This window comes from Sphaerisporangium sp. NPDC049002 (assembly GCF_040649355.1).
GTDB lineage: Bacteria > Actinomycetota > Actinomycetes > Streptosporangiales > Streptosporangiaceae > Sphaerisporangium.
Map to the genome: position 1 here is coordinate 1 of NZ_JBEZFH010000038.1, position 41,926 is coordinate 41,926.

Consider the following 41,926-nt stretch of genomic DNA (forward strand, 5'->3'; position numbering starts at 1 on the left):
TCTTGGAGTGGATCGCGAAGCCGGTCAGCTTGACCTGCCTGTCCAGCAGCGAGCGGTTCGTGTCGCCCCAGGCCCGGCCGATGAACTCGCCGAGCGGCATGACCGCCGGCCTGTCCCGTGCGAGCACGTCGTACGCGTCGAGCGCCGACGGTCGCGGCTGGGGTGTCTCGTCCCGCTCGGCGGCGAAGGATCCAAGTGCGGGCGGGGCGATGAGGAAGATGGCGATCACCGGAAGGCAGAGCAGCCAGGCCACCCGGGGCCCGTGCCGGTGCTCCCCCGCCGGTCCGTGCTCGGCGGCGGCCTGCGCCTTCGGGACGTACGGCTTGTGCCACTCCTGGACCAGGCCGAGCGCGCCCAGCGCGAAGATCACCAGACCGGCCGCGACGAGCAGCGGCCGGAAGCCGGGTTTGACGTAGTTCACGTACATGGTGGACAGGGCGGATACGCGCAGGATCGCCCCGCCGAGCAGGGTCATCACCAGGCTCTGGGCCATACGGTTCACAGAAGCACCCACCCCACCAGAACACTCACCAGAACGGCCAGCGTGAATGTCAGCGGGACGAAGCGAAGCGCGAAGGCCCGGCCGAACGTCCCCGCCTGCAACGCGATCAACTTCAGGTCCACCATCGGCCCGACCACCAGGAAGGCCAGCTTGGCGGTCGGGGAGAAGGCCGTGAGCGAGGCGGCCACGAAGGCGTCCGCCTCGGAGCAGATCGACAGGATGACCGCCAGCACCGCGAGGACCAGCACCGACAGCCAGGGAACGTCGCCCACGGACGAGAGCCAGGACCGGGGGACCACCACGTTCAGCGTCGCCGCGGTCAGGCCGCCCACGACCAGGAACCCGCCCGCGTGCAGGAAGTCGTGCCGCATCGCCGACAGGAACGCCGCCCACCGCGACTCGCCCTCACTCGCCGTACGGGAAGGGATGCGCAGCCAGCCGGGACGGCCGAGCAGCTGCCAGGCCCAGCCGACCAGTACGGCGACGAGCAGGGAGGCCGCGAACCGGCCGGCGACCATGAGCGGCTGACCGGGGAACGCCACGGCGGTCGCCACCAGGACTACCGGGTTGATGGCCGGGGACGCCAGCAGGAAGGCGAGAGCCGCCGCCGGGGTCACCCCGCGCGCCATCAGGCCCGACGCCACGGGCACCGAGGCGCACTCGCATCCGGGCAGCACGAGCCCGGCCACGCCCGCGACGGGCACGGCGGCGTACGGCCGGCGCGGCAGTACGCGGGTCCAGAAGGACGGCGGCACGAATGCCGTGATCGCCGCGGACAGTGCCACGCCGAACACCAGGAACGGGACGGCCTGCACGCAGATCGCCACGAAGATCGTGGACCAGGCGCGCAGGGCCGGCGCGGTCAGGTGAGGTGAGAGGAGGAGGTTGCCGAGGAACAGGAAGCCCACCAGGGCCGCGAAGACCCAGGGGAGAACCTGTGCTTCGGGAGCTCGCCGTCCCCACGTCGGCGGGGGGACCGGACTGTCGGGCTCATCGGTCCAGTCGAGTGTGGTTCGGTCGCTCATAAATGGCTTAAGAGATATTTCTTGATATCGGGAGATACGCGCTGATGGGCGGGTGTTGCGGGGTGTTAGACGTCTTGACGCTACACCCGTCCCCTTGGTCGCAGTTGCCCAAGTAGCCAACCGGGCCCGGCGACCTCGGCGCCCAGCGCCCGGACCCGCTGCCGGAGCTCGCGATCGGCGGTCACGATCAGCGCTCGCTCCCACGGCCTGGTCTGCCGGATCTCCCCTACGGTGTCCACGATCGCGTCGTCGCCGCTGCCGGGCGCGTCGATGACCTTCACCATGCCCTCGGAGCCGACCCCCTTTGCGGCTCCCTCAATGATCATGATCATCCGGGGGAACCACTTGGCCGGTGCGGGAAACCCCTCCGGAGGGCGCAGGCCGTGCCTCGCCAGATCGTCGACGTCATCCAGCAGGCGTTTCGCCGCCCCCGCACGGTCGCGCCACCAGCCGTGCTCGGCACGCGCGCCCACGATGTTGGCCGCGTCCAGGATGACCACGGACGGCGGCAGGGCGGACCTGATCTCCGGCCAGGTCTCGGCGAAGCCCGGATGCAGGTCCTCGCCCCCGATCTCGTCGGCGGGCAGCCACCGCATCTCGGTGCTCTCGCCGTTCGCCGGAGCGGAGGGGAAGCGGGCCTCCGCCTCCGCGATCACCGTCTGGAAGGACCAGCCGCCGTGGTCGTCGGTGTAGACGCCGAGGACGCGCAGGCCGTCGCCCTTCAGGGCCGCCTCCTCCAGGGCTTCTCGCAGTGCGCCCGTGACCGCGTCCTCGTGGCTGTCGAGGGCTCCTCCGGGAAGGCCCCAGGTGCCCCCGTGATGGCTCCACCACGACCGCTTCTGCATGAGGATGTGCGGCGTGCCGCCGGTGTCGAAGTGGACGGCCAGCAGGCCCGAGGCCCCGTGCAACCCCCAGTGCTGATGACCCCGCTCGCACAGCGCCCAGCCGTCGCCGTCCTTCGCCGCCATCCCTCTATCCTGCCCCAACTCCGAAAGTCAGATCGAGCGGGCCTCGCTGAGCTTTCGCTGGGATCCTCCTGGCCTGGCTCCAGAGGGGGTGCGGCGCAGGGGTGGGCGGTGGGCCCAGGTGGCCCAGCGCCAGAGCCATTCCAGGGGCCCTTGGCGGTAGCGGCGCAGCCAGAGGGGAACCAGCGGCACGCCGTTGCTGCCGAGGATCAGCGGCGTCGCGATGAGGACGGCGGCGAGCCCCGCGACGGCCCAGCGCGGCAACCAGGTGGAGGGCAACAACACCAGCAGGCCGACGACGGCGTAGATGGTCGGGATGTCGCCCCGCCACAGCAGGAACATGTGAGCCAGGCCCAGCGGGAGCAGCACCAGGAGCCGGCGCAGCATGAGCACCCGCGGGTGGAGGACGTGGCGTCCCGCGGAGTCCAGCAGCAGCGAGAAACCGATGCCGAACAGCAGGGAGAAGATCGGGAAGAAGCGCTGGTCGACGAGCAGCCCCAGCCAGGCGCCGTCCTGAGTCGCCGCCACCACAGGATGCGTGACCGGTGCGGCGTCGACCATGTGGGCGATCGGCTTGACGTTGGCCAGCAGGATTCCGCACAGGGCGAACCCGCGCAGCACGTCGAGCGCGGCGACACGCGGCCTGCCGGAGGAAGTCGTCGTGGGCTGACCGGGTCCCGTGGCTTCCGGCGGTGGGGGGAGCGTTGCATGTGCCATGGGGCCACATCCTGCGGCCCTCCGTCCCGGCTCCGGATCAGTCGAACGTAGGGTTCACGGCGCCCCGGACCGTACTTCCGGCCGGTTGCGCACGAACAACGGGCCTCGCTTCGCTCGGACTGTGCCTATTCGAAGCTTCGCTCCGGCGAACCCGGAGTCGTAGGGATCTCCAGTGTCACGCCGAGCGAGTCACAGCGTGGAAAGCGGGCCACGTCAGCGTCGGCGCTTATCGGTCTGCCGAGGGTGACCTGTGCCTGCCTGCGTGATCCACACAATGCGTCGGTCCTCGTCGATGGCATACCAGATCCGGCCGCCTCCGGTTACCTCGTACTGCCATTGTTCGAGTTCGACACCGTCGATTTTCACAGCCCTGAGGTCGAACTTGAGCCGGTGCTGCCGAGCCAGATCGTCTCGACCGCGGGGATCGGTGGTGATGGCGATCCAGGCCCGATCGAGGTTCTCGGGTGCTTGGGACAGCAGCGCGGACCACCCTTGCGCGGCTTGACGGTCGACGAGGCGCACGATCCATCCGGTCGGCCGTCGTGCCTCGTCGCCACGACCCAACCTGTCACTCATTGATCGTGTCGGGTCGCGGCAGGTCAATGGCTGAGGTGGTGTCGAAGGGCCCGCGAAGGCGGCGGGCGAGTTCGGGGTCGGAGTAGATCTCAGCGGTGGAAATCCATTCGCGCAGCGCGCGGGCGAACGGTACGAGCAGCCCGGTATCGGCACCGGCCAGCAGGTGGTCGAGCAGCTCGGTCACGCACTCATGCCGGGCTTCGGCAGGCAGCCACTTCAGCCACGGGAGCTCCTCGGAGAAGACCTCTTCGGCGAGGCTGCGATTCGAGCGCGCGATGATCGACAGAGACCGAGCCGCGAGGCGAAGACCGTCGGTCATGGCCTGGAACCGCTCGGAGCGCATCAAGACGAGGTTCTCGGCATCCCTCCGTTCCAGGATGACGTCGGCGTCGTCCAGCGCCGGGAACACGCTGGTCTGCTTGTTGATCAGCGTCGAGAAGGGAAACGACCGCGTTGTCATGCCCCCACTCTACCTCTCAACTTCGAAAGTAGTTCAGTTGCCACTTCCAGTTTAGGCACCCCGCTTCGATCGGACTGCTTTCTGTAGCCTCACTCCCGCCCTCGACCGGACTGTATGGCGCCCCGGGTTCGCCGGGGTTAGATCAGTTCCACGGCGGGCGTGCGCCAGTTCCAGCGCGTTGTCTCATCGTCGGCCCAGGCAGCACTTCCCGACTTCTCGGTATGGTGCCGTGCAACCCAAGCCGGAACATCGTTCATCGCGCGCACCTCATTCAAGGCAGCGCGGGGTTCTCCGCCTGCTTCCTCCAGTGTCCTCTTCCCGGGGTGGTCACGCAGCCGGCGTGCCCCGTCCGGGACGTCACGTTCGGCCCGTCGCGCCCGGCCGGCGGGACGAACACGGGGACGGCGAGCGGGATGGATACCGTGACGCGCCGGAGTCGTAGTAGCGGTTCTCTCGGGAGCGCCGCGCGGTCAGTCGGTGGTCGTGAGTGAGCGGCTCGCCACCGATGCCATGTGCGCCTTGAAGATGTTCGCCGCGTCGGGGTTGCGGGTTCTCAGGGCGACCATGGCGGTGAGGATGACGTCGCACAACTCGCTGTCGACGTCGTCCCAGGTGTGGGTGAGGCCCTTGCGAGGGTTCTGGCCGAGGACGCCGATGACGGCCTCGGTGACCTCGCCCGTCTCTTCCGACAGTTTCATGAACCGCAGGAGCAGTTCGACATCGGGTGCCAGCGCGCTTTCGGCGTCGAGCCAGGCCACGAGCCGGTCGACGGTTTCCCAAGCCTCGGCGTCCATGGCCGCTCAGGATACCGCGATGATGTGGGGTGCCGTCCGGGCTGGTCTGGCGCCTGGGACTCCAACTACATGACGCAGATTGGGAGAGATCTATGACCGGAATCGCGCCCGTGATCCGTCGATATCGGGCCGACGACGCCCAAGCCACCCTGGACGTCTTCTACCGGGCGATCCGCGTCACGGCGTCGCGCGACTACGACCCCGACCAACTCGCCGCCTGGGCATCGCCGGACATCGACCCGGCCGACTGGGCGACCTACCGGAAGGAAGCGGAAACCTGGGTGGCGGAAGTCGACGGCACGGTGGTCGGCTTCACCGACATCAACTCGACCGGGTATATCGACATGATGTTCGTCGACCCCCAAGCCGGACGCGCTGGAGTCGCCACCGCACTCCTCGGCCGTGTGACGGAAATCGCCCGGTCCCAGGGGATAGGTGAACTCACCGTCAACGCGAGCCTCACAGCCCGGCCGTTCTTCGAACGCCGCGGCTTCACCGTCATCGCCGAGCAACGCGTAGAGCGACGCGGAAGCGTCCTGACCAACTTCCGGATGCACTCACCCCTACGGTGAACGCGGAAACCCCGACAGTCGAGCAAGATCACGGTCCTGTGAGTGTTCTCGCAGGTGTCAGCCACCGCCCTTGGCGAAATGCTGGTAGTCCTTGGCGCCGTTGAAGTAGCCGCCCCACTGCCAGCCGTGCTTCTCGAACAGTTTGACCACGCGGTCGTCCGCGTTGATGACGCCGGGCTTGTGCAGCGGGCGCCTGGCGAACTGCCTGGCGTTGTCGTGGGCGACCGAACCGTCGGGCTCGACCCAGGGGTTCTCCCGGGGGTTGAGGTCGATGGCCCTGCCGTACGAGTGCTTGGACCAGCTGCTGGCGCCCGTGGTCCTGCGGCAGTTGAACGCCGAGGTGTTGTCGGCCTCGATGGAGTCGAAGTCGCTGCCCTTGTAGACGTCGATCGGCACCATGCGGGCGATCGGGTACCGCCACTCGTACAGCTGCTCGAACTGGGCGACCACGTCGTCGGTGACCCCGCGGTTGACGATCAGCTCCCCGCTGTGGGCCTTCTTGTCGAAGCCCCAGTACGTCAGCGTGACCTTCCGCAGGCTCTCGGGGGAGACCGGGCAGCCGGGCCGCCACGAATGCTTGAGCTGGCCGGCCGTCACCTCGGAGACCTTCGACGTGAAGGCCGGCGGCTCTGAGGGAGAGGGTGCCGCGGAAGCGGACGGCGTCGGGGAGCTCTCGGCTGCCGGGGAGCCCTCATCCGACGGAGCGGACGAGGCTTCGCCGGACGGTGAGGCGGGGGCTTGGCCGGAGGGCGACGCCACTGTGGACGACGGCGGCGGTTCCGCGGTGACGCCGGAGCTGGTGCCGCACGCGGTGACGGTGGCCGACACGCAAGCCAGGGCGAGAACGCCCAGGTGGCGAAGCTTTCGTATCTCGGACATACGCCAGGGTAAGGGCACCCCGCCCGCGCTCGTGACGAAATCGTGATCTCGGCCGAATGTGTCGGCGTAACCAGACCGTTCGGGATCTGTGTCGCAGGTTTTACTCGGAAATCCTCGCGCACATGTTCGAGGGAGCGCTACAGTCGTGGCCATCGGATCGAACAGGGGTTCGGTCCGAGAGGTCCCAGGTGAGGGGTGGTGTGCCATGGCGTTGCTTTCCCCGCCCGCGAGGCAGGCGTGCGCCCCACCCAGATCCGCGACACGCCGTAGCCCTTTCTACGAAAATCTAGGACGGCCGCTATATCCGGTCATAAAGTCCGAGAGCGTGGACCCCGTGCGCAATCCCTATGCCCCCGGTGCGGGGCAGCGCCCTCCGGAGCTTGCCGGGCGTGATCGTGAGCTGCAGCAGTTCGAGGTCGTGCTTGAGCGGGTGGCCCGTGGCCGCCCCGAGCGCAGCATGGTCCTCACCGGGCTGCGCGGCGTCGGCAAGACCGTGCTGCTCAACACCTTCAAGTCGATGGCCATGCAGCGGCTCTGGGGCACCGGCAAGATCGAGGCCCGTCCCGAGCAGTCGATCCGCCGTCCGGTCGCCGCGGCGCTCCACATGGCGATCCGCGAGCTGGCCCCCCGCCACCGCGCCCCCGAGCGCATCGAGGAGTTCCTCGGCGTGCTCAAGGCCTTCGCCATGCGCGACCCGTCCGCGGCCAAGGGCACGTCCCACTGGTCGCCGGCGATCGACGTCCCCGCGGGCAGGGGCCGGGCCGACTCGGGCGACCTTGAGATCGACCTCACCGAGCTTTTCGTCGACGCGGCCTCGGTCGCGACCGACCTGGGCGTCGGCGTGGCCCTGTTCATCGACGAGATGCAGGACGTGCAGGCGCCCGACATCTCCGCCCTGTGCGCCGCGTGTCACGAGCTGTCGCAGAGCGGCGGCCCGCTCATCGTGGTGGGGGCGGGTCTGCCCCACCTTCCCGGTGTGCTGAGCGCCAGCAAGAGCTATTCCGAGCGCCTGTTCCGCTACGCGCGCATCGACCGCCTCGACCGGGAGGCCGCCGACCTCGCCCTGATCGCCCCCGCCGAGCGTGAGCAGGTCGAGTTCACCCAAGAGGCGCTCGACGCGTTGTACGAGGCGGCCGACGGCTATCCCTATTTCGTCCAGGCCTACGGCAAGGTCGCCTGGGATCTCGCTCCCGGCAGTCCCATCACGGCCGAGGACATCAGGGTCGCCTCTCCCGAAGCCGAGGAGGAGCTGGCGGTCGGGTTCTTCGGGAGCCGTTACGAGCGCGCCACCCCCGCCGAACGCGACTACATGCACGCCATGGCCTCCGTCGGCGACGAGCCCGTGCCGACGTCCGACGTCGCCGAGCTGCTCGGGCGCAAGCCGTCCAGCCTGTCTCCGGCCCGCGACAGCCTCATCAAGAAGGGACTCATCTTCAGCGCCGAGCGCGGCCTGATCGCCTTCACCGTGCCGCACTTCGGCAAGTTCCTCCGAGCGCAGCCGCTGTAGGCCGCGCTGGGTCCCACAAGCCGAGCGCGGTCTTCTGCGCTCCCATTGATCTCTCTACGGCTTTCTAGAGGGGAAGCTAGAGAGCCGTAGAGAGTCGTATTCGCGGCGCCGAGCATCGGAAGGCCGCGAGGTGTGCGGGCGCGAGGGCCAGGCTGGGGCCTTCGCGCCCGCCTTGATTAGATTGTCTAGGGGTTTCTAGCGCGTGGCCGATAGGCCAGTAGATTCGTGCAGAGTCCCGCCGGTCCCCTCGGCCCCGACCACGGCCACCCGTACGGGCGGACGCCGCCCGCTGAGGTACACGGCGAAGACGACCTCGGCCTTGGCCCCCGCGGCGGTGCGCCCGGGGTAGACGAAGAACCGCCAGCACAGCTCGCGCCAGGTGTCCTCCGGCTCCCCGGAGACGAGCAGCGCCGCGTGCGACCGCCACTCGCTGCTCGACCGCAGGCGCGAGAGGGTCCTCGCGGCCGGTACGGGCCGCTGCTCGCAGGGCGCGCGATACCTGACGCGCGCGATCGCCTCCTCCAACTCGGTGGAGAGGACGGACAGCAGCGCGACGCCGGCGGCGAGCGCGATCGCCAGATCCCAGGAAAGCCCGGACAGGACATCGGCGCCCGTTACGGGAACGAGCGTGACCGTCACCGCCATCGCGGTCAGCACGACGGCCCGGCCGATCGCGCGAAGGCCCACCGGCGAGCCGCTCGCCTCGCCGAAGCAGCCGCACCCCACATCGGGCCGCCGGCGGCGCAGCTCCCACAGCACGTACGTGGCGAGGGCGAAGAACGCGATCGTCCCCCACCGGGGCAGCGGGCTGCGGGTGAGCACAAGACCGCAGGCGAGCGTGGTCTCAACGGTGGCACAGAAGATCAGCACAGGCTTGCGCCAGCGTTCGGGGACGAGCATCGCGGGGCCGAGCCGGCTGAGACCGCCGGGCTCGGCGTCGGTCCCGGCAGTCGCGATCTTGGCAACGCTTCCGAGGACGAGAAGCAGGACGAGGAGCGTGAGTGCGGCGGCGGCGAGCGTTGCGACCTCCACGGTCACCCCAATCCGACACGGGCGTTGAAGCATCCCTTGGCGAGGTCTCCACCGAGCTCGACGAAGGAGACCGGTGACAGTTCCACGATTCGGCCCCGTGGCGAGGTGCCGCATTCCACGCACCGGTCGCAGAAGCGCCCCGCCATACATCCGCAGGCGACGATCGGCAGGACCAGGGCGCGGCTTTCACACACGTTGCCGACGTAGAGCATCGAGCCCAGCGCGAGATAGGGCAGACCGGTGCACGACACCCCCGCGTCCTCGCAGCCGGAATCGGCACGTTCCAACATCGGGTACGCGGCTCCGGCCTCCCCGTCGTCGAAGGCGTCCGACCAGGCGGCGGCTCCGGAGATCCTCGACTGGATCCCGCCGTACGCGGGCGGGGGAGGCGGCACGGCGGTCGCCCGGTAGGCGGGCTGCGAGGTCGCGGGGAGCCGCGCGAAGGTCGTACCCTCCACCCGCGTTCCGATGGCGTCGAACAGGAAGCCCGGTTCGAGCTGCGGATGCCGTACGCGAAGGCGTCCCGAGGCCCCGTAGGGGATCACGACCGTACGAGTGCCCCGGTGCGGCCCGCAGTCGAGCTCGACCGTCAGGTCCCTGCGTTCCGTGCCCAGGGAGAGGATCACGCCCGTGATGCGCGTGACGTCACCCCAGAGACGTTCGGCCACGCGGCCGGACTGCCGGGCCCGGATGACGACGCGGGCGCCGACGGGGAGCTCGGCCGGTACGACCGGCCGGCCGTGCCAGGCCGTGGCCCACGGCGCGATGACCAGGCGCTCCTCCACGCCTTCGGAGTTCTCCAGGATGACGAGGTGCGGGCTGATGTCGAGGATCTCGCCGGTCACCCCGCTGAGCGCCGGGCGCTCTTCCACCTCGGCCTGCGGCGGGACGCCGCTCCGGCCGAGTGCGGCGGATGCCAGCGCATAGCGACGCTCAACTCCCATCGGCCCCTCCCCGGTTGCCGTCGCGAGTTTCCTCGGTCGTCCGCTAGCGTCACACGGTTCGCCACCGGCACCGGCTCTGGCGGGGCGATTTTTTCCCCCCGTATCAGTGCGCGTAGCAAATTACCTACTCCAGGATGAACTACTCGCCGCCCCACGGGGTCACCCGACTGTAACGATCTTTGCCGTTGACGGGGCGAAACCTGGATTGAGGATCAGCCGCATTATGGCTTCCGGCTGCGATTCTGACCACGAGATTCGAATGAATCATGGCCCTTCGTCATGGCACCGGTGATCGCATGAGCGGTAAAGACGAGGAGTTCCGCGAGTACGTGGTTGCCCGCGGTCCTGCACTGTTGCGCGTGGCGTACCAGCTGACCGGCCAGCCCGCCGACGCGGAGGACCTGCTTCAGGCCGCCCTGGCCAAGACCTACCTCGCCTGGGACCGCATCAACGACAGGGCCTCGCTCGACGGATACGTGCGCCGGGCCATGGTCAACATCAACATCTCGTGGTGGCGGCGCAGGAAGCTGGAGGAGTACCCGTCGGAGGAGCTGCCGGAGACCCCGGTCAGGGACGGCCCTAGCCCCGGGGAGATCCACGAGCTGCTGGAGGAGGCGATCAACCGGCTGCCCACCCGGCAGCGTACGGCGATCGTGCTGCGCTACTACGAGGACATGAGCGAGCCGGAGATCGCCAAGGCCCTCGGCATCAGCATCGGCACCGTGAAGAGCACGGTGTCGCGCGCGATGGCGAAGCTCCGCGGCGATCTGGTCATCGTGGAGTCCCGGCAGCCCGAGGTCCAGGCCCACTTATGACGGATCCCGGGCTACTCACGACGGATCCCGGGCTACCTATGGCGTATCCCGGGCTACGGGCTCGGCACCTGGCTACGGGCTTGCGCACGGGTCGCGGGCCTGGTCGCTGGTCCGACCGAGCGCTTGTCTCAGGACCGTCCCCGGGCCAGACTCGGAAAGCGGAGGTGGCACTGATGCGCAGCACCATGCCCGACTACCCGCTCACCATCACCTCGATCATGCGGCACGGCACCGGCCTGTACGGCGACCACGAGGTGGTCACGTACACGGGCGACGGGTACCACCGCCTGCCGTACCGCGAGCTGGGGCGGGAGGCCGCTCGCCTGGCGGGCGCCCTCCGCGGGCTCGGTGTGGACGGCGACCAGCGTGTCGCCACCTTCAGCTGGAACACCACTGACCATCTGACCGCCTATCTCGCCGTGCCCAGCATGGGGGCGGTGCTGCACCCGCTGAACATCCGGCTCTTCCCCGAGCAGGTCGCCTACATCGCGAACCACGCCGAGGACGACGTCGTCATCGTCGACGCCTCGCTGGTGCCGCTGCTCGCGCCGATCCTTCCCGAGATGAAGACGGTGCGGCACGTGATCGTCGTCGGCGAGGCGGACACCGGGGCGCTCCGGTCGGCGGGCAAGGACCTGCACGACTACCGCACGCTCCTCGACGGTGCGCCCGACGGCTTCGACTGGCCCGAACTGGACGAGCGCGCCGCGGCCTCCATGTGTTACACGAGCGGTACGACCGGCCATCCCAAGGGCGTCGTCTACAGCCACCGGTCGGCCTACCTCCACTCGATGAGCGTCTGCACGGCGAACGCCGTCGGCCTCTCGTCGGGCGACCGGGTGCTGCCGATCGTGCCGATGTTCCACGCCAACGCCTGGGGCCTGCCGTACGCCGCGCTCATGGCGGGAGCCTCGCTGGTCATGCCCGACAGGTTCCTGCAGGCGGAGCACCTGACGAGGGTCGTCGCCGAGGAACGGCCGACCGTCTCGGGCGCGGTTCCGACGATCTGGGGGGACGTGCTGCGCCATGCCCGCCAGCACGGTTCCGACCTGTCGTCCCTGCGGCTGGTGACGTGCGGCGGCTCCGCGGTGCCCGAGTCGCTGATGCGGGCCCTCGCGGAGGAGTTCGGCGTCCGCGTCGTGCAGGCGTGGGGGATGACCGAGACTTCACCGCTCGCGACCGTCGCCCACGGCGACTCGTGGGATCTGCGGGTCACCCAGGGCAGGCTCCTGGCGGGCGTCGAGGGCAGGCTCGTCGGCGCGGGCGACACCGTGCTGGACGCCGACGGGGTCGCGGTGGGCGAGCTGGAGGTACGCGGGCCGTGGGTCACCGGGGCGTACCACCTGGACGAGGACACCTCACGGTTCCACGACGGCTGGCTGCGCACGGGGGACGTGGGCAGGCTCGACGCCGGCGGCTACGTGACTCTGACCGACCGGGCCAAGGACGTCATCAAGTCCGGCGGGGAGTGGATCTCTTCGGTGGAGCTGGAGAACGCCCTGATGGGCCATCCCGCCGTGGTGGAGGCGGCGGTCATCGGCGTGCCGGACGAACGCTGGGGGGAGCGTCCGCTGGCGTGTGTGGTGCTCGACGGTACGACCGGAGTGGCGGAGCTCCGTGAGTTCCTGTCGGCCAAGGTCGCGCGCTGGCAGGTGCCGGAGCGCTGGGCGTTCGTCGAGACGGTGCCCAAGACGAGCGTCGGCAAGTTCGCGAAACGCGCCCTGCGCGAGATGCACGCCCGGGGCGAGCTCACGATCGTTGAGAGCTGACCACGCCAGGTTCGACGGCGCCAGGTTCGACGGCGCCAGGTTCGACGGCGCCAGGTTCGACGGCGCCGGCGGTGGCGCACGGCCGTACGACGTCGCGGATGATCCGCAGGGCGCTCAGGAACGTCTCCAGCTGATCGGGAGCCAGCAGGCCCGTGAACCAGGTCTCGATGTCCTTGAGGTGCTCGGGGATGACCGCCTCCAGGCGGGCGACGCCGGCGTCGGTCAGCGTGGCGTAGGACGCGCGCCGGTCGCTGGCACAGGCCACGCGCTCGACCAGCCCCTCGCGCTCCAGCCTGTCGACGACCCGGGTCACCCCGCTGGTCGAGAGCGACGTCTGGGCCGCCAGGTCGCTCATGCGCAGCCTGCGCGCGGGGGATCGCGCCAGGCGGATCAGGGTCTCGCAGTCGATTTCGGACAGCCCTGCCTCCGCGAAGACGGGGTTCATCTTGGCCGCCAGCCCGGAGTGGACCTCGGAGAGCAGGCCCATCGCGGTGAGCCTTGGATCATCAGCTGGAATCACGTTCATAGTCTAGACGACGTTAGTTGACGTGAGGAATATTCCTCGTGTAGACATCTGTTGGAGAAGACATCCGCACGGCAACTACTCGTTTCACGGAGAGATGGCACATGAGCACTCGCGCCTGGGAAGGCCTCACGATCCCCGAGCCCGGCACCTTCGACCTGGATGTCGCGCACACCCGCATCGGCTTCAGTGCCAAGCACATGATGGTGAGCAAGGTCCGCGGCCGGTTCGGGGAGTTCTCCGGAAGCGTTACGATCGCCGAGAACCCGCTTGATTCGTCGGCCGAGCTGACCATCCAGTCCGCCAGCATCGACACCGGTAGCGCCGACCGCGACACGCACCTGCGCAGCGACGACTTCCTGTCGGTGGACAAGTTCCCCGAGCTCACCTTCCGGAGCACCCGCGTCGTCAGCCACTCCGGCGACGAGCTCGTGGTCGCCGGTGACCTCACGATCCGTGACGTCACCAAGGAGGTCACGCTCAAGGTCGAGTACGGCGGCGCCGGCACCAACCCCTGGGGCCAGGAGCTCTTCGGCTTCGACATCGAGACCGAGATCGAGCGCGAGGAGTTCGGCCTCACCTGGAACGTCGCACTGGAGACGGGCGGCGTCCTGGTCGGCAAGAAGATCAAGATTGAGATCGAGGGCGAGGCCACTCGCCGCGCCTGATCGTCGGGAGGACTCCGGCGAGTCTGATCCGGTGAAGAGCGAGGTCCTGCGGTGACCCGCACTTCCCACACTCTGTATCCACAGGCTGTGGATACAGAGTGTGGGAAACCTCTCTCCTCTTCGGCGGGGACACGCCGATCCACGGCACCACCCCTGGCCGACCAGCGCCTGACCAGGCGAATTGCGGAGAATGCCAGGGGACGATCAGCGACGGACCGGGGCAACAGCGAGAGATCGGCCGACCGGCTGCTCGGGAGGAAGCGTCCCTTCCACGACATGTTCGGCCGCCACGGCGAATCCACTTTGCCGCCTAGCATCAAGGCCGGTACTCTGTGCTGAGCCAGTCGGCCTCCCAGCGAGCCGACGGGTCATCAGGAGGCTTCGCCTAGTCAGGTCTATGGCGCCGCACTGCTAATGCGGTTTGGGTCTACAGCCCATCCGGGGTTCAAATCCCCGAGCCTCCGCACTTCAAAGGCCCTCTCCCGTTATCGGGACGAGGGCCTTTTTGATCTTCGCAGAGGGTCATAGTTCACGCCCTGCTCGACGTGGAGCGTCCCTGCGGTGTGCCTCGCATCGTGAAGCCGAGCGTCACGCAGACCGGCCTTCGCGAGGATCGACTTCCACACCTTTTGTTCTGTTATGTATCGAGCGGCGGCGCGCCGCGCCGCCGTACCCGGCCCTCCACCCGCCCGCCGTCCGGGCGTGCGGCGTGGGCACCGGTCGCGGCCGGCGGCGCCCCGGGCCGTAGCCGCACAGCGTACCCACCGAACCGCAGGCACCCGGCCCGCCGCCGCTGCGGTTGCAAAAGCAGCCAGCCCACGGATAGCCACGGAGCCTGCGTCACAGAGATAATCGGCCGAGCCAATCGAAGAGGCGGTCATCCGGTGCAACAAACCTACGGCCTGACGTTTCGGTGCTGGCGCGATGACGGCCTTGTCACACTCGCTGACCTTCTCATGTCCTTGGGGCGGACAATCGAGGGCAACCGGTGGCGACTGGTGGTAGAGGAACTGCCCAGCCCCCGTTATCAGGAGATCTGCGACACTGCAGACAGGTCCCTCATGGAGACCGGTCAGCTCATCGCCCTGCTCGGAGATGATGCTCAACTCATAGACGGCGAACTCGCCGCTTATGATGCGGACGGGGCATGTTGCGACCTGACAATACGCGCATTAGACAGCACGTGGTGGGACATAGAGACGACCAGGCAAGAGGTTTTGGACCAGGTCTCGCGGTTCTATCCGGACGCGGAGATTCTGCACTCACGATCGCCTGATGAGGACTGAGTTTCCGGACGGGGTCGGGGGCGATCGGCGGTCCGGGGCTTCGTGTCCTAATGGCGGTGCGGGCGCGTTTCCCGTGTCTTCGGGCGTCAGGGCGCCCGGTGTTCGCCATCAACCCGATCAGTGCGTCCGCTACCGGGGACCGGCACGCGGTCTCCCGTAAGAAGTCCGACCGCCAGGACGCGATCGTTTTGGCCGGCATTCTGCGCACCGACATGGTTAACTCGTCGCCGAACTTCCACGGTCGTGCCACCCGAAGACTCCCCTCTATGGAACGAGATCCATTGTCAGGGGTGCCCTCACCTCAGGGGGAACCTCATTAGCGTCGTCGCTGCCACCATGGCCATTCGGGCGAGGCGTGTGGGTCCGGCGACGTTCGAGCGACGAAGCGTCTGTCGATAGGGAGAACCAAGGCGTACAGGTACGGCTTAGCCCAACGCGGCAAAGCGATGATCGCTTGTTCGAGCCGCCGGCGTGGCCCGTCTCCGCAACACTCGGGGCACACGCACGCAGGTGCGATCCGGTCGGCGGTGCCGGGGACGACCGCTTGCGTCCAAGCCAGCAATGCCGCCGCCACCTCACCCGGCCGCATACGGGTGTGCTCCAATGTGATCACTGCGGCCATGGCCCGGCGTCCGAGACCGGGGACATGGTGGATCGAGGCTCTGTGGGTTCCGCACACCGATCCTCGTGCGCGGACCGCAGAAGGGCGCCTACGCGGCATGGCCCTTTCTGATCGAGGTCATGGCGTTGATGATCGCATACCGAGAAGTCGGCTTTCAGGTCTGAGCAGGGGATCATCACCCTCACGATCGCATGATGGCCGCTGATCTCCGCTCAGGGCCGCAAGACAGGAAGATCAGGCCATACGTCCCCACGAGGCGCGATCGGCCGCCGAAACGGCACGCATCGTCGGGTCACGGCCCGTGACGACGAGTTCCCAGTTGCAGTTCTAGTTGCAATCCAGCCCCGTTCAACCCCGTTCCGGAGAGACCGGCCGCGCCCGTTGGTCCAGGCGGGACTGATCGGGACGGGCAGGATCAGAGCTGCTGATGCGGTTTGGGTCCCGGGCCCGGGTGAGCGCATGCGTACCGTCCCGGCCTGATCGCCGGGACCGGCCTCATCCTGCAACCGGTGGAGCGCGTGAAGTCAACCCTTAAAGTCTGCAATCACCGCGAAGTGACTTTAAGCGGATCACAAGGATGATCAGCCAGTGTGGGCAGGGCCGAAACGGTGGGCGCTGTACCTCGGAATGGTCACTCCCACTCCACGAGCCATGTGAGGTGACTGGCGATGGATAACAGAAGTGAAATAGAAGTCCGATGGCTTGACTGGCGCGATGCCGGCGAAGAGATCCTCGCCGTTCGAAGACGCGTTTTCACCGACGAACTAGGCTGGCAAGAGAACAGGTTACACCACGAGAGAGATCCAGAGGGCCTTCACCTTTGCGCCATATCCGATGGCAAGATCGTGGCGGTCATCTCCGCGTACGTCTACGAACCGGGGGCACCCGACCTGGCCGCCATGGAGCTGCCGGAGACGGGCGGGCTCACGGTTGAGATCGGCAAGCGAGTTGGACTTCCGACCCATCGGGGCGCCCTTATCAGCGCAGAGATGGCGACCTCGATGGTGCGTCAGATCTGTGAGGCGCTACGGCCGTCCCGTTTCTTTCTCATTGTGCGCGTGAGCGCACAGCCGTATCTCATCGATCGATACGCCAGAAGGAATTTCGTCTACCATACCGAGGTCGGCTCGGGCGACGACGCGGTCGCCGTAATGAAGGTAGAGGGCGAGGAGGCCCTGGAGGAGTTCTACCTCAAGCACCGAGATCTCGCCAGGGAGCACTCGTGCACCGGCAGCGCCGTGTCCGTTCCCTCGCTTGTCAGGTTTCTCGCGGACAACGGGCGTGACGATCTCCTGGCGGTGGAGCGCCTCGCGGAGGAGAACCATTACCTCGAATTGCTGGCCGTCCAGACGGAGGCGCCCCGTCTGACGGCCCAGGGCCGTTTGATACTCGCCGAGCAGCGACCCCGCCTGGCCGCGACACCGTTCGTGCCCGCGCCCGCGTCGCTGGTGGACATCGGGAGCGGGCCTGGGGAGTATCTCGCGGCGATCGCGAAGGAGGAGCCACTCGCCGGCTACCGCGTGCAGGGCGTCGAACCCGCGCCCCAACTGCTCGCCAGAGCCCGATCGAACTTCCCGGAGTGCGATTTCCGGCAAGGTACCGCTTACGCCACAGGTGAGGCTGATGCATCACACGACGTGGTCACGTCGCACTTCCTGTTCGTGCATCTTCGCAGTCCGGATCTTGCCCTGCTCGAAATGCGCCGGATCTTGCGGCCCGGTGGGCTTCTGTATGTGGTCGACGTCAACGACGCCAGTTTCTCCGCCCCTGAGGCGATCCAGCGCGTGGTCAGGGCCTACGACCGCAACTATGTCGGCGATCGCCTGGTCATGAGCGACCTGCCGAATCGTGCCGCGGAGTTCGGCTTCGAACTCGTCCGGCATTTCTCCACAACGCTCGGGAACGCGGGGGACGCCCAGCCGGGCTTCGGTCCGGACAGGATCCGTCTCGGACACGCTGACGCGTGGAATCTGTTGTCGTTCGTACGCTCACAGAGCGGCATCGAGCAACTGTTCAAGGAAGCCGAGGACTACTACTTCAGCACCAATTCTGAAATCAGCATCAATCTCGAAACTCAGATCTACCGGCTCTCTCCCGCCCCGGAAGAGAGCGTCGGCCGCGACCTTTCGTGATATTCACCTGGTCCGCGTGAGTGTTTCGCCCGTGTTCGCGGCGCACAACGCTCATCACACCACCGCTGGGTGTGCCGGGCCAGCACGAAACCGGCCCGGCGGAGTCCCAAGAGTGCGGTAATCCGCACGTGAGGGGAGCGGGATGGGCTACATCTCGGAGTTCTTGGCGGCTTGTTCGACGTTCTGGCGGATTCGCTCGATCTCCGCCTGGGTTACATTGAGGGTGCCGAATTCCTTGACCGCCTGGTAGTACGTCCATGCGATGCCGTTGCAGGTGTTCCTTGGGATGGTGGAGTATCCCGCGCAGACCTGCTTCATGTCGAAGTAGAACGCGTCGTCGATGTGCGACTTGTTCGCCGGGAACTGGTTCACCGCCTTGTAGTTGCGGTAACCGAAGTCGTGGCGACGGCATGGCATTCTGAAGTCGAAGCCGAGCGGCTGGTCGGGGCTGGTCGAACAGAGGTCGGTCGACCAGTCGAAGGCATAGTCGGCCCAGCTCGCCTGGTTCTGCCAGGCAGAGCGCCAGCTGGCTGCGCTGGCCGCCGTGGGCTGGGAGAACGTGGAAAGTGCGGCGATCTTTTGCTCCAGTGTCACCGCGTAGGCGGGCAGCGTTAATCCGATTAATGTGACGAGGGAGAGGGCGGCGGTCGCGAGGGCTCGTTTGAGCATGGGCTCTGCCTTTGTTTGGGGGGTGCCTCTCAGGGCAGGGTGCTACCACCGCCTACGATGAAGCGAAATATCCTGAAACGCTGGGACGGATCTTCGTGAAGATTGGCGCGGGCATTCGTAGATGATCGCTCTTTACAACAATTACAACGTCCTGTAATGGCCTGTTCCGACAAGTCGAGCCGCGAGAGCGGGCACGCTGCGCGCTGATCGGCGTGGATCGCGGCGCGGCGCTCCGCGGCGGCTCGCAGGTCATGCGAGGGCGGTGGCGATTCGCAGGCGGAGTCGCGGTTCGTGGGTGGGGTCGGTGCGCAGGGTCAGGGTCAGGCCGGTGGGAGCGGCGTCGGCTAAGACGGACAGCAGGATGGCGAACTGTTCCGGGGGTTCGGCGCTGAGGAGTTCCTCGGCGTGGTCCACGATGAGGGCGACGTTTCCGCTACTGGTCGCGTCGCGCAGGGAGTCGGCGAGAGCGTCCCAGTTGCGGCCGAAGTAGTCCGGAAAGCGCAGGACCCGCGCCGCCTCCTCGAAGAAGGCGGCGCGGGTCTGGCATGAGCGTCCGTCGACGACCGCCGGCGCTGGACCGGTCGACACCGTCAGCCATCGCGGCAGCGGACGTGCGGCGGATGTCATGGGACTCCTAGAGCCTGTAGAAGTCGGTGTAGTGGTTCGGCGAGAACCAGACCACGCCGGTGCTGCGGTTCACGACGATCCGGTACGCGTCACGCGCGGCGCCTCGTGCCCGGGAGTACACGTCGTACTCGTAGTAGGTGGCGCCGCTGGGGAGCTGGCCCTCTCGGTTCTGGAATTGGCCGCCAGTGTAGTTGTACCTGCCGTCCGGCCAGGAGTACCAGCCAGCGGTGGTGGGGTAGCCCTTGGAGGACCAGGTCGCCTTGGCGGACCGTGCGTCGGAGCACCGGGAGATGGTGCAGGAGCTGATGACCGACGCGTCAGCGGGGGTGATGCCGACGACGCCGATCAGGGACGTGAACGCGGCGAGCATGACGATGAGCCGTGCCAGCCAGGAAGGTCGGGGGCGTTGCAGGGTGTGCACGAGGCCTCCTTGCGGGGGATGCGAGGACCGACACCCGTCAGGATTGCTGTCAAAATGGGTCAAAGAAAGGCAAAGGTCTCCAAAGGTGCGATGAACTCTTTGTTGCTCTGGGCCGACGCCGAGCTCACGCCGCGCGTGATGGCCTCCCCTCGCCGTCCTGCCCGGTTCCATGTGATCAGCGAACGGGCGGTCCATCTGCCTCGCCGGGCCGTCCGATGACCAAGGAATGGGGGTCCTGTGGCCGTACCACGGGCTTGCCTCCTCGTCGCGGCTTCAGCCGGACCACACCCCGACAAATGGTGAAAAATCGTTCTCTAAGGCAGGGGGAACATCAATCCACCGCATGCGATCATGTCCTGGTCCAGGTGCCCCCTCCCTGGAGAACAGGCAGCGAGCCTATGGAAACGCCCCGTTCCGAGTCGCCACCGCTCCCGCGGCGGGACGAAGCCGTACGCTGCGCCGAGGCCGAGGCCGACGCCGACAGCCGTTGCGTTCTGCCCCCCGATCACCCGGGTGAGCACGTCTACCCCCGCCAGCCCGACACCTGACCACGCCGTACCTGCGGTGATCGCGGGCGGAGCGTACGCGCCGTGCTTGGATACGCGGGTGGCGACCCGTGGAGACGAGCAGGCCCGCGCGAGGATGAGAGACGCGCGGGTGGCCAGGCTGGGCACCGTCGGCGAGGACGGCACGCCGCACCTCGTCCCGGTGACGTTCTCCCTGGACGGCGATCGCATCGTGACCGCCGTCGACCACAAGCCCAAGAGCACCACCACCGGCCTGCGGCGGCTGCGGAACATCCGGGCCAACCCGAGGGTGTCCGTCCTGGTCGACCACTACGACGACGACTGGGCGACCCTGTGGTGGGTACGGGCCGACGGCGTCGCCACCATCGTCGAGCACGACGAGGAGCGACTCCCCGCCCTGGCATCGCTGGTCGCGAAATATCCGCAATATGCGGATCGTGTTCCTGAGGGGCCGGTCATCCTGATCGAGGTCACCCGGTACGCGAGCTGGTCGTACTCCGGAGAGCTGTAGTGCCTGCGGACGTACCCCGGGCAAGCTGGAGGAGTATCCAGTGCTCAGCCTGGCCGCGATCCTCCCCGGAAGAATAAGATTCCACCTATGCGGATCTTCGCGAACCTGAGCGAGCTGAAGGCGGCCACCGGCGAGCACTTCGGGTACACCGAGTGGCGTGAGGTCACCCAGGAGCAGGTCAACCTGTTCGCCGACGCCACCGACGACCACCAGTGGATCCACGTCGACATCGAGCGGGCCAAGGCCGGCCCCTTCGGCGGGCCGATAGCCCACGGCTACCTCAGCCTCGCCCTGCTTCCCTCCTTCATGATGGAGCTCTTCAGGGTGGAGGGCCTGAAGATGGGGATCAACTACGGGCTCAACAAGGTGCGCTTCCCGTCGCCGGTGCCCGTGGGAGCGAAGATCCGCGCGGGCGCCGAGCTCCTGGACGTCAAGGGCACTCCGGCGGGCACGCATTCCAGTCTCCGCGTCACCGTCGAGGTCGAGGGCTCCAGCAAGCCCGCCTGCGTGGCCGAGAGCCTCTCGCTGTACGTCCCCGAGTAGACCATCCACTTGGCCTGATTAGATCGTCTACGTCCCTGAGTACAGGATGGCCGCCTGGACGGGGCTGCGCAGGCCGAGTTCGCCCAGCATCCCGGCTGACGTGGGTCTTCGCCGTGGCCTCGGTCATGTCGAGCTCGCGGGCGATCTCCGCGTTCGACAGTCCGCGTGCCACGCAGGCCAGCACCTCGCGCTCGCGCGGCGTCAGGACCCCGAGGTCGTACGGCCTGCGCTCGCTCGTCCCGGCGAACTCCGCGATCAACCGCCGGGCCGTCCATGCGGGGGCATGCGGATGTCCATCAGGACGACATCGGGTCGCGGCTCACGCCATCTGGACGGCCGCGTGCCCGTCTGCCGCCTCGCCGGCCACCTCGATGTCGGGGTGGCCTTCCAGGATCAGCACGACGCCCGCACGCACCGTCGCATGATCATCGGCGGCCAGGATCCTGACCGGTTCCCAGCCTTGGGTGCTGAGCAGCAGAGTCGCCACCACGTCCCCCGGCGTTTCCAGAAAATGAGGTCCTCGTCGTCGCCATTGACGAAGTGCAGAACGTGGTCCGTAGGATCGAATTCGACTCCAGACATCTCGCCCAGATGGGTCTCGCCCAGATGGGTAAGGACTGCCTGTCGGCCTCGGTAGCGTCCGACATAGCGGCGGGCTTGGGCCACGAAGAAGTCTATGGTGGTGGCGTCCAGTACCGCGTTTGGGCTAACACCGATGAAGCGTGGCGGACTGAGAGGGCCGAACCGGCGGAGCTGTTGGGTGCCGTTCGCCCAATGCAGTCTCTTGGTGTCCGGGTCGTACACTACGCAGTAGACGGGGATGTTCCCATTCGCCCAGGTGTCGACGTGCTGGCCGATAGGAACCGCGTAGCCGTTGCCTCGCCGCCATTTGTCCCCACCTTTGACCTGGACCTTGATCGTGTCGCTTGTGACATCCCCGTCGTCGGTGAAGGTGACGTAGAAGTCTTCACCAAAATCGTTCTGCCCAGATATCTCTTGAACGATGTGATCGTGATCTTCGAGCAGGGTGCGCAGCGCGTTTACGGCAGCCTGTCCTACGCGCCGCCCTTTCGAGATCTTCGGCATACCACCCTCCTAGAGGTTCCTCGCTGGCTTGGGGTAGATCCGGTCCAATGTTGTCCTCAATCACCCTGCCTCACGCCTCGGAGAGGGACGTTGGAGCCTGCGCTGTCAGCTTGGGAAGTGCATGGATCACGCCTCGTAGAGGCGCTGAGCTGGGCATTCGGCCGGTCATGAGTGACCGTGGTTGACCCCTCGTCACCCTGTCTAATGGCACGCTAATGGCACGAGCGGCAGGATGATCCGGTGAAGCTGAACGAGAAGATCGCGGCGGGGATCGCGGAGGAGTACCTGGACCGGTGGCGACGTGTCGCGCGTTACGACGAGCTCGCCGTGATGGAAGAGAACGATGACAAGGACTGGGAGAACGTCATCGGCGAGGACGGCCAGGAGTACAAAATCCTCGCCTACGTGCTTCCGCACGGCGGCGGGACACTCCGGATGGTGATCTCGGTGAACCACCGCAGGAAGGATCATGCGGCTGCTGACCCGCTGCTGCGGGAAGCGGTCATGCGCTCAGACGGCACTGTGACCACACCGGCGGATCTGGCCGAGCTGGAGGAGGGCGTGGCTGGTCCCTCCGAAACGGGTGAACGGGGCTGGATTGCAACTAGAACTGCAACTAGGAACCGGCTGTCACGGGCAGGCTGATCACAGTGATACGCGCGGTCCCGATGGGGCTCGGATCTCGTGCATGGTGATCACGTCGCCTGGCTTGAGGTGTCGCCGGTGTTCGAAGGTCAGGGGAAGCAATCTCACCGACCCGCACTCGCCCGGCTTCAGCGGATCACGACCTTCGACCCAGAGTCGGGCGATGCCGAGCAGAGGTTCACATCTACTGCTACACCCGAGGTTGAAATGACAAAGGGCGCTCCTTGTGAATCAAGGAACGCCCTGGTCAGACTGTGCGCGGCCGGAGGTACTCGAAACCCCAACCTTCTGATCCGTAGTCAGATGCTCTATCCATTGAGCTACGGCCGCCTGCTTGCCTGGATAAGCATAGCGGGTCTTCGTGGGTGTGCCGAACCGGTTATGGAAGCCGCTCGGCGCATGAGGGCGATGGTCCCGCTGCGGGGGGGTGGGCGCTCGCGATGCCGGGTGGGAAGTCATCGGGTGTCCCAGCGACACGAGCACCGGGAGGGAGCGACACCCCGCGCGTCTGGGCTTCGGTGCCTTTGTCAGGGGGCGGCCACCACGCGGATCTCGAAGTCGATGCCGCTGACGACCTGGCCGGCTCTGATCTTGCAGGTCTTGCGCAGTTCGACGTCGCCGTCGACCATGACGTTGCCCTCGGCGATGAAGTGCTTGGCCTCGCCGCCGCTCTCTGTGACGGAGCAGTACTTCAGCAGGTCGCACAGAGGTATGTAGTCAGTGCGCAACTGGAAGGTGTCCTCCAGGAAGTTCTCATCCACGCCCACAGCATAGGCAGACCCGCGGCGGCCGGAGAGCTGGCGGCGGTGCGAATGGGATTGATGGGCGAAAGGCATCACTACCGGACAAATGCTCTGCAAACTTTCCCGGTTCCGGGCGTGGCGGGGGCGCTCGGCGGCAATGAACCAGCCGGGTCACGCGACGTGGCCCTCGGACCTGCGGATTGAAGGCATGATTCAGCAGCCAGGGTTGTACGCGATGGGCGGTTCCTCGACGCAGGTCGTCGTGGCGATCGCGCTGACCTGCCTCGGAGCCGTGGTGGTCCTGGCGGCGCTCCTGCGCAGGCGGCGTAACCGGGCGGTGGCCGCCCACGCCCACTCCCAGCACGTCACGGACTTCACCCGGCTGCTGCTCCGTACGCAGTACGACTATCCACGCCCGACCCTGGCCGATCTGGTGCAATCGTCACGCCAGGGCGGCCTGACGATACGTCTCCACCTCGCGGGAACGCCCCGGGAGCTCCCCGACCCCGTGGACCTCGCTGGTATGCGGATCATCCAGGAGGCCCTGACCAACACGCTGAAACACGGAACGCCGAACGCGACGGTGGTCCTGTGTTACCAGCCCGACCGGGTCACGCTGACCGTCGACAACGGGATGAGAGGGAAGACGCCCCTGCCCCGGAGCCAGCACGAGGGGCTCACCACGATGCGGCGTCGCGCGAGCAAGGTCGGCGGGTCGGTGACGGCCGGGCCGTACCAGGGTGGGTGGCGCGTTCACGCCGAGCTGCCGTTCCGGTAGGCACCAGCGAAAGCCGGGCCCACGCACCTGACCAGGACAGGAACACCTGGCTTCCATGGTCACCGGACCTGGGACTTCTTGGGAACAGGGTGTAGCCGAGCGGCCAATTCCCGCCCCGCTGTCGTCGTCAGCGGGGACGAGCCTGGCTACACCTTTCCGTGTACGGGCCGGCTGTCGACGGCCGGGGAGGCGGAGGTGCGGGTTCGACCGCCCGGCCGCCTGCCGATGAACCATTCGGCGACGGCCAGGTTGATGATCCACGCGGCGCCAGAGAGCAGCGCTCGCGGAAGCTCTCCCGGCATGCCGGCGATCAGGATCCACGGCAACTGGGTCAGCGCCTGCGTGCCCGCGCCCAAGCCGATCGCGTAGCCGCGCATCATCCAGGCCCGGTGCCGGACGAAATCCCGCCGCCGCACCGCGGCGAAGCCGAGAACGATGCACAGAAGCATGCCCGTGCCGAACACGAGCCGGAAACCGGCGAGAAGATCGCCATCGCCCACGGGGCGAGGATAGAACAGTGTCATCCACAGACCCGAAGCAGCTGTGGCGAGTCCGCACAGGACCAGCAGCCGCCCGGCGGCGCGGTGCCAGCCGGGCCTCCGGCGGCGGAACCCGGCCGCGAACTGGAAGGCCCCCAGAAGGCTGAACAGGAGGGTGCTCGGAATGTGCACCAGCACGGGCAGGGGCTCCATGAAGAACCGTGCGTTGTCGGGCGTGATCGCCGCACCACCACTCAGCTGGCCCAGCCGGACGACGCCCGCGATCGCCGGAATGACGCTGAGCACCACCAGCCCGGCGGGCACAAGCCACCCTGCCCGACCGGAGGAAGCTGCGGCGTGAGTCCGTGCTCTGTTCCGGTCACCCGCGGGGCGGCTCCTTCGGGGCGACACCGTCATACTCTCATCGGTCATGACCCGATCCTCGCGAGCGAGGGGGTGGCCTTACATCGACAGAAGGGCCTGACCTGAGCCAACCGATCGTCCGGAAATCAGGCGTACTTTCGGCTGATAACCCTTCCGTTCGGGGCTTTTACATTGGTGATTCGGCGTCGGCAGCGGATCAACGCCGGGCGGGCGGTGGCTACAGCCTGTCGGTCACCTGAGGACGACGGCCGCTGTGCAGATCAGGGAGCGCCGTCGGCGAGGACCTGCGCCAGCGCGTGGGAGGCCTGGCGGATCATCCCGGGATTGGTGTCCCAGTAGTAGGGCATGGCGGCCACAGCCTGGGCGAGCGCCCAGCCTCGGCCACGCAGCCATGACGCGTCGTCGACCGCCAACTCCGCTCGGAACCGCTCGCGGCTGTGACCTGCGAAGACGTTCCACGCGGGTTGCAGGTCACACGCGGGGTCCCCCGTGTTGAGGCCGCCGAAGTCGATCACCGCCGACAGCCGGCCGTCCACGACGAGCAGGTTGCCCGGCAGCAGGTCGCCATGCACCCAGACGTCCGGCCCGTCCCATGCCGGGGCGTCCAGGGACTCCTGCCACGAACGGAGCGCGGCCGCGCCGTCGACGCGGTCGCCGAGCTGGGCGATCGACCGGCGGACATGCTCGTCGGCCTCCACGAGCGGCCCGCCTCGGGCGCCAGGAGCCCGCGGCTGCGCACCGGCCGTGTCGACCTGGCGCAACGCGGTCACGAACGCGGCCAGGTCGACGGCCGCCTGATCGAGGTCGTCGATCGTGCCGTTGGCGTTCTCGCCCGGCAACCACTCGTACACCGACCAGCCGAAAGGGTAGCCCTCGGCCGGATGCCCCATCGCGAGCTGCACCGGAACGGCGAGTGGCAGGTGCGGAGCGAGCTTCGGCAGCCACTCCGCCTCCTTCGCCGCTTGCGCGGTGGCCCATCCGATGCGCGGCAGCCGAGCGACCAGGTGGTCACCGAGCCGATAGATGTCGTGATCGGTGCCATACGACGCGACCGGCTCGACCGGCAGATCGGCCCAGTGCGGGAACTGGCCCGCGAGTAGGCGACGTACCAGTCCGACATCGGTTTCGATCTCATCGGCATGCATCTTCGTTGCGCCCATGCGCCCGCATCATCGCGGACGAGGCCTACCGCGGCAACCGGGTTTCGACGCCGGCGGCGGTGTTCCTGGGGAGATCGGCCGTGTCTTCGAGGTCCGCGATGAGCTTGGGCTTTCACGGCCGTCCCCGAGCCTCCGCGTGGCGCGCGGGGGCTCGGGGACGGGTCTGCTCTAGGAGGCCGTGCAGACGAGGGGGGACGGGGTGGCGTTACCGGATCCGTTGCCGAGGAAGCCGAATGTGGTGGTTCCGTTGACCGGGACGCTGCCGTTCCAGTTCAGGTTCGTGACCGAGACGCTGCTGCCGCTGCTCGAAAGGTTGCCGTTCCACAGCTGCGAGATCGTCTGTCCGCTGGAGAGCGTCCACTGGACCTTCCAGCCGCTGATCGAGGCCGTGCCGGCGTTCTTCACCGTGACCTCGGCCTGGAAACCGCCCTGCCACTGGCTGGTGACCTTGTAGGTGGCGGTACAGCCGACGTTGCCCGTGAACGTCGGGGTGGGCGTGGGAGTCGGAGTCCGGGTCGGAGTAGGCGTGGGAGTCGGGGTCGGCGTGGGGGTCCGGGTCGGGGTGGGGGTCGGGTTGCCGGTGGGCGGGGGCGCGGCGACGGCCAGGTCGTACGCCCGCTGCGGCACGAACTGTCCCGCGGGGCCGATGCAGCCGTCCGACTCGCCCGGAGGCTTCACCCAGAGGAACGCGTCGACCGCGGCGTCACCGGTGTTGGTCGTGCTCCAGGTGCCCGTGGCGCGGCCGGCCGGGTCGCACCACTCGCTGCCGGACGGGCCGTTGCCGTTACGGCTGGTGTCGATCACCGCGTGCAGCCTGGAGACGCCGGTCGAGGAGATGATGCTCTTCGCGTACGACACCAGGCCCGGGGTGGCCCGGTAGTTCGAGGTGTTCAGGGCGATGCCGTCGGCGCTGTTGGCGACGTCCGCGCCGTTCAGCCGGGACGCGGCCTCCGAGGGGGAGAGCCACGCGTCGTGGCCGATGTCGAAGTAGACCTTGACCTGGGAGGACGTCCCCCTGAACTTCTTGCCGGCATAGGCCATGGAGGCCTTCACGCTGGCCTGCTGGGTGGAGTCCATGCAGTTCGTCATGATCGCCAGAGCGTCTGGCTCCAGGATGATCGTCGCCGGGCGTCCGCCGAGGCCGGCCGCGATCTCGTCGATCCAGGCGCGGTACGCCGTGTGGTCGGGCGCCCCACCCGCGCTCGCGCCGCCGCAGTCACGGTTCGGCATGTCGTACACGACCATGATCGGGATCTTGCCCGCTGCCGCCGCCGCGCCGACGTACGTGTCGACCTGGCCGCGCACGGTGGTGGGGTTGTAGCTGGCGAACCACCGGCCCTGGGGGACGGCGGCGATCCTGTCCCTGATCACCGCGGTACGGCTGTCGCCGGGGTTGGCCGCCACCCATTTGGCCGCGTTGGTCTGCGGATCCACGTAGAAAGCGGAGTCGGCGGCCTGGGCGGCGGACGAGGTGAAGACGGCCGCCCCCGTCGCGGCCGTGGCGGCCAAGGCGGCGACGGCCGCCATCAAGGGCCTTCTGCGAGCCATGAATTACTCCCGTCCGGTACGGTGGGAGCGCTCCCACCAATTTCCCGGATCGTAGGTAGCCGCCAACGGTCCCCAGAAGGGCTTGATTATTAAGGCCGGGCTCTCAACTTAATAGCCGCAGGCAGGGCATGTCGACGCCTCATGTGCCAGGTGAAACTTTCATCACGGCACGCCGGGGCCCATTGTGACGCGGGTCTTCGACGGTCGGTGACGGGGCCGGTACTCATCGCCGATCCTCGGGCGAGGAGTTACAGCCTCATCGATTCGCTAGACCATACACTCACCTCTGTCGAACACGTCGAAAGCCAGGGAGGAACCCGGTGGGCGAACACCCGGACGGCGCGGGGCTGCGTGGCCGGTTCCGGGCGCAGGTCCGTGACGACGTCAAACGCCTCGCGCTGCGTCAGCTGGCCGAGAGCGGCCCGCAGGCCCTGTCGCTGAACGCCATCGCCAAGGAGCTCGGCGTGTCCGGGCCCGCCCTGTACCGGTACTTCGCCAACCGGGACAGCCTGCTCACCGACCTGGTCATCGACGCGTACCGCGATCTCGCCGCCGCGCTGGAGGCCGCGACCGCCTCGCGCGAGGACCCGGCCGCCCGCCTCGTGGCCCTCGTGCACGCCTACCGCGCCTGGGCTGTGGCCGAGCCTCACCGCTACCGGTTGCTGTTCCGGGCGCCCCTGCCCGGCTACGACGCGCAGTCCGAGCAGCTCGTCCACGCGTCGCAGCTCGCGATGAACGTCGCCGCCGGCGTCATGTCCGACCTCACCCGCACGGCTCCTCACCCCGTGCCGGGCCCTTTGGGGCCCCAGCTCGAACAGTGGGCCGAACGCCGCGGCCTGGCGGGGGTCACCGCGACCGCCGCGCTTCAGGCGACGACCCTCTGGGCTCGCCTGCACGGCTGGGTCACCCTGGAGATCGAGGGCAACTTCGCCTCCATGGGCCTCGACCCCGCCCCGCAGTACGACGCGGAGGCCGACGCCGTGATCCGCCCCTTCACCGTGTGACCGCCGCCGCGTCTCAGGTGACATCGCGCCCCTGAGAGCAGATCAACTCGGATGAGGGTAGCGGATGGACGCCATGGCCTTGGCAACGTACTCAAAGCGAAATGTCATAACCCATCCATAAAAATGGCGGTTTGTCCATGATTATGGGGATTTGTGTCGTCGCAAGTCGGAGGGGGTACGGGCCCTGGAACACGACAAGTTTCACCGCCGGCGGTAAGTGATCGTCAGGCCGCGCCGCAGGCGGCGAATCGGCCCCGATCACCGGTCGAGCCGCCGGTGGACCGAGATCGAAAAGCACATGTGGGGTTCACATGAGCGAAGAGTACGAGCGCAAGACCGACCGTCTCGCCGGAACACTCGGCTGGGCGAGCCTCGGCCTCGGGGCGGCGCAGCTCGCCGCGCCCGGTCCCATCACCCGCCTCGGCGGGCTGGACGACTCGCCCCAGGCCCGGGGCATCGTGCGGGTGGTCGGCGTCCGCGAGCTGTTCCACGCGATGGTCCTGCTGGGCGGCCGGAGACCCGCCCCCTGGGTGTGGACCCGGGTGGCGGGCGACGCCATGGACCTGGCGGTCCTCGGCCGCGCCATCGCCGTACGCGAGGACTGGAGGCGCCGTCGCGTCACGGCCGTCATGGTGGCGGTCGCGGGACTCACGGCCGTCGACCTGTACACGGCCATGCGGGCGAACCGGCGCGGGCCGAGCACCGAGCCGGCGGGCGTGAGGGAACTGCACGCGGCCATCACGGTCAACCGTCCCCGCCAGGAGGTGTACGAGTTCTGGCACGACTTCGAGAACCTTCCGCGCTTCATGGCGCATCTGGAGTCGGTGGAGGCGATCGGGGGCGGCTACTCGCACTGGAAGGCGATGGGGCCCGCGAGGAAGCGCATCGAGTGGGACGCCGAGATCGTCGACGACCGTCCGGGAGAGCTGATCGCCTGGAGGTCCACGGAGAGCGCCACCGTCCGTAACAGGGGCGCCGTGAGCTTCACCGACGCGCCCGGCGGGCGCGGCACGGAGGTGCGGGTGGAGATCGAGTACGACCCGCCGGGCGGCAAGGTCGGGCTCGCCTTCGCCAGGCTGCTCGGCGAGCACCCCGAGCAGCAGGTACGCGACGACCTGCGCCGGTTCAAGCAGGTCATGGAGACCGGCGAGGTGGTCCGTTCCGAGGGAAGCCCGGAGGGCGTCCGAGCGCTGCGGCAGGCCGTGCAGCGTCCCGCCCAGCCCGTGCGGTGAGACCGTCCCGCAGCCCGCGACGTGAGGAGGATCCCATGAAGGCCAACTGCTGGATGGGCCGGAACACCGTCGAGGTCCGGGAGGTCCCCGACCCCAGGATTCTGAACTCCCGAGACGCCATCGTCCGCATCACCTCGGCCGCGATCTGCGGCTCCGACCTGCATCTGTACGACGGCTTCATCCCGACCATGGAGAGGGGCGACATCCTCGGCCACGAGTTCATGGGGGAGGTCGTGGAAGTGGGCCCGGATGTGCCGAACCTGCGGGTCGGCGACCGGGTGGTGGTCCCCTTCCCGATCGCCTGCGGAAACTGCCTCGCCTGCGAGCACGGCATGTACTCGGTCTGCGAGAACAGCAATCCCAACGCGGGCCTGGCCGAGAAGCTCATGGGCCACGCTCCCGCGGGCGTCTTCGGCTACTCGCACATGCTGGGAGGCTTCCCGGGAGGCCAGGCGCAGTACGCGCGCGTGCCGTTCGCCGACGTGGGGCCGATCAAGATCGAGGACGACCTGCCGGACGAGCAGGTGCTGTTCCTGTCCGACATCTTCCCGACCGGCTGGATGGGCGCGGAGATGTGCGACATCAAGCCCGGCGACGTCATCGCGGTCTGGGGAGGCGGCCCTGTCGGCCAGTTCGCCATCGCCAGCGCCTTCCTGATGGGCGCCGAGCGGGTCATCTGCGTCGACCGCTTCCCTTACCGCCTCCAGATCGCCGCGAGCGCGGGTGCGGAGACGCTCGACTACGAGGAGGTCGACATCCCGGACGCGCTGCGCGACATGACCGCCGGCAGGGGCCCGGACGCGTGCATCGACGCGGTGGGCATGGAGGCTCACAACCCCATCGCCGCCGTGCACGCCTACGACCGGGCCAAGCAGGCGACGCGGATGGAGACCGACCGCCCGTACGCGCTGCGCGAGGCCATCCTGTCCTGCCGCAACGGCGGGATCGTCTCGGTGATCGGCGTCTACGCCGGTCTGGTGGACAAGTTCCCGATGGGCTCGTTCATGAACCGGTCCCTGACGATGAGGACCGGCCAGTGCCACGTCCAGCGGTACATGGAACCTCTGCTCGGGAGGATCCGCGCCGGGGACATCGACCCCAGCTTCGTCATCACCCATGAGATGCGGCTGGAGGACGCCCCGCGCGGATACGAGATGTTCAAGCACAAGGAGGACGGCTGCAACAAGATCGTCCTCAAGCCGTAGCGGGCTGGGCCCGGATCGCCGGTACGGACGCGCGGCGGCACGTCCACGATCGACGGCCCCGACCAGGAGGGCCATCGCCGCGGCGCCGAGCGACCCGCCCAGCACCAGCGGGATCCTCGGACCCCTGCGGGTGATCAGTATGGCGCCGGCAAGGTCGGCCGCGAGGTTGCCTCGCGGCCGGCCACCGCGTCCCGTGGGACGAGCCGTCCTTACGGCCCAGCATGACGATGCCGCCGGCGCATCCGAAGCCTTTCTCCAGAGAACCGGTCACCAGGGTCAGCGGATTGAGGATTGAGCTCGCCGATATGCGGCTTGACGTACCCCTCACCCTTGTCCCCCAGACGGAAATGGCGTGCGGGTCGTCGAACCACAGGAAGAGCCCGTATTTGTCCTGCAGCACAAGAAGCTCGGGAAGGTTCCCCGCCCCGCCCATCGAGTAGGCGCCGTCGGCTATATACGCGACCCTCGGATGATGAATTCGCGCCGTCCGCCGAATCGGTCGGCACGCCGCCAGGGCCGTTTCTCACAAAGAGGTCTGCCAGGCCGGGGGAGCAGATGAATGCGGCGGACATGAGATCGACCGGCTCGCCTGAGCCGTCACGGCCCGCACCGCGTCACTTCGAGCGAATAGAACATTTCTGCCTTCGAGGTTATCGCAATAGAGGTACCAGCCCCGTTCGATCGATGTCAACAGCGCGCGTTTAATGCCGGACGTCGCCGATAGCGAATCGCGTCGGGGTAGGGGTTGACAGGTCCTCGCCCGAATCTAGGGGTTGCCACCGAATCGCGTCCTTTGAAATGAAAGGTGAGCAATCTGGAAGAAGACGCGCATGAGACGCGGGTGCGAGGTTTCTGTTGGCGAACATCTCGCCCGGGGGTGCGTCGCGGGTCGCGGGGGACCTCGCCCCGGCTGTGCACTGATTGGGGTACTGATGCTGAACCGACGACGATTACTGGCGCTCGGTGCCGCCGCCGGCGGAGCGATGCTGCTGCCGTTCACGAAGTCGGCTCCGGCCGGCGCGAAGGGCGACGAGCCCCTGAGCAAGGAATATCTCCTGGGCAACCGGACCGCCCGCACCGTACGGCCGGCCCTCGCACCGTTCACGACTCAGATGCCCGTCTCGACGGTGCTCCAGCCGACGCAGTCGGCCGGCGTGGACATCTACAGGATTCCCATCCAGGCGGCCAACGCCCAGATCCTGCCCGGCGTCCAGACCCCCGTGCTCACGTACGGCGGCCAGCTCGTCGGCCCCACCATCCGGGCCAAGACCGGGCGCCGGGTGAAGGTCATGTTCCAGAACCAGATCGACATGCCGGCGAACGTCCACCTGCACGGCGGCCACGTGCCCGCGGTCAGCGACGGTCACCCGATGGACGTCATCCAGCCCGGCCAGGCGCGCGTGTACGACTACCCGAACACGCAGCAGGGCGCGACGCTGTGGTACCACGACCACGCCCACCACATGGAGGCCGAGCACGTCTACCGGGGCCTGCATGGCATGTACGTGATCGAGGACGACAGCGAGAAGTACCTCGGCCTGCCCTCCGGGGCGTACGACGTGCCGATCCTGCTCCGCGACGCGGAGTTCGACGCCAGCGGCGCGCTGGTCTTCGCCGACCCGGCCAACCGCACCACGATCCTCGCCAACGGGAAGGTGCAGCCGTTCTTCCCGGTCGCGGCGCGCAAGTACCGGTTCCGGTTGCTCAACGCCTCCAACGAGCACGTCTTCCAGCTGAACCTCGGCGGCCAGACGATGACGAAGATCGCCACCGACGGCGGGCTGCTCCCCGCGCCCGTACAGGTGACCGAGCTGGCGCTCGCCTCGGCCGAGCGAGTGGAGGTCGTCGTCGACTTCTCCCGCTACCCGGTCGGCACCAAGCTGGTGCTCTCCAACGGCAGCGACCCCGTGCTGAGGTTCGACGTGGTGCGGCAGGCCTCGGACAGCAGCCGCGTCCCCTCTGTGCTCCGCGCGCTTCCCGCCCTTCCGGCCGCGACGGTCGTCCGGGACGTGGCCATGAGCTTCGACCTGTCGGGCACCGACCCCGTCGGCATGATCAACGGCAAGGCGTTCGACCCGAACCGGGTCGACTTCCAGATCAAGCGGGGCAGCACCGAGATCTGGAACATCATCAACGCCGAGACCTTCCCCCTCGACCACACGTTCCACCTGCACCTTGAGCAGTTCAGGGTGCTGCAGCGCAACGGCGGCGCGCCGCTGCCGCAGGACGCGGGCCTCAAGGACACCGTGCTCGTCCCGCCGGGCGGGTCGGTGAAGATCCAGGCCACGTTCCGCGACTTCCTCGGGAAGTACATGTACCACTGCCACTTCCTGGAGCACTCATCGATCGGGATGATGGGCCAGATGGAGATCATCCCGTAGACGCGCGGGCGAGGGCCCCTGGCGGACGGATCAGGGGCCCGAGCGCGTGCGCCGGCCGCAGGCACCGCCCTCATCCGGGAACCGGAACGCCCGCGCCCGCCGATATCGAGATGCGTGGAACCGCCCGCGCTGGATACCCTCCGCGAGAAGGCTGGGGAGGAATCTGTCGTGGCGCATGTAGAGGTCGGCCGTCTGACGTACGTACTGCCGGATGGGCGCCCGTTGCTGAACGAGGTCTCCTTCCGCATCGGGGAAGGCGTCAAGGCGGCGCTGGTCGGGCCCAACGGAGCGGGCAAGACCACGCTGATGCGCCTGATCGCGGGCGATGCGCGGCCCGTCGAGGGCAGCGTCGCAAGCTCCGGGGGCCTCGGCATCATGCGCCAGTTCATCGGCAGCATCCGTGACGGACGCACCGTCCAGGACCTGCTCCTGTCGGTCGCCCCCGAGCGGGTGCGCGTGGCGGCGAGCAAGCTCAACGAGTCCGAGCTCGCCATGATGGAGCGCGAGGACGAGAAGACCCAGATGCGCTACGCCCAGGCGATCACCGACTACACCGACGCCGGCGGCTACGACATCGAGGTGCTCTGGGACACCTGCACGATGGCCGCCCTCGGCGCCCCCTACGACAACGTGAAGTACCGCGAGGTCAACACCCTCTCGGGCGGTGAGCAGAAGCGGCTGGTGCTGGAGGCTCTGTTCCGCGGGCCCGACCAGACCCTGCTCCTCGACGAGCCCGACAACTACCTCGACGTGCCGGGCAAGCTCTGGCTCGAACAGGCTCTCAGGGAGACCTCCAAGACCGTTCTGCTCGTCTCCCACGACCGGCAGTTGCTGGCGAACGCCGCCGACCGCATCGTCACCGTCGAGTCGGGCAACGTGTGGATCCACGGCGGCGGCTTCACCACCTACGCGGCGGCGCGCAGGGAGCGCAACGAGCGCCTCGACGAGCTGCGCCGCCGCTGGGACGAGGAGCACGCCAAGATCAAACGCCTGGTCACCATGCTCAAGCAGAAGGCCACGTACAACGACGGCATGTCCTCGGCCTACCACGCGGCCCAGACCCGCCTGAGGCGGTTCGAGGAGGCCGGGCCGCCCGAGGAGGCGCCCAAGGATCAGCTCATCAGCATGCGGCTGCGCGGGGGCCGCACGGGCAAGCGCGCGGTGATCTGCGAGGGCCTTGAGCTGACCGGTCTCATGCGGCCGTTCGACCTGGAGGTCTGGTACGGCGAGCGGATCGCGGTGCTCGGGTCCAACGGCTCGGGGAAGTCCCACTTCCTCCGCCTCATCGCGGGCGAGGAGATCCGGCACACGGGGGTGGCGCGGCTGGGGGCCCGGGTCGTTCCCGGGCACTTCGCCCAGACGCACAGCCGGCCGGAGCTCCAGGGCCGGACGCCCTGCGAGATCGTCATGTCCGAGCACGCCCGGCTGAAGAACGAGGCGATGAAGGCCCTGGCCCGCTACGAGCTGGCGGGGAGCATCGCAGAGCAGCGCTTCGAGACGCTCTCGGGCGGCCAGCAGGCCAGGTTGCAGATCCTGCTGCTGGAGCTGTCGGGGGCGACGCTGCTGCTCCTGGACGAGCCGACCGACAACCTCGACCTCGCCAGCGCGGAGGCGCTGCAGGAGGGGCTCGACCAGTTCGCGGGCACGGTGCTCGCGGTCACCCACGACCGGTGGTTCGCCGCGGACTTCGACCGTTATCTGGTCTTCGGCTCCGACGGCCGGGTGTACGAGGCGCCGGAGCCGGTGTGGGACGAGGCCCGGGTGGTTCGCGAGCGCTGACCGCGGACACACCGGCAGGAGGTGTGGAGGCGTTAAAGACCTGGTACGGCCTGCGCGTGTCGGAGGAGTCGCGTATGACGAACCGGGCTATGACGGCCTTGTGACCCAGCGTAGTCGAAACACGACAGCACTCGTACTCGGACTCGGGGTAGTGGCGGCAACGACGCTCCTGGCCGGGTGCGGCGGCGACGAGGCACGGCCCAAGCAGTCGCTCAAACCGCTCGTCATCAAGGAACAGACCTCATCGGTCAGCCAGGGCACCGGTGGCTACGTGGTGACCTGGGCGGGCGTCATCAGCAACCCGAACCGGTGGCACTTCGGCGAGAACGTCGCCGCCACCGTGGTCGGGCGGGACGCGGCCGGCAGGGAGGTCGTCCGCATGGAGCAGCCGCTGGACGCCGTGCCCCCGGCCGGGTCGCTCAAGTTCACCGGCCAGGCCATGGCCTCGGCCAAGCCGGTCGACGTGAAGGTGGCCTACAAGCCGGCGCAGTGGCGGGAGGCGGCGCGGATCCCGTCGGCGTTCGTCCCGTTCCCGGTCTCCTCGCCCAACACCGAGAAGCTGGGAAACGGCTCCTACCTCGTGACCGGCGCGGTCGGGAACCCCTACGCGAAGGCCGCGACCAGCCTCGTGGTCACCGCGCTGCTCAGGGACAAGGACGGAAAGCTCGTCGGCGGCGCCAGCACGTACGTGGACGACGTCCACGCCGGGGCTCCCCGCCGGTTCGTGCTGACCGTGGACAGCCTCAACGGCGCGGGGCCGGTGGCCCGTACGGACATCACCGCCCGCACGTGGGGATCGAGCGGCCGGCCGTACGAGGAGCTCGCCATGAGCGGCGCCGTGCCGCCCAGCATGGACAAACCGAAGACGCCTCCGTTCGCGAGGGATCGCGGGTCCCAGGCGATGCCGGTCGACCGCCGGCCGTGAGCGCCGGGCTGACGATTCCCACTTCCGGTGGCGACCGGCCCGCCCCGCTATGGATCTTGAAATCACCAGGGGGTTACGGTACTTACATGACTTCCCCCCGGATTGTCCTGTTCGGTGCGACCGGGTTCACCGGTCGGCTCACCGTCGAGGCGCTCCTGGCCCGCGGTGTCCATCCTCTGCTGGCCGGACGCGACGAGGCGAGGCTGGAGGCGCTGGCCTCCTCACTGCCGGTGGAGCTGCGGACCGCCGTCGCGGACGTGAGCCGTCCTGCGACGCTACGGCGGATCATCGAGCCCGGGAACGTGCTGATCTCCACAGTGGGGCCGTTCGCCCGCTGGGGGGAGCCCGCCGTCGAGGCCGCGATCGAGGCCGGCGGCGTCTACCTGGACTCGACCGGGGAGCCGACGTTCATCCGGCGCATCTTCCAGCGGTACGGCCCGGCCGCCGCCGCGTCGGGCGCCACGTTGCTCACGGCCTTCGGATATGACTATGTACCGGGAAACCTCGCGGCGTCGCTGGCACTTCGGAAGGCGGGCCCAGAAGCAGTTCGCGTGGATATCGGGTATTTCATCCAGGGCAATATGGCCCGGCGGGCAAGCGCGGGGACGCGGGCGTCCGCCCTGGGAATGCTCCTCGAACCGATGTACGGCTTCCGTTATGGCCGCATTCTTCGCGAGCATGGGCGTACCCGGGCATTTATCGTGAATGGCCGCCGCAGGCATGGGCTCTCCGTGGGGGCCTCCGAGCATTTCGCCCTGCCCCGTATGTATTCGGGGCTGCGCGAGGTCAATGTCTACCTGGGCTGGCTCGGCGGGCTGACCAGGGCCGCCGGGGTGCTGTCGAGGGCGACGCCCTTCATCGCGGCGATCCCCGGCGCCAAACGGGTCACCGAGGCCGTCGCCGACCGGGTGATCCAGTCGGGGAGGGACGACTCGCCGGTGCCGAGCGGCGAGGGGGTCACGTCCCAGATCGTCGCGGAGGCCTACGACAGGGGCGGCAGGAAGCTCTCCACGGTCGAACTGCGCGGTGGCGACCCGTACGACTTCACCGCGCGCGCTCTGGCGTGGGCGGCCGTCACCGCCGCCACCGACGGCGTGGCGTCCGCGGGAGCCGTGGGGCCGGTGGAGGCCTTCGGCCTCGAAGGCCTCACGCAGGGCTGCGTGGAGGCGGGGCTGGTCGCGGCGTGACCGTGTTGCGTGGAGGCGGGACTGGTCCCGGCGTGACCGGCGGTGCGTGGAGGCGGGGCTGAGTTCGGCGGCGTGACCGGCCGGCGCCGTCCCCAGCTCCTGTCATCGCCCCTGTCATCGCCCCTGTCTCGTCATGACCGGTCATGTCAGGCGAAATGTGTATATCGAGAGACGCGCGGCTGTGTGAGAATCGGCCTGGCGGCATGGTGAATAGGCGCGAGGCCCCCGACCTGCGCTTCCTTCGCTACCCGCACTTAATGGTGATATGTCGAATTTGATGGCCATATTAGATGCCGGCGACCGCGAGCAATCTTGCTGGCTTTCATTACGATATTAATACAACGCTTGTCATTGTCCGGGAAACGGTGGAGCGAGCAGTTACCAAGCCTTTACTGTCGGTTATATGAATGACAGCGTCCTGGTCGAGGCACTCCGCGCCCGCGATCCTGGTGCCCTCGCTGCCCTCTACGACACCTATGCCGAGAGCATCTACAGATACGCCCGTGCCGTGCTCGAAAGCTCTGACAGCGCGCAGGTCGCGCTCCGCGACACCTTGATCGCGGCAGAGGCGCACGTCCACGCGCTGGCCGACCCCGAGCGGCTGCGTGTCTGGCTCTACGCACTGGCAAGAGGGGAGTGTTTCCGCAGGCTTTCGGTCATCCCGCCGGGCGACGGCGAGGAGACCGTGCCGGGCGCCCCGGTGGTGCCGGAGGCTCCGGACGGCGACCTCCGCCTGGTGGCGGTGAACGCCGTGGGGGCCCTGTCCGTCGAAGAGCGCGAGATCCTCGACCTGCTCACCCGCCACGCCATCCCCGAGCACGAGCTCGCCACCGTGCTCGGCACCACGGCCGAACGGGCCGACCACCTCCGCCAGGCCGCCGGCGAGCGCCTGCAGGACCTCGTCACCACCGAGATCGTCGCGCGGAACTCCTCGCACGACTGCGAGGGAAGGGCGCGCATCCTCGACGGGCTCTCCGGCTTCCTCGACGAGGAGACCCGCGAGCGGCTCCTCCGGCACATCGAGGACTGCGCCGTCTGCGCCCCCCATCGCGAGCGCCAGGTGTCCGCGGCCAAGGTCTTCGACCTGCTCCCGCGGGCGGAGCTGCCCGAGACCCTGCGCGTGCGCGTGATGAGCTGTTTCATCGACCCCGAGCTGGTCCCTTACCGGCGGTTCGTCGCACGTCGCACGGGGTTGCTCGATGCCGGCGGGTTTCCCGTTCACGAGACCAAAGGGCCTCGGCGCTGGCCTCAGGCTCTTGCGGGCGCTGTGGCGGCGGTCGCGATCATCGCCGCCGCCGTAGTCTTCGCCGGCGCGCTGCGCCAGGCCGACGACCCGCTCGCGCGCGGCGCGTACATCTTCCCCACGCATGGCTCACCGCCCGGCGGAGCCCAAGCCCCGGGCCCCGGCAAGACCGTGGCGCCCGTCGCCGACGGCGCGCCGGCCCTTCCCCTGCTCTCTCCCGGGGCCGCCGCACACTCTCCCGGGGCCGCGGCGCCCGTCGCCGTCCTGCGGCCCGGAGGTAAGGCCGCCATCCCGACGGCGCCGCTGCCGAAGCCACCAGGCTCCGCACCCACGCCGGTCCCGAGGCTGCCGGCGCCCTCGTCCTCTCCCACCTCGCGGCCGGCCGGAACCCCGCCCGCGGCCCCGACCATCGTGCCAACCGTGCCCACCGTTCCCGCGCCTCCCATGACGCCCCCGCCGACGCCTCCCCCGCCGCCGAGGGAGCATCCGAGCGGCGGGCCGGCGCCGACGCCCAGCCACCAGCACAACCCCGTCCCCACTCCCTGTCCTTCGTCCACCCGGCCCGCGCCGTCCCCTTCCTCCACCTCGCCGCCCGCCACCGTCGCGCCGCCCGCCACCGTCGCCCCGTCCGCGACCCCGGCGCCGAGCTTCTCTCACCGTCACGCGGGGCACAGGGTCGTGGAGGAGGCTCCCATCGAGGCCGCGGCGGCCGGTGTTCAGCGTCCGTGACGACGCGCATCTGGGCCGCAGGGTGTTCCCGCACCCGATCGCGCCCGAGCTGACCGGCCTCGTGCCCCGCATTCACCGCGCCGACTGGCCGGTGTGGCTCGATCCGGGGCCGCGCATGCTGCGCGACGTGCTGGAGCTGTGCCGCCTGCAGACGGCGCGGGGCCTGGCCGTGCTGTCCTGGCTGTCAGATGGCCAGGTCCCCGGCGACATCGCCTGGATGTGGCCGGGGCGCCGCCTCACCGGGCCCCGGCAGCACCTCATGTACGCCGCCGCCGCCGGGATCCCCGACGTCGCGCTCGGCCTGGTGGTCTCCAACTGGACCTGGGTGCTCGACACCCGGTTCGCGGGCCAGGTCACGGCCCCTTATCTCGCCGGCACCGCCTATCCCGACGACGGGTACACCGCCGCCCAGGCGACCGTGACGCTGATGCGCATCTGGGAACGGCACGCGGAGGCGCGCCCGGCGCTGGGAGCGGCCTGGGCGGCGAGCCGCACGATCGCCGACTGGTGCAAGGCGGCCGAGCTGCGCGCGGCGTACGGCCGTGAGGCGCCCGTCTTCACCTACCCCCGGGGTCCCGTCCCCCCGCCCGCCGGCGTGCGCCCGTGGATAACGCGCCTGTTCCGCCTTGCCTGATTACAGAAAGTGACAAAGGGCGTGTGCGCGATGTGACCATGGGGAAGCTGTGGATTATGTGGCGCCATGGTGCTTACTTCGGGCTTCTCAAGAGCCCGCCGCCGGCGGTCGCCGACGGCGGTTCACATGAAAGGGGACGACGCGGGCGAGGGTCAGTGCTGGCCCTTGACCGGATGTCCCTCGGCCTCTTCGGGCTCGACGTGATCGAGATGGCGCTTGATCGAGCGGTGGATCTCGATCTCGGCCTCCACCCGGCCGACCCAGTTGGCGCCCTCGACGGACTTGCCGGGCTCCAGGTCCTTGTAGACCTCGAAGAAGTGCTGGATCTCCAGCCGGTCGAACTCGGGCACGTGGTGGATGTCGCGGATGTGCTCCATGCGAGGGTCGGTGGCGGGGACGCAGAGGACCTTGTCGTCTCCGCCCTTCTCGTCGGTCATCCGGAACATCCCCACCGCGCGGCAGCTGATCAGGCAGCCGGGGAAGGTCGGTTCCTGGAGGAGCACGAGGGCGTCGAGCGGGTCGCCGTCCTCACCGAGGGTGTCCTCGATGAAGCCGTAGTCGGCGGGGTACTGCGTGGAGGTGAAAAGAAGGCGGTCCAGCCGGATCCGGCCTGTCTTGTGATCAACCTCGTACTTGTTGCGTTGTCCCTTAGGGATCTCAACGACAACGTCGAACTCCACTGCGGTTCCTCCGCTCAAGCCCCCCGGGTAGTCCCGGACGGGCGTTAATGTCTCGTAGGCGTATATCCAGGATGACGCATGCGGGAAAGAGGTCGGTGAGGTGGTGCGGCGCGAGCGCTTGGTCGCGGTGGCGACCCTCGCCCTGCTTCAGGCGTTCGTCTGCGCCATGGGCGCGTTCGTACTCGCGGGCGGGCTGGACGGCCTGACCGCCAAGCCGCCAGGCAAGGCCGCCCCGCCGACCAGGGCTCCCGTCGCCATCGTGACGGCGGGACCGGTGCTGGCGCCGCCTCCCGGTGGATCTCCCCCGGGAAAGGGTACTTTGGCCGCGCGGCTCGCCCACGCGCTCGGCGATTCCGCGCTGGGCGACAACGTCGGCGCGGTGGTCCTCGACATCGCAGGAGGCACCACGCTCTTCGGCAGCAAGGCCGACACCGGCGTCACGCCCGCCTCCACGACCAAGGTCGTGACGGCCGTCGCCGCGCTGACCTCCCTGGGCCCCGACACCCGGGTGGCCACGCGCGTCGTCCAGTCCAAGGCAGGCGCGATCACGCTGGTCGGCGGGGGCGATCCCCTGCTCACCGGGCCAAAAGCCGGTAAAGATTCCGACTATCCTCGGTCCGCCTCGCTCGTGGCGCTCGCGTCCCGTACGGCCAGGGCGCTCAAGGCCGCGGGCGTCGCCTCGGTCAGCCTCAGCTACGACGACTCGCTCTTCTCGGGCCCGCGCACCGCTCCGGGCTGGAAGCCGGGCTACGTGCCCGAGGGCAGCGTCGCCCCCGTGACCGCTCTGATGATCGACGAGGGCCGCCAGGACCCCCGGGGCTCCGCCCGCCACCCCGACCCGCCGAGGTCGGCGGCCGAGGCGTTCGGCTCCCTGCTGGCCAGGTACGGCGTCAAGGTCGGCAAGTCGATCAGGCGGGCCAAGACGGCCGCGACCGCCACGGAGATCGCCAGAGTCGAGTCACCGCCGGTGTACGCGCTCGTCGAGCACATGCTGACCTTGAGCGACAACGACGTCGCC

The 41,926-nt window shown here is 68.3% G+C and carries 42 protein-coding genes, 2 tRNA genes and 1 pseudogene; 23 read left to right on the plus strand and 22 right to left on the minus strand.

The window, feature by feature from the left end; translation table 11 throughout:
- The 7 genes from AB0B89_RS10945 to AB0B89_RS10975 form a co-directional block, all read right to left on the minus strand.
- Positions 1–502, minus strand: a 502-nt coding sequence (locus AB0B89_RS10945) for a TIGR03943 family protein (RefSeq protein WP_358550971.1), incomplete at its 3' end; no start/stop codon positions are given.
- The gene (locus tag AB0B89_RS10950; RefSeq protein ID WP_358550973.1) at positions 499–1,527 is read right to left on the minus strand and encodes a permease; all 1,029 of its coding nucleotides are present in this window, start codon (positions 1,525–1,527) and stop codon (positions 499–501) included. The genes AB0B89_RS10945 and AB0B89_RS10950, both read right to left, overlap by 4 nt.
- 80 nt (positions 1,528–1,607) lie before the next feature.
- Entirely contained in the window at positions 1,608–2,495 is an 888-nt protein-coding gene (locus tag AB0B89_RS10955; RefSeq protein WP_358550975.1) for an NUDIX hydrolase, read from the minus strand.
- Between the two features lie 27 nt (positions 2,496–2,522).
- Positions 2,523–3,209 (minus strand): DUF418 domain-containing protein, encoded by a 687-nt coding sequence (locus AB0B89_RS10960; RefSeq protein WP_358550977.1) that lies wholly within the window; start codon positions 3,207–3,209, stop codon positions 2,523–2,525.
- Between the two features lie 213 nt (positions 3,210–3,422).
- A complete protein-coding gene (locus AB0B89_RS10965; RefSeq protein WP_358550979.1) occupies positions 3,423–3,731 on the minus strand; it encodes a hypothetical protein in 309 nt (102 codons plus the stop codon).
- 46 nt (positions 3,732–3,777) lie between these two features.
- The gene (locus tag AB0B89_RS10970) at positions 3,778–4,245 is read right to left on the minus strand and encodes a hypothetical protein (protein WP_358550981.1); all 468 of its coding nucleotides are present in this window, start codon (positions 4,243–4,245) and stop codon (positions 3,778–3,780) included.
- 470 nt (positions 4,246–4,715) lie between these two features.
- Positions 4,716–5,039: a MazG-like family protein gene (locus AB0B89_RS10975; RefSeq protein ID WP_358550983.1), complete on the minus strand. Its 324-nt coding sequence runs from the start codon at positions 5,037–5,039 to the stop codon at positions 4,716–4,718.
- A 92-nt stretch (positions 5,040–5,131) separates the two neighbouring features.
- Here AB0B89_RS10975 and AB0B89_RS10980 point away from each other — a divergent pair, with 92 nt between their 5' ends.
- A complete protein-coding gene (locus tag AB0B89_RS10980; RefSeq protein ID WP_358550985.1) occupies positions 5,132–5,611 on the plus strand; it encodes a GNAT family N-acetyltransferase in 480 nt (159 codons plus the stop codon).
- Between the two features lie 57 nt (positions 5,612–5,668).
- Here AB0B89_RS10980 and AB0B89_RS10985 read toward each other — a convergent pair whose 3' ends face one another.
- On the minus strand, positions 5,669–6,208 hold the full coding sequence (locus AB0B89_RS10985) for a M15 family metallopeptidase (RefSeq protein ID WP_358550987.1): 540 nt from the start codon (positions 6,206–6,208) through the stop codon (positions 5,669–5,671).
- A gap of 607 nt (positions 6,209–6,815) precedes the next feature.
- On the opposite strand from AB0B89_RS10985, the gene AB0B89_RS10990 reads away from it, so the two are divergent.
- Positions 6,816–7,997, plus strand: a complete 1,182-nt coding sequence (locus AB0B89_RS10990) for an ATP-binding protein (RefSeq protein WP_358550989.1) — start codon at positions 6,816–6,818, stop codon at positions 7,995–7,997.
- A 195-nt stretch (positions 7,998–8,192) separates the two neighbouring features.
- On the opposite strand, the gene AB0B89_RS10995 is transcribed toward AB0B89_RS10990, so the two are convergent.
- On the minus strand, positions 8,193–9,029 hold the full coding sequence (locus AB0B89_RS10995; protein ID WP_358550991.1) for a MauE/DoxX family redox-associated membrane protein: 837 nt from the start codon (positions 9,027–9,029) through the stop codon (positions 8,193–8,195).
- A gap of 2 nt (positions 9,030–9,031) precedes the next feature.
- Entirely contained in the window at positions 9,032–9,973 is a 942-nt protein-coding gene (locus AB0B89_RS11000; protein WP_358550993.1) for a hypothetical protein, read from the minus strand.
- Positions 9,974–10,269: 296 nt separating this feature from the next.
- Here AB0B89_RS11000 and AB0B89_RS11005 point away from each other — a divergent pair, with 296 nt between their 5' ends.
- Together AB0B89_RS11005 and AB0B89_RS11010 are read left to right on the plus strand one after the other, a co-directional pair.
- Positions 10,270–10,788 carry a SigE family RNA polymerase sigma factor gene (locus tag AB0B89_RS11005; protein WP_358550995.1) on the plus strand — a complete coding sequence of 173 codons (519 nt, stop codon included), beginning with the start codon at positions 10,270–10,272 and terminating at the stop codon, positions 10,786–10,788.
- A 173-nt stretch (positions 10,789–10,961) separates the two neighbouring features.
- Entirely contained in the window at positions 10,962–12,557 is a 1,596-nt protein-coding gene (locus tag AB0B89_RS11010) for a long-chain fatty acid--CoA ligase (protein WP_358550997.1), read from the plus strand.
- Here the strand turns inward: AB0B89_RS11010 and AB0B89_RS11015 are convergent.
- Entirely contained in the window at positions 12,538–13,083 is a 546-nt protein-coding gene (locus AB0B89_RS11015; protein WP_358550999.1) for a MarR family transcriptional regulator, read from the minus strand. The two genes, AB0B89_RS11010 and AB0B89_RS11015, sit on opposite strands and share 20 nt — an antisense overlap.
- 101 nt (positions 13,084–13,184) lie before the next feature.
- Between AB0B89_RS11015 and AB0B89_RS11020 the strand changes: the two genes are divergently transcribed.
- From AB0B89_RS11020 to AB0B89_RS11040, 5 genes and pseudogenes are all read left to right on the plus strand, one after another.
- Entirely contained in the window at positions 13,185–13,748 is a 564-nt protein-coding gene (locus AB0B89_RS11020; protein WP_358551001.1) for a YceI family protein, read from the plus strand.
- Positions 13,749–14,122: 374 nt separating this feature from the next.
- Positions 14,123–14,212, plus strand: a tRNA-Ser gene (locus tag AB0B89_RS11025).
- Between the two features lie 420 nt (positions 14,213–14,632).
- Positions 14,633–15,034 (plus strand): hypothetical protein, encoded by a 402-nt coding sequence (locus AB0B89_RS11030; protein WP_358551003.1) that lies wholly within the window; start codon positions 14,633–14,635, stop codon positions 15,032–15,034.
- A gap of 92 nt (positions 15,035–15,126) precedes the next feature.
- Positions 15,127–15,249 (plus strand): annotated as a pseudogene (locus AB0B89_RS11035) (IS110 family transposase); the annotation flags it as partial.
- Between the two features lie 1,075 nt (positions 15,250–16,324).
- Entirely contained in the window at positions 16,325–17,788 is a 1,464-nt protein-coding gene (locus AB0B89_RS11040) for a methyltransferase domain-containing protein (RefSeq protein ID WP_358551005.1), read from the plus strand.
- Between the two features lie 147 nt (positions 17,789–17,935).
- On the opposite strand, the gene AB0B89_RS11045 is transcribed toward AB0B89_RS11040, so the two are convergent.
- From AB0B89_RS11045 to AB0B89_RS11055, 3 genes are all read right to left on the minus strand, one after another.
- A complete protein-coding gene (locus tag AB0B89_RS11045) occupies positions 17,936–18,457 on the minus strand; it encodes a phospholipase (protein WP_358551007.1) in 522 nt (173 codons plus the stop codon).
- 249 nt (positions 18,458–18,706) lie between these two features.
- Positions 18,707–19,084, minus strand: a complete 378-nt coding sequence (locus tag AB0B89_RS11050) for a barstar family protein (protein WP_358551009.1) — start codon at positions 19,082–19,084, stop codon at positions 18,707–18,709.
- A gap of 7 nt (positions 19,085–19,091) precedes the next feature.
- Complete coding sequence (locus AB0B89_RS11055) at positions 19,092–19,505, minus strand: ribonuclease domain-containing protein (protein WP_358551011.1); 414 nt, start codon at positions 19,503–19,505, stop codon at positions 19,092–19,094.
- Positions 19,506–20,111: 606 nt separating this feature from the next.
- Between AB0B89_RS11055 and AB0B89_RS11060 the strand changes: the two genes are divergently transcribed.
- Complete coding sequence (locus AB0B89_RS11060; RefSeq protein WP_358551013.1) at positions 20,112–20,543, plus strand: TIGR03668 family PPOX class F420-dependent oxidoreductase; 432 nt, start codon at positions 20,112–20,114, stop codon at positions 20,541–20,543.
- Positions 20,544–20,630: 87 nt separating this feature from the next.
- On the plus strand, positions 20,631–21,086 hold the full coding sequence (locus AB0B89_RS11065; protein WP_358551015.1) for a MaoC family dehydratase: 456 nt from the start codon (positions 20,631–20,633) through the stop codon (positions 21,084–21,086).
- Here AB0B89_RS11065 and AB0B89_RS11070 read toward each other — a convergent pair.
- Together AB0B89_RS11070 and AB0B89_RS11075 are read right to left on the minus strand one after the other, a co-directional pair.
- Positions 21,013–21,270 carry a LuxR C-terminal-related transcriptional regulator gene (locus tag AB0B89_RS11070; protein ID WP_358551053.1) on the minus strand — a complete coding sequence of 86 codons (258 nt, stop codon included), beginning with the start codon at positions 21,268–21,270 and terminating at the stop codon, positions 21,013–21,015. The genes AB0B89_RS11065 and AB0B89_RS11070 overlap by 74 nt on opposite strands.
- Before the next feature lie 209 nt (positions 21,271–21,479).
- A complete protein-coding gene (locus AB0B89_RS11075) occupies positions 21,480–22,172 on the minus strand; it encodes a DUF4365 domain-containing protein (protein ID WP_358551017.1) in 693 nt (230 codons plus the stop codon).
- A 240-nt stretch (positions 22,173–22,412) separates the two neighbouring features.
- Between AB0B89_RS11075 and AB0B89_RS11080 the strand changes: the two genes are divergently transcribed.
- Positions 22,413–22,817, plus strand: coding sequence for a hypothetical protein (locus AB0B89_RS11080; protein ID WP_358551019.1), 405 nt, complete (start codon positions 22,413–22,415; stop codon positions 22,815–22,817).
- Between the two features lie 257 nt (positions 22,818–23,074).
- Here AB0B89_RS11080 and AB0B89_RS11085 read toward each other — a convergent pair.
- Both AB0B89_RS11085 and AB0B89_RS11090 read right to left on the minus strand, forming a co-directional pair.
- Positions 23,075–23,147: transfer RNA gene (locus tag AB0B89_RS11085), tRNA-Arg, on the minus strand.
- A 197-nt stretch (positions 23,148–23,344) separates the two neighbouring features.
- Positions 23,345–23,578, minus strand: coding sequence for an RNA-binding S4 domain-containing protein (locus AB0B89_RS11090; RefSeq protein WP_358551021.1), 234 nt, complete (start codon positions 23,576–23,578; stop codon positions 23,345–23,347).
- A 190-nt stretch (positions 23,579–23,768) separates the two neighbouring features.
- On the opposite strand from AB0B89_RS11090, the gene AB0B89_RS11095 reads away from it, so the two are divergent.
- Positions 23,769–24,338: a hypothetical protein gene (locus tag AB0B89_RS11095; RefSeq protein ID WP_358551023.1), complete on the plus strand. Its 570-nt coding sequence runs from the start codon at positions 23,769–23,771 to the stop codon at positions 24,336–24,338.
- Positions 24,339–24,484: 146 nt separating this feature from the next.
- Here the strand turns inward: AB0B89_RS11095 and AB0B89_RS11100 are convergent, their stop codons facing one another.
- From AB0B89_RS11100 to AB0B89_RS11110, 3 genes are all read right to left on the minus strand, one after another.
- Positions 24,485–25,141, minus strand: coding sequence for a DUF2306 domain-containing protein (locus AB0B89_RS11100; RefSeq protein ID WP_358551025.1), 657 nt, complete (start codon positions 25,139–25,141; stop codon positions 24,485–24,487).
- Positions 25,142–25,461: 320 nt separating this feature from the next.
- Entirely contained in the window at positions 25,462–26,361 is a 900-nt protein-coding gene (locus AB0B89_RS11105) for an aminoglycoside phosphotransferase family protein (protein ID WP_358551027.1), read from the minus strand.
- Positions 26,362–26,529: 168 nt separating this feature from the next.
- Entirely contained in the window at positions 26,530–27,909 is a 1,380-nt protein-coding gene (locus AB0B89_RS11110) for a glycoside hydrolase family 6 protein (protein WP_358551029.1), read from the minus strand.
- A 320-nt stretch (positions 27,910–28,229) separates the two neighbouring features.
- Here AB0B89_RS11110 and AB0B89_RS11115 point away from each other — a divergent pair, with 320 nt between their 5' ends.
- From AB0B89_RS11115 to AB0B89_RS11155, 9 genes are all read left to right on the plus strand, one after another.
- Positions 28,230–28,913 (plus strand): TetR/AcrR family transcriptional regulator, encoded by a 684-nt coding sequence (locus tag AB0B89_RS11115; protein WP_358551031.1) that lies wholly within the window; start codon positions 28,230–28,232, stop codon positions 28,911–28,913.
- Between the two features lie 311 nt (positions 28,914–29,224).
- Positions 29,225–30,145 carry an SRPBCC family protein gene (locus AB0B89_RS11120; RefSeq protein WP_358551033.1) on the plus strand — a complete coding sequence of 307 codons (921 nt, stop codon included), beginning with the start codon at positions 29,225–29,227 and terminating at the stop codon, positions 30,143–30,145.
- Positions 30,146–30,180: 35 nt separating this feature from the next.
- Positions 30,181–31,350, plus strand: coding sequence for a zinc-dependent alcohol dehydrogenase (locus AB0B89_RS11125; RefSeq protein ID WP_358551035.1), 1,170 nt, complete (start codon positions 30,181–30,183; stop codon positions 31,348–31,350).
- Positions 31,351–32,282: 932 nt separating this feature from the next.
- Positions 32,283–33,731 (plus strand): multicopper oxidase family protein, encoded by a 1,449-nt coding sequence (locus AB0B89_RS11130; RefSeq protein ID WP_358551037.1) that lies wholly within the window; start codon positions 32,283–32,285, stop codon positions 33,729–33,731.
- Positions 33,732–33,899: 168 nt separating this feature from the next.
- The gene (locus AB0B89_RS11135; protein ID WP_358551039.1) at positions 33,900–35,510 is read left to right on the plus strand and encodes an ATP-binding cassette domain-containing protein; all 1,611 of its coding nucleotides are present in this window, start codon (positions 33,900–33,902) and stop codon (positions 35,508–35,510) included.
- 151 nt (positions 35,511–35,661) lie between these two features.
- A complete protein-coding gene (locus AB0B89_RS11140) occupies positions 35,662–36,435 on the plus strand; it encodes an FxLYD domain-containing protein (protein ID WP_358551041.1) in 774 nt (257 codons plus the stop codon).
- A gap of 86 nt (positions 36,436–36,521) precedes the next feature.
- Entirely contained in the window at positions 36,522–37,622 is a 1,101-nt protein-coding gene (locus tag AB0B89_RS11145; protein ID WP_358551043.1) for an NAD(P)H-binding protein, read from the plus strand.
- 403 nt (positions 37,623–38,025) lie between these two features.
- Positions 38,026–39,594, plus strand: a complete 1,569-nt coding sequence (locus AB0B89_RS11150) for a hypothetical protein (RefSeq protein WP_358551045.1) — start codon at positions 38,026–38,028, stop codon at positions 39,592–39,594.
- On the plus strand, positions 39,578–40,228 hold the full coding sequence (locus tag AB0B89_RS11155) for a hypothetical protein (protein WP_358551047.1): 651 nt from the start codon (positions 39,578–39,580) through the stop codon (positions 40,226–40,228). The genes AB0B89_RS11150 and AB0B89_RS11155 overlap by 17 nt, the downstream gene beginning before the upstream one ends.
- Before the next feature lie 152 nt (positions 40,229–40,380).
- Here the strand turns inward: AB0B89_RS11155 and AB0B89_RS11160 are convergent, their stop codons facing one another.
- A complete protein-coding gene (locus AB0B89_RS11160; protein ID WP_358551049.1) occupies positions 40,381–40,908 on the minus strand; it encodes an inorganic diphosphatase in 528 nt (175 codons plus the stop codon).
- Positions 40,909–41,011: 103 nt separating this feature from the next.
- Between AB0B89_RS11160 and AB0B89_RS11165 the strand changes: the two genes are divergently transcribed.
- Positions 41,012–41,926: D-alanyl-D-alanine carboxypeptidase (locus AB0B89_RS11165; RefSeq protein ID WP_358551051.1), on the plus strand; the 915-nt coding region annotated here is incomplete at its 3' end.

Coding starts and splice junctions, on each gene's coding strand:
- AB0B89_RS11005 (WP_358550995.1), top strand. CDS start 10,270: ATGAGCGGTAAAGACGAGGAGTTCCGCGAGTACGTGGTTGCCCGCGGT.
- AB0B89_RS11050 (WP_358551009.1), bottom strand. CDS start 19,084: ATGACATCCGCCGCACGTCCGCTGCCGCGATGGCTGACGGTGTCGACC.
- AB0B89_RS11020 (WP_358551001.1), top strand. CDS start 13,185: ATGAGCACTCGCGCCTGGGAAGGCCTCACGATCCCCGAGCCCGGCACC.
- AB0B89_RS11150 (WP_358551045.1), top strand. CDS start 38,026: ATGAATGACAGCGTCCTGGTCGAGGCACTCCGCGCCCGCGATCCTGGT.
- AB0B89_RS10950 (WP_358550973.1), bottom strand. CDS start 1,527: ATGAGCGACCGAACCACACTCGACTGGACCGATGAGCCCGACAGTCCG.
- AB0B89_RS11145 (WP_358551043.1), top strand. CDS start 36,522: ATGACTTCCCCCCGGATTGTCCTGTTCGGTGCGACCGGGTTCACCGGT.
- AB0B89_RS10975 (WP_358550983.1), bottom strand. CDS start 5,039: ATGGACGCCGAGGCTTGGGAAACCGTCGACCGGCTCGTGGCCTGGCTC.
- AB0B89_RS11015 (WP_358550999.1), bottom strand. CDS start 13,083: ATGAACGTGATTCCAGCTGATGATCCAAGGCTCACCGCGATGGGCCTG.
- AB0B89_RS11000 (WP_358550993.1), bottom strand. CDS start 9,973: ATGGGAGTTGAGCGTCGCTATGCGCTGGCATCCGCCGCACTCGGCCGG.
- AB0B89_RS10970 (WP_358550981.1), bottom strand. CDS start 4,245: ATGACAACGCGGTCGTTTCCCTTCTCGACGCTGATCAACAAGCAGACC.
- AB0B89_RS10955 (WP_358550975.1), bottom strand. CDS start 2,495: ATGGCGGCGAAGGACGGCGACGGCTGGGCGCTGTGCGAGCGGGGTCAT.
- AB0B89_RS10960 (WP_358550977.1), bottom strand. CDS start 3,209: ATGGCACATGCAACGCTCCCCCCACCGCCGGAAGCCACGGGACCCGGT.
- AB0B89_RS11120 (WP_358551033.1), top strand. CDS start 29,225: ATGAGCGAAGAGTACGAGCGCAAGACCGACCGTCTCGCCGGAACACTC.
- AB0B89_RS11075 (WP_358551017.1), bottom strand. CDS start 22,172: ATGCCGAAGATCTCGAAAGGGCGGCGCGTAGGACAGGCTGCCGTAAAC.
- AB0B89_RS11095 (WP_358551023.1), top strand. CDS start 23,769: ATGATTCAGCAGCCAGGGTTGTACGCGATGGGCGGTTCCTCGACGCAG.
- AB0B89_RS11110 (WP_358551029.1), bottom strand. CDS start 27,909: ATGGCTCGCAGAAGGCCCTTGATGGCGGCCGTCGCCGCCTTGGCCGCC.
- AB0B89_RS11125 (WP_358551035.1), top strand. CDS start 30,181: ATGAAGGCCAACTGCTGGATGGGCCGGAACACCGTCGAGGTCCGGGAG.
- AB0B89_RS11010 (WP_358550997.1), top strand. CDS start 10,962: ATGCGCAGCACCATGCCCGACTACCCGCTCACCATCACCTCGATCATG.
- AB0B89_RS11065 (WP_358551015.1), top strand. CDS start 20,631: ATGCGGATCTTCGCGAACCTGAGCGAGCTGAAGGCGGCCACCGGCGAG.
- AB0B89_RS11105 (WP_358551027.1), bottom strand. CDS start 26,361: ATGGGCGCAACGAAGATGCATGCCGATGAGATCGAAACCGATGTCGGA.
- AB0B89_RS11040 (WP_358551005.1), top strand. CDS start 16,325: ATGGATAACAGAAGTGAAATAGAAGTCCGATGGCTTGACTGGCGCGAT.
- AB0B89_RS11045 (WP_358551007.1), bottom strand. CDS start 18,457: ATGCTCAAACGAGCCCTCGCGACCGCCGCCCTCTCCCTCGTCACATTA.
- AB0B89_RS10980 (WP_358550985.1), top strand. CDS start 5,132: ATGACCGGAATCGCGCCCGTGATCCGTCGATATCGGGCCGACGACGCC.
- AB0B89_RS11130 (WP_358551037.1), top strand. CDS start 32,283: ATGCTGAACCGACGACGATTACTGGCGCTCGGTGCCGCCGCCGGCGGA.